This is a genomic window from Streptomyces sp. (assembly GCF_035644915.1).
Taxonomy (GTDB): domain Bacteria; phylum Actinomycetota; class Actinomycetes; order Streptomycetales; family Streptomycetaceae; genus Streptomyces.
Genome location: NZ_DASQNP010000002.1, coordinates 1 through 54,136 on the forward strand (window position 1 = coordinate 1; position 54,136 = coordinate 54,136).

51 protein-coding genes are annotated in these 54,136 nt (G+C 71.7%); 25 read left to right on the plus strand and 26 right to left on the minus strand.

The annotated features are described in order from the left end of the window. The coding region (locus VE546_RS00035; RefSeq protein WP_324916160.1) for a DnaA ATPase domain-containing protein at positions 1-1,107 on the minus strand (1,107 nt) is incomplete at its 3' end. 406 nt (positions 1,108-1,513) lie between these two features. On the opposite strand from VE546_RS00035, the gene rpmH reads away from it, so the two are divergent. The 9 genes from rpmH (at position 1,514) to VE546_RS00080 (ending at position 7,784) form a co-directional block, all read left to right on the plus strand. Further along, entirely contained in the window at positions 1,514-1,651 is a 138-nt protein-coding gene (gene rpmH, locus VE546_RS00040) for a 50S ribosomal protein L34 (protein ID WP_324916163.1), read from the plus strand. 24 nt (positions 1,652-1,675) lie between these two features. Continuing rightward, on the plus strand, positions 1,676-2,068 hold the full coding sequence (rnpA, locus tag VE546_RS00045) for a ribonuclease P protein component (RefSeq protein ID WP_324916166.1): 393 nt from the start codon (positions 1,676-1,678) through the stop codon (positions 2,066-2,068). Further along, positions 2,065-2,352 (plus strand): membrane protein insertion efficiency factor YidD, encoded by a 288-nt coding sequence (yidD, locus tag VE546_RS00050; protein WP_324916170.1) that lies wholly within the window; start codon positions 2,065-2,067, stop codon positions 2,350-2,352. Before rnpA ends, yidD begins: the two co-directional genes overlap by 4 nt. 12 nt (positions 2,353-2,364) lie before the next feature. Beyond that, positions 2,365-3,468, plus strand: coding sequence for a membrane protein insertase YidC (gene yidC / locus VE546_RS00055; protein ID WP_324916298.1), 1,104 nt, complete (start codon positions 2,365-2,367; stop codon positions 3,466-3,468). 11 nt (positions 3,469-3,479) lie between these two features. Then, the gene (locus VE546_RS00060; protein ID WP_324916173.1) at positions 3,480-3,977 is read left to right on the plus strand and encodes a protein jag; all 498 of its coding nucleotides are present in this window, start codon (positions 3,480-3,482) and stop codon (positions 3,975-3,977) included. Beyond that, a complete protein-coding gene (rsmG, locus tag VE546_RS00065) occupies positions 3,974-4,705 on the plus strand; it encodes a 16S rRNA (guanine(527)-N(7))-methyltransferase RsmG (protein WP_324916175.1) in 732 nt (243 codons plus the stop codon). Before VE546_RS00060 ends, rsmG begins: the two co-directional genes overlap by 4 nt. A gap of 233 nt (positions 4,706-4,938) precedes the next feature. Beyond that, the gene (locus tag VE546_RS00070; protein ID WP_324916301.1) at positions 4,939-6,012 is read left to right on the plus strand and encodes a ParA family protein; all 1,074 of its coding nucleotides are present in this window, start codon (positions 4,939-4,941) and stop codon (positions 6,010-6,012) included. Continuing rightward, a complete protein-coding gene (locus VE546_RS00075) occupies positions 6,009-7,121 on the plus strand; it encodes a ParB/RepB/Spo0J family partition protein (protein WP_324916178.1) in 1,113 nt (370 codons plus the stop codon). Before VE546_RS00070 ends, VE546_RS00075 begins: the two co-directional genes overlap by 4 nt. Before the next feature lie 45 nt (positions 7,122-7,166). Continuing rightward, positions 7,167-7,784, plus strand: a complete 618-nt coding sequence (locus VE546_RS00080; protein ID WP_324916182.1) for a GNAT family N-acetyltransferase — start codon at positions 7,167-7,169, stop codon at positions 7,782-7,784. A gap of 157 nt (positions 7,785-7,941) precedes the next feature. Here VE546_RS00080 and trxA read toward each other — a convergent pair whose 3' ends face one another. The 7 genes from trxA to VE546_RS00115 form a co-directional block, all read right to left on the minus strand. After that, a complete protein-coding gene (gene trxA, locus VE546_RS00085; RefSeq protein WP_331682138.1) occupies positions 7,942-8,310 on the minus strand; it encodes a thioredoxin in 369 nt (122 codons plus the stop codon). Positions 8,311-8,313: 3 nt separating this feature from the next. Next, on the minus strand, positions 8,314-9,309 hold the full coding sequence (trxB, locus tag VE546_RS00090; RefSeq protein WP_324916189.1) for a thioredoxin-disulfide reductase: 996 nt from the start codon (positions 9,307-9,309) through the stop codon (positions 8,314-8,316). Positions 9,310-9,437: 128 nt separating this feature from the next. Continuing rightward, positions 9,438-10,430, minus strand: a complete 993-nt coding sequence (locus tag VE546_RS00095) for a hypothetical protein (RefSeq protein ID WP_324916192.1) — start codon at positions 10,428-10,430, stop codon at positions 9,438-9,440. Further along, a complete protein-coding gene (gene sigM, locus VE546_RS00100) occupies positions 10,427-11,170 on the minus strand; it encodes an RNA polymerase sigma factor SigM (protein WP_324916195.1) in 744 nt (247 codons plus the stop codon). Before sigM ends, VE546_RS00095 begins: the two co-directional genes overlap by 4 nt. Positions 11,171-11,215: 45 nt before the next feature. After that, positions 11,216-12,985 (minus strand): protein kinase family protein, encoded by a 1,770-nt coding sequence (locus VE546_RS00105; protein ID WP_324916198.1) that lies wholly within the window; start codon positions 12,983-12,985, stop codon positions 11,216-11,218. A gap of 132 nt (positions 12,986-13,117) precedes the next feature. After that, on the minus strand, positions 13,118-15,412 hold the full coding sequence (gene murJ, locus VE546_RS00110; protein WP_324916201.1) for a murein biosynthesis integral membrane protein MurJ: 2,295 nt from the start codon (positions 15,410-15,412) through the stop codon (positions 13,118-13,120). A gap of 55 nt (positions 15,413-15,467) precedes the next feature. Beyond that, a complete protein-coding gene (locus VE546_RS00115; protein ID WP_324916204.1) occupies positions 15,468-17,909 on the minus strand; it encodes a DUF6049 family protein in 2,442 nt (813 codons plus the stop codon). A gap of 169 nt (positions 17,910-18,078) precedes the next feature. On the opposite strand from VE546_RS00115, the gene VE546_RS00120 reads away from it, so the two are divergent. After that, on the plus strand, positions 18,079-19,563 hold the full coding sequence (locus tag VE546_RS00120; RefSeq protein ID WP_414720362.1) for a CCA tRNA nucleotidyltransferase: 1,485 nt from the start codon (positions 18,079-18,081) through the stop codon (positions 19,561-19,563). On the opposite strand, the gene VE546_RS00125 is transcribed toward VE546_RS00120, so the two are convergent. From VE546_RS00125 to VE546_RS00135, 3 genes are all read right to left on the minus strand, one after another. Further along, complete coding sequence (locus VE546_RS00125; protein WP_324916207.1) at positions 19,535-20,857, minus strand: MFS transporter; 1,323 nt, start codon at positions 20,855-20,857, stop codon at positions 19,535-19,537. The two genes, VE546_RS00120 and VE546_RS00125, sit on opposite strands and share 29 nt — an antisense overlap. 145 nt (positions 20,858-21,002) lie before the next feature. Further along, positions 21,003-22,496 carry a glycosyltransferase family 87 protein gene (locus tag VE546_RS00130; RefSeq protein WP_324916210.1) on the minus strand — a complete coding sequence of 498 codons (1,494 nt, stop codon included), beginning with the start codon at positions 22,494-22,496 and terminating at the stop codon, positions 21,003-21,005. A gap of 201 nt (positions 22,497-22,697) precedes the next feature. Next, positions 22,698-25,334 carry a transglycosylase domain-containing protein gene (locus tag VE546_RS00135; protein WP_324916213.1) on the minus strand — a complete coding sequence of 879 codons (2,637 nt, stop codon included), beginning with the start codon at positions 25,332-25,334 and terminating at the stop codon, positions 22,698-22,700. Positions 25,335-25,805: 471 nt separating this feature from the next. On the opposite strand from VE546_RS00135, the gene VE546_RS00140 reads away from it, so the two are divergent. Together VE546_RS00140 and VE546_RS00145 are read left to right on the plus strand one after the other, a co-directional pair. Continuing rightward, positions 25,806-26,423: a PadR family transcriptional regulator gene (locus VE546_RS00140; RefSeq protein WP_324916217.1), complete on the plus strand. Its 618-nt coding sequence runs from the start codon at positions 25,806-25,808 to the stop codon at positions 26,421-26,423. A 58-nt stretch (positions 26,424-26,481) separates the two neighbouring features. Further along, positions 26,482-27,564, plus strand: a complete 1,083-nt coding sequence (locus tag VE546_RS00145; RefSeq protein ID WP_324916220.1) for an inositol-3-phosphate synthase — start codon at positions 26,482-26,484, stop codon at positions 27,562-27,564. 239 nt (positions 27,565-27,803) lie between these two features. Here VE546_RS00145 and VE546_RS00150 read toward each other — a convergent pair whose 3' ends face one another. From VE546_RS00150 to VE546_RS00160, 3 genes are all read right to left on the minus strand, one after another. Further along, positions 27,804-28,835, minus strand: coding sequence for an alanine racemase (locus tag VE546_RS00150; RefSeq protein ID WP_324916223.1), 1,032 nt, complete (start codon positions 28,833-28,835; stop codon positions 27,804-27,806). A gap of 72 nt (positions 28,836-28,907) precedes the next feature. Next, on the minus strand, positions 28,908-30,026 hold the full coding sequence (locus VE546_RS00155) for a lipid II:glycine glycyltransferase FemX (protein ID WP_324916226.1): 1,119 nt from the start codon (positions 30,024-30,026) through the stop codon (positions 28,908-28,910). A 122-nt stretch (positions 30,027-30,148) separates the two neighbouring features. Further along, complete coding sequence (locus VE546_RS00160; protein ID WP_324916229.1) at positions 30,149-30,460, minus strand: hypothetical protein; 312 nt, start codon at positions 30,458-30,460, stop codon at positions 30,149-30,151. 292 nt (positions 30,461-30,752) lie between these two features. On the opposite strand from VE546_RS00160, the gene rpsF reads away from it, so the two are divergent. From rpsF to rplI, 4 genes are all read left to right on the plus strand, one after another. Beyond that, a complete protein-coding gene (gene rpsF, locus VE546_RS00165) occupies positions 30,753-31,043 on the plus strand; it encodes a 30S ribosomal protein S6 (RefSeq protein ID WP_324916232.1) in 291 nt (96 codons plus the stop codon). Between the two features lie 98 nt (positions 31,044-31,141). After that, on the plus strand, positions 31,142-31,687 hold the full coding sequence (locus VE546_RS00170; RefSeq protein ID WP_324916235.1) for a single-stranded DNA-binding protein: 546 nt from the start codon (positions 31,142-31,144) through the stop codon (positions 31,685-31,687). A gap of 69 nt (positions 31,688-31,756) precedes the next feature. Then, positions 31,757-31,993, plus strand: a complete 237-nt coding sequence (rpsR, locus tag VE546_RS00175) for a 30S ribosomal protein S18 (RefSeq protein ID WP_003978893.1) — start codon at positions 31,757-31,759, stop codon at positions 31,991-31,993. 18 nt (positions 31,994-32,011) lie between these two features. Further along, positions 32,012-32,458 (plus strand): 50S ribosomal protein L9, encoded by a 447-nt coding sequence (rplI, locus tag VE546_RS00180; RefSeq protein ID WP_324916239.1) that lies wholly within the window; start codon positions 32,012-32,014, stop codon positions 32,456-32,458. Positions 32,459-32,580: 122 nt separating this feature from the next. Here the strand turns inward: rplI and VE546_RS00185 are convergent, their stop codons facing one another. After that, positions 32,581-33,927 (minus strand): MATE family efflux transporter, encoded by a 1,347-nt coding sequence (locus tag VE546_RS00185; protein ID WP_324916242.1) that lies wholly within the window; start codon positions 33,925-33,927, stop codon positions 32,581-32,583. A gap of 387 nt (positions 33,928-34,314) precedes the next feature. Here VE546_RS00185 and dnaB point away from each other — a divergent pair, with 387 nt between their 5' ends. After that, on the plus strand, positions 34,315-35,868 hold the full coding sequence (gene dnaB / locus VE546_RS00190) for a replicative DNA helicase (protein ID WP_414720363.1): 1,554 nt from the start codon (positions 34,315-34,317) through the stop codon (positions 35,866-35,868). A 181-nt stretch (positions 35,869-36,049) separates the two neighbouring features. After that, positions 36,050-36,406, plus strand: coding sequence for a hypothetical protein (locus VE546_RS00195; protein ID WP_324916245.1), 357 nt, complete (start codon positions 36,050-36,052; stop codon positions 36,404-36,406). Positions 36,407-36,413: 7 nt separating this feature from the next. On the opposite strand, the gene VE546_RS00200 is transcribed toward VE546_RS00195, so the two are convergent. Next, positions 36,414-36,848, minus strand: a complete 435-nt coding sequence (locus VE546_RS00200; protein WP_324916248.1) for a VOC family protein — start codon at positions 36,846-36,848, stop codon at positions 36,414-36,416. 81 nt (positions 36,849-36,929) lie between these two features. Here VE546_RS00200 and VE546_RS00205 point away from each other — a divergent pair, with 81 nt between their 5' ends. Then, on the plus strand, positions 36,930-37,382 hold the full coding sequence (locus tag VE546_RS00205; protein WP_324916251.1) for a GNAT family N-acetyltransferase: 453 nt from the start codon (positions 36,930-36,932) through the stop codon (positions 37,380-37,382). Positions 37,383-37,502: 120 nt separating this feature from the next. On the opposite strand, the gene VE546_RS00210 is transcribed toward VE546_RS00205, so the two are convergent. Beyond that, on the minus strand, positions 37,503-38,531 hold the full coding sequence (locus VE546_RS00210) for a restriction endonuclease (protein ID WP_324916254.1): 1,029 nt from the start codon (positions 38,529-38,531) through the stop codon (positions 37,503-37,505). A 167-nt stretch (positions 38,532-38,698) separates the two neighbouring features. On the opposite strand from VE546_RS00210, the gene VE546_RS00215 reads away from it, so the two are divergent. Beyond that, positions 38,699-40,123, plus strand: coding sequence for a serine hydrolase domain-containing protein (locus VE546_RS00215; protein ID WP_324916257.1), 1,425 nt, complete (start codon positions 38,699-38,701; stop codon positions 40,121-40,123). A gap of 72 nt (positions 40,124-40,195) precedes the next feature. On the opposite strand, the gene VE546_RS00220 is transcribed toward VE546_RS00215, so the two are convergent. Both VE546_RS00220 and VE546_RS00225 read right to left on the minus strand, forming a co-directional pair. Next, positions 40,196-41,131, minus strand: coding sequence for a GNAT family N-acetyltransferase (locus tag VE546_RS00220; protein ID WP_324916260.1), 936 nt, complete (start codon positions 41,129-41,131; stop codon positions 40,196-40,198). 6 nt (positions 41,132-41,137) lie between these two features. Further along, the gene (locus VE546_RS00225; protein ID WP_324916263.1) at positions 41,138-41,707 is read right to left on the minus strand and encodes a DUF2269 domain-containing protein; all 570 of its coding nucleotides are present in this window, start codon (positions 41,705-41,707) and stop codon (positions 41,138-41,140) included. Positions 41,708-42,323: 616 nt separating this feature from the next. Between VE546_RS00225 and VE546_RS00230 the strand changes: the two genes are divergently transcribed. Both VE546_RS00230 and VE546_RS00235 read left to right on the plus strand, forming a co-directional pair. Next, positions 42,324-43,691: a globin domain-containing protein gene (locus VE546_RS00230; protein WP_324916266.1), complete on the plus strand. Its 1,368-nt coding sequence runs from the start codon at positions 42,324-42,326 to the stop codon at positions 43,689-43,691. Between the two features lie 240 nt (positions 43,692-43,931). Then, entirely contained in the window at positions 43,932-44,795 is an 864-nt protein-coding gene (locus VE546_RS00235) for a pyridoxamine 5'-phosphate oxidase family protein (protein ID WP_324916311.1), read from the plus strand. A 46-nt stretch (positions 44,796-44,841) separates the two neighbouring features. On the opposite strand, the gene VE546_RS00240 is transcribed toward VE546_RS00235, so the two are convergent. The 6 genes from VE546_RS00240 to VE546_RS00265 form a co-directional block, all read right to left on the minus strand. Then, positions 44,842-45,351, minus strand: coding sequence for an NUDIX hydrolase (locus tag VE546_RS00240; protein WP_324916269.1), 510 nt, complete (start codon positions 45,349-45,351; stop codon positions 44,842-44,844). A gap of 73 nt (positions 45,352-45,424) precedes the next feature. Beyond that, positions 45,425-46,333 carry a LysR family transcriptional regulator gene (locus VE546_RS00245; protein WP_324916272.1) on the minus strand — a complete coding sequence of 303 codons (909 nt, stop codon included), beginning with the start codon at positions 46,331-46,333 and terminating at the stop codon, positions 45,425-45,427. A gap of 322 nt (positions 46,334-46,655) precedes the next feature. Then, positions 46,656-47,783 carry a cystathionine gamma-lyase gene (locus VE546_RS00250; RefSeq protein ID WP_324916276.1) on the minus strand — a complete coding sequence of 376 codons (1,128 nt, stop codon included), beginning with the start codon at positions 47,781-47,783 and terminating at the stop codon, positions 46,656-46,658. Between the two features lie 74 nt (positions 47,784-47,857). Beyond that, on the minus strand, positions 47,858-48,781 hold the full coding sequence (locus VE546_RS00255) for a fructosamine kinase family protein (RefSeq protein ID WP_324916279.1): 924 nt from the start codon (positions 48,779-48,781) through the stop codon (positions 47,858-47,860). Beyond that, positions 48,778-49,371 (minus strand): low molecular weight protein-tyrosine-phosphatase, encoded by a 594-nt coding sequence (locus VE546_RS00260; protein WP_324916283.1) that lies wholly within the window; start codon positions 49,369-49,371, stop codon positions 48,778-48,780. Before VE546_RS00260 ends, VE546_RS00255 begins: the two co-directional genes overlap by 4 nt. A gap of 89 nt (positions 49,372-49,460) precedes the next feature. Beyond that, positions 49,461-49,838, minus strand: a complete 378-nt coding sequence (locus tag VE546_RS00265; protein ID WP_324916286.1) for a phage holin family protein — start codon at positions 49,836-49,838, stop codon at positions 49,461-49,463. Between the two features lie 57 nt (positions 49,839-49,895). Between VE546_RS00265 and VE546_RS00270 the strand changes: the two genes are divergently transcribed. Both VE546_RS00270 and VE546_RS00275 read left to right on the plus strand, forming a co-directional pair. Then, the gene (locus tag VE546_RS00270) at positions 49,896-50,213 is read left to right on the plus strand and encodes a cupin domain-containing protein (RefSeq protein WP_324916289.1); all 318 of its coding nucleotides are present in this window, start codon (positions 49,896-49,898) and stop codon (positions 50,211-50,213) included. A 203-nt stretch (positions 50,214-50,416) separates the two neighbouring features. Then, positions 50,417-50,623, plus strand: coding sequence for a DUF5326 family protein (locus VE546_RS00275; RefSeq protein WP_324916292.1), 207 nt, complete (start codon positions 50,417-50,419; stop codon positions 50,621-50,623). 40 nt (positions 50,624-50,663) lie between these two features. Here the strand turns inward: VE546_RS00275 and VE546_RS00280 are convergent, their stop codons facing one another. Then, entirely contained in the window at positions 50,664-52,100 is a 1,437-nt protein-coding gene (locus VE546_RS00280) for a YibE/F family protein (RefSeq protein WP_414720364.1), read from the minus strand. 202 nt (positions 52,101-52,302) lie between these two features. Between VE546_RS00280 and thiC the strand changes: the two genes are divergently transcribed. Beyond that, entirely contained in the window at positions 52,303-54,117 is a 1,815-nt protein-coding gene (gene thiC, locus VE546_RS00285; protein ID WP_324916295.1) for a phosphomethylpyrimidine synthase ThiC, read from the plus strand. Positions 54,118-54,136: the final 19 nt, after the last annotated feature.

Consider the following 54,136-nt stretch of genomic DNA (forward strand, 5'->3'; position numbering starts at 1 on the left):
CGTCGACTCCTTGCTCGCCAGGAACTGGATGTCGTCGACCAGCAGGATGTCCATGTCGCGGTAGCGCTTGCGGAACGCGTCCGCCTTGCCGTCGCGGATGGAGTTGATGAACTCGTTGGTGAACTCCTCCGAGCTGACGTAGCGCACCCGCGTGCCTGGGTAGAGACTGCGGGCGTAGTGCCCGATGGCGTGCAGCAGGTGCGTCTTGCCCAAGCCGGACTCGCCGTAGATGAACAGCGGGTTGTACGCCTTGGCCGGCGCCTCGGCGACGGCGACCGCGGCGGCGTGCGCGAAGCGGTTGGAGGCGCCGATGACGAAGGTGTCGAAGAGGTACTTCGGGTTCAGCCGGGCGGTCGGCTCGCCGGGACCGGTCGCGGGCGCGGGCTGCGCGGCGAGCGGTCCGGGGGCGCCGCTGGGGGCGGGCAGTTGCGGGGAGTCCGCCCTGCCCGCGGCCCGGGGACCGTCGTAGCGCGGCACGGGCGGCTGGTCGTAGGGGGAGCCGTGGGACCGGCCGTCGTAGGAGGGAGTCTCGTACGACGGGCCCTGCGGCGGGTACGGATCGCGCGGCGGCTGCCAGGCGTCGCGCTCCTGCGCCCGCGGCCAGGCGCCCGGCTGGTGCTGCTGGGGGGCGTGGGGATAGTCCGGGTAGGCGGGCCGCGCGTTCGGCAGCTCGGGCCGGTCCTCGTGCTGGTGGCCGCGCTGGGGACCGCGGTGGGTGTCGTAGCGCGGCTCGTCGTAGTGCAGCGGTTGCCGGTGGGGTGTGGGCTGGTGGTGCTGTGGGGGCTCTGGGGACGCCGGGGACGCGGGAGCCGTCGGGGCCGGTGCGGTGGGTTCCGTGACCGGACCGGTGACGGTGATCGCGAGGCGGATGGGCTGCTGGCACTCGCGGCTGAGCGCGTCGGTGATCAGAGGGGAGAGTCGTCCCTCCAGGACGCCCTTGGCGTACTCGTTGGGCACGCCGAGCAGCGCGGTGCCGGACACCAGCACCAGGGGCTGGCAGTCTTTGAGCCACCGCTGGTCCTTGGCCTCGACTCCCTGGCCGTCGGCGAGGAGCTGCTCCAGCACGCGTGGCCACACTGCGGCAAGATCGGCAGGTAGGTCAGCCACAGGGCACGCTCTCTCACTCGCTGGGCGGGGTTGTTCGGGGTGATCGGAAGTTGTACTGGGTCGGTCGGGCTTCGACAGTCCCGCCTATGTGTGGTTCTTGGGACGGTCGGGAAGAAATGGAAGTTCAGCCACGGTAGTCAGCGCGGCGTGCACGGTTCAAGTCGTTGTCCACAGGCTGTGTACAGAACCCCCCGGCTGGCTCTGGTTTGACCTGATGGCACGGGGGCGCGTACCGTGACCAGGTCGAGTTGTCGATGGCTGCTGCCGCCTGCCTCCGAAGGGCAAGATCCTTGGTGATCATAGAAGCGGTGCACTCGGGCGTTGCGAGCTACTCGTGGGCGCACGGTGACAGCCAGTCGACGCCCCACACGTCTCGCTGAGACACAAGCATCCCTGGAGTCCCCGAGTGAGCAAGCGCACCTTCCAGCCGAACAACCGCCGTCGTGCGAAGACCCACGGTTTCCGGCTGCGCATGCGGACCCGTGCCGGCCGTGCCATCATCGCGGCCCGCCGCAGCAAGGGTCGCGCCCGCCTGTCGGCCTGACCAGTCAGACCGCGGGTCCGTGACGTGCTGCCTACCGAGAACCGGCTGAGGCGGCGCGAGGACTTCGCGGCCGCGGTGCGACGGGGACGCCGGGCCGGGCGCCCGCTCCTCGTCGTCCATCTGCGCAGGGGCTCCCCCCGGAGCGACTCCGGGGGACGTACGGACCCGCACGTCGCGGAGGGAGTCGTTCCCCCGGCGCGTGCGGGTTTCGTCGTGAGCAAGGCCGTGGGCAATGCGGTGGTTCGCAACCGTGTGAAGCGGCGATTGCGTCATCTGGTCCGGGAAAGGCTGGCCGTTCTGCCGCCCGGTAGCCTGATGGTCATACGGGCGCTGCCCGGTGCGGGGGAGGCGAGCCACGAGAAGCTGGCCCGTGATCTGGACTCCGCACTGCAGCGGCTGCTGGGAGGCCCGTCGTGAAGTACCCGCTGCTGTGGTTGATCAAGCTGTACCAGTGGACCCTCAGCCCGATGCTCGGGCCGGTGTGCAAGTACTACCCGTCGTGTTCGCACTACGGCTATGAGGCCGTCAACCGGCACGGCGCGGTCAAAGGGACGGCGTTGACCGCCTGGCGCATTCTGCGCTGCAACCCATGGTCGCCCGGTGGGGTCGATCACGTTCCTGCCCGGAAGCACCCGGTCTGGCATCAGCGACTGCGCAGCCGCTGGCAGCACCGGACCCAGTCCAATGCCCAAGGAGCCTGACTCGTGGACACGATCGACACGATCCTCGGTCCTCTCTATACAGCTGTTTCCTGGATCATCGTCCAGTTCCACAAGCTGTACAGCCTTGTCTTCGACAAGGACAGCGGATGGGCCTGGGGTCTGTCCATCGTCTCGCTGGTGATCGTAATCCGCATCGCCCTGATCCCGCTCTTCGTCAAGCAGATCAAGGCGACGCGGAACATGCAGGCGCTCCAGCCGAAGATGAAGGCGATCCAGGAGCGCTACAAGAACGACCGGCAGCGCCAGTCCGAAGAGATGATGAAGCTGTACAAGGAGACGGGCACCAACCCGTTCTCCAGCTGCCTGCCGATCCTGGCGCAGTCGCCGTTCTTCCTGGCCCTCTACCAGGTGCTGAACAAGATCGCCGGTGGCCACGAGGTCGGTGTCCTCGACCAGACGCTGGTGGACAGCGCTCGTGAGGCGCACATCTTCGGGGCCCCGATCGCGGCCCGCTTCATGGACAGCGGGGACAAGGTCGCCGCGCTGGGCGCCACCCTGACCGACGTCCGCGTGGTCACGGTCATCATGATCCTGCTGATGTCGGCGTCGCAGTTCTACACGCAGCGCCAGCTGATGACGAAGAACGTCGACCTGTCGGTCAAGACGCCGTTCATGCAGCAGCAGAAGATGTTGATGTACATCTTCCCCATCATCTTCGCTGTCTTCGGCATCAACTTCCCCGTCGGTGTCCTCGTCTACTGGCTGACCACCAACGTGTGGACCTTCGGGCAGCAGATGTACATCATCAAGCGCAACCCGACGCCGGGCTCGCTGGCCTACAAGCAGCGTCAGGAGAAGCTGCGGGCCAAGGGCAAGCTCAAGGAGGACCCGGCGGAGGTCCAGACGAAGAAGGCCGTCGAGGCCGCCCGCGCCAACCGGCAGCAGCCCAAGCGCATGACCAAGGCCCAGCGCCAGGCCGCCGCGGCCCAGGCGGAGGCGAAGAAGGCCGAGGCGAAGAAGGCGGCCGGGCAGAAGACCTCGCTGACCAAGGACGCCGCGGTAGACGACCAGCCGGCGCGGGCCGGGCAGCAGCCGAAGAAGAAGTCCGGACAGCGCAAGGGCCCGCAGCGTCCCAAGCACCCGTCCAAGAAGTAAGGAGTCCACTCGTGACGGACACGACCGCAGAGGGCGCCGACACCCTGACCCGTCTTGAGCAGGAGGGGGAGATCGCGGCCGACTATCTCGAGGGACTCCTCGACATCGCGGATCTCGACGGTGACATCGACATGGACGTCGAGGCCGACCGTGCTGCCGTGTCGATCATCAGCGACGGCGAGAGCCGGGATCTGCAGAAGCTGGTCGGCCAGGACGGCGAGGTGCTGGAAGCGCTGCAGGAGCTGACGCGGCTCGCGGTGCACCGTGAGACCGGTGAGCGCAGCCGGCTGATGCTGGACATCGCCGGTTACCGTGCGCGCAAGCGTGAGGAGCTGACGGCGCTGGGGACCAAGACGGCCAAGGAAGTGAAGCGCACCGGTGAGCCGGTGAAGCTCAGGCCGATGACGCCCTTCGAGCGCAAGGTCGTGCACGACGCCGTGGCCGCGGCCGGGTTGCGCAGCGAATCCGAGGGCGAGGAGCCGCAGCGCTGCGTGGTCGTGCTGCCGTGACGGAGTTCACCTCATCGACCCTTCCTCCCGCGCCCGAGGCGGCGCGGGAGGTTTTCGGTGACCGCCTCCCCGACGCGGTCCGCTATGCGGAGCTGCTGGCGGAGGTGGGGGTCAAGCGCGGGCTGATCGGGCCGCGAGAGGTGCCTCGGCTGTGGGAGCGCCATCTGCTGAACTGCGCGGTCCTCTCGGAGGTCGTCCCCAAGGAGGTGACGGTCTGCGACGTCGGCTCGGGAGCCGGACTGCCGGGCATCCCCCTCGCGCTGGTGCGGCCGGACCTGAGGATCACACTGCTGGAGCCGCTGCTGCGGCGGACGAACTTCCTTCAGGAGGTCGTCGAGCTTCTGGGGCTGGACCATGTGTCCGTGGTGCGGGGCCGGGCCGAGGAGGTCCTCGGTTCGCTGCCGCCGGTGCATGTGGTGACGGCCCGGGCGGTGGCCCCGCTGGACCGGCTCGCCGGGTGGGGCGTGCCGCTGCTGCGGCCGTACGGCGAGATGCTGGCGCTCAAGGGAGACACGGCCGAGGAGGAGCTGAAGGGGGCGCGAGCCGCGCTCCAGAAGCTCGGGGCGGTGGAGTCGTCGGTGCTCCGGGCCGGTGAGGGACTGGTGGACCCACCGGCCACCGTGGTGCGGGTCGAGGTCGGGGAGAGCCCGGGAGGAGTGCGGTTCGCCGCGAAGCGGGCGAAGGCCGCACGGGCGGGACGTTCCCGAGGAGCCCGGCGTCGACGGTGATCCGGGGGTGGGGTTCCGTTACTCCGTAAAGCCGCCAAAGGCGTCCCTTGCGGAGTGTCGCCACGTCCGGGGCTGAGCGCGGATGCATCGTGCTTCCCGTGAAACGTCGCTTTCTGCTGCATGGAATCTTCCATCGTGGGCGCTCGGCCACTACGCCGCGCTCCTCCAAGCCCCGCTCGGAAGTGGATTCATCCACAGGTGAGCGGGGCTCGCTGGTTCCCGAGCCCGATGACGTGGCAGGCTCTGTTCATCGCGAGCCCGAAGTCGAGGAGAGTGAACCGTTGCGGTCCGACGGCCATATCACGGGACCGATGACCGATCCGGTCCCGGGCCCCCGCTCTGAAACCGCGGATGTTTCACGTGAAACGCTGGGTGAGACTCCGCCTCCGATGGATGCTGCCCCGAGATACGACAGGGATGCCTCCGCACCGATCGGTCGTGCCGCTCAGCAGGCGGTCGCGGCGATGAACCGTGCCGGTGAAGGTCTCCCCCGGCCCGAGGAGACTCGGGTGATGGTGGTGGCCAACCAGAAGGGCGGAGTCGGCAAGACCACGACCACGGTCAATCTTGCCGCCGCCCTGGCGCTGCACGGAGCCCGGGTTCTGGTGATCGACCTCGACCCGCAGGGCAACGCGTCCACCGCCTTGGGGATCGACCACCATGCCGAGGTGCCCTCGATCTACGACGTCCTCGTGGAGAGCAAGCCGCTCTCCGACGTCGTCCAACCCGTGCGCGAGGTGGAGGGCCTCTTCTGCGCCCCGGCCACGATCGATCTCGCCGGTGCGGAGATCGAGCTGGTGTCGCTGGTGGCGAGGGAGAGCCGTCTGCACAAGGCGATCGCCGCGTATGAGCAGCCGCTGGACTACATCTTCATCGACTGTCCGCCCTCGCTCGGTCTGCTGACCGTCAATGCCCTGGTCGCCGGTGCCGAGGTGGTCATCCCGATCCAGTGCGAGTACTACGCCCTGGAGGGACTGGGGCAGCTTCTGAGGAACGTCGAGCTGGTGAGGGGGCACCTCAACCCCAAGCTCCACGTCTCGACGATCCTGCTCACGATGTACGACGGCCGGACGCGGCTCGCGTCCCAGGTGGCCGAGGAGGTGCGGGGACACTTCGGCCAGGAAGTCCTGCGCACCAACATTCCGCGGTCGGTGCGCATCTCCGAGGCGCCCAGTTATGGGCAGACGGTTCTCACCTACGATCCGGGTTCCAGTGGTGCCCTCTCCTATCTGGAGGCGGCTCGTGAGATTGCGCTGCGAGGCATCAGCAAGCAGCAGGAACAGCACATGGTGGAGGGGACTCAGTGACAGAGCGACGTAGAGGACTGGGTCGAGGGCTTGGTGCGCTGATCCCCGCGGCGCCAACGGGACCGGACGACAGCGTCAGCCCGCTGGTGGGAGAGAACGGCGCGCTTTCGCCGACCGCCGTTCCGGTTCTGACACCGGGACGCGGGGTGGCCGCAGCCAAGGTGGCTTCCCTCACGGGAAGCGAGGATCAGCAGAGCAACGGCGTTTCACGTGAAACCGAGGCCGAGGACGGTGCGGTGGGCGGCGAGGTGGCGGGTGCCCACTTCGCCGAGGTGCCGATCGACGCCATCACGCCGAACCCCCGGCAGCCTCGTGAGGTGTTCGACGAAGACGCTCTGGCAGAACTGGTCACCTCCATTCGGGAGGTCGGCCTTCTGCAGCCGGTCGTCGTGCGGCAGCTGGGCCCGGAGCGCTATGAGCTCATCATGGGTGAGCGGCGCTGGCGGGCGTGCAGGGAAGCCGGACTGAAGAAGATCCCGGCGATCGTCCGGGCTACGGAAGACGAGAAGCTCCTTCTGGATGCCCTGCTGGAGAACCTGCACCGGGCACAGTTGAACCCCCTGGAAGAAGCGGCTGCGTACGATCAGCTCCTGAAGGACTTCAACTGCACGCATGATCAGTTGGCCGACCGCATCGGACGGTCGCGCCCACAGGTCTCCAACACGCTGAGGCTCCTGAAGCTCTCGCCGCCGGTACAGCGGCGGGTGGCGGCCGGAGTGCTGTCCGCGGGCCATGCGCGTGCGCTGCTGTCGGTGGAGGACTCCGAGGAGCAGGACCGGCTGGCCCACCGCATCGTGGCCGAGGGGCTGTCGGTGCGGGCGGTCGAGGAGATCGTGACCCTGATGGGCACGAAGCCGAAGAGCCGCTCCAAGGCCAGGGGGCCGCGAGCCGGCAAGCGGGTCTCCCCCGCGCTGGACCACCTGGCGAGCCGTCTCTCGGACCGGTTCGACACCCGGGTGAAGGTGGACCTCGGTCAGAAGAAGGGAAAGATCGTCGTCGAGTTCGCCTCGATGGAGGATCTGGAGAGGATCCTGAGCCAGTTGGCGCCCGGTGAGGATCAGCTACTGGAGCAGCAGCTCTCCGGGGGAGACGACGACAGCAGCGAGTGAGCGCAAGAGCGCGGATAAGTGACGCCCCATGGATACGATGTCTCCATGGGGCGTCAACTCGTTCCTCTCACGTTGGACAACCTGCCGGACCTCCCCAAGCGCTGCCGCAGGTGCGTCTTCTGGGAGCTGGATCCCGTCAGCGGTGATGCCGCGATGAAGGCGGGGCGGCCGGATCTGGAGAAGGAAGCCTGGATATCGGCCGTACTGCTGGAGTGGGGGTCCTGCGGGCGAGTCGTCTACGTCGATGAGGTGCCGGTGGGCTTCGTGCTGTACGCACCGCCCGCGTATGTGCCGCGCTCGACGGCTTTTCCCACCAGCCCCGTGTCGGCGGACGCGGTGCAACTGATCACCGCATGGCTGATGCCCGGCTACCAAGGACAGGGGCTGGGCCGAGTGATGGTGCAGACCGTGGCGAAGGATGTGCTGCGGCGGGGATTCAAGGCGGTTGAGGCGTTTGGGGACGCCCGCTGGAAGGAGCCCGCCTGTGTGCTCCCAGCCGATCATCTCCTCGCGGTCGGCTTCAAGACGGTGCGCCCGCACCATGCCTACCCCCGGCTGAGGCTGGAACTGCGGACGACGCTCTCCTGGAAGCAGGACGTGGAGTTGGCGATCGACCGGCTGCTGGGGGCCGTACAGAAGGAGCCGGCTCTCAGACCCCTGTAATCCCTGGGACGCGGGAGACCTCTGCACTCTTGGTGACCCAGGGGCTGCGGCACGCTGATGTGTCCGTACGCCTGCTGTGTCCCTGGGACGCGCATCCGGTGCCGCCAAGCACAACGGGCCCGCCCCTTCTCGGGGCGGGCCCGTTTCACGTGAAACGTCAGCCGATGAAGTCGGCCAGGTCGCGCTCGATCGCCGCCTTGGGCTTGGCGCCGACGATGGTCTTCACGACCTCCCCGCCCTTGTAGACGTTCATCGTGGGGATGGACATGATCCCGTACTTCGCGGCGGTGGCCGGGTTCTCGTCGATGTTGAGCTTGACGACGGTGATCTTGTCGGCCTGCTCCTCCGCGATCGCCTCCAGCGACGGGGCGATCTGACGGCACGGACCGCACCAGGCCGCCCAGAAGTCGACCAGAACGGGCTTGTCGCTCTTGAGGACAATCTCTTCGAAGTCGGCGTCGGTAGCGGTCACGGTGGCCATAGTTGATCTCCTTGTTTCTCGGTGTGGGGACTGCCGGTCAGGCAGGGATCAGAGCGCGGCGGCGGCCGCGGCCTCCTCGGCCTTCTCGGGCTCCGCGGTCTTGGCACCGTCGGTCAGCGCGGCCAGGTAGCGCTCGGCGTCCAGAGCGGCGGCGCAGCCGGTGCCGGCCGCGGTGATGGCCTGACGGTAGGTGTGGTCCACCACATCGCCGGCGGCGAAGACGCCGGCGATGTTGGTCCGGGTGCTGGGGGCGTCCACCTTCAGGTAGCCCTCGTCGTCCAGCTCAAGCACACCCCGGAACAGCTCGGTCCGCGGGTCGTGGCCGATGGCGACGAACAGACCGGTCACCGGAAGCTCGGAGGTGGCGCCGGTGACGGTGTCGCGCAGGGTCAGCCCGCCCAGCTTGCCGTCCTTCTCGTGGATCTCGGCGACCTCGCTGTTCCAGGCGAAGGTGATCTTCGGGTCGGCGAAGGCGCGCTCCTGCATGGCCTTGGACGCCCGCAGCGTGTCCCGGCGGTGGACGACGGTCACGGACTCGGCAAACCGCGAGAGGAAAGTGGCCTCCTCCATCGCGGTGTCGCCGCCGCCGACCACGGCGATGTGCTGGCCCTTGAAGAAGAAGCCGTCACAGGTGGCGCAGTAGGACACGCCGCGACCGGACAGCTCGTCCTCCTTGGGCAGGCCGAGCTTGCGGTGCTGGGAACCGGTGGCGACGATGACCGCCCGGGCCCGGTGCACGGTGCCGGCGGAGTCGGTCACCGACTTGATCTCGCCCTCCAGGTCCACGGCGACCACGTCGTCCGCGACCAGTTCGGCACCGAAGCGCTCGGCCTGGGCGCGCATGTTGTCCATCAGGTCCGGGCCCATGATGCCGTCGCGGAAACCGGGGAAGTTCTCCACCTCGGTGGTGTTCATCAGCGCGCCGCCGGCGGTCACCGAACCCTCGAAGACCAGCGGCTTCAGCGAGGCGCGGGCGGTGTAGAGCGCTGCGGTGTAGCCCGCCGGCCCGGAGCCGATGATGATCACGTTGCGGACGTCGCTCACGGGAGTCTTCCTTGTCTGCCGATGGGTCTGCCGTTGGATGTCTGGAGCGGGGCCTCGGAGAGGCTCACCTCACCCAACGAATCCTAGGAGGAAGGCATTCCCGCCCGTGGTATCGCACGCGGACCGCTTCAGCGCGTATAGGTGCGCTGGGTGAGGACCGTGCCCGGGGCGGAGGATGCTTCCCCGACGCAGTCGGCGTCAACCACATAGGCATCCACCCGGGTGCCATCGGAGCCGTGGGGCAGGACCACGATGTACGCCTGCCGTCCCTCGTAGACGTCCTTGCCGACGGCCAGCGGTGTCTCGTCCCGGCTGATGCCCTCGCGTACACATGCGGGCGCCGTAGGCGTGACGGTGCTCAGGGGGGCGTTGGGGCTGGCCTTGGTGGAGAACTCGGATGGGCCCGGTTCCGCCTTCTCCTGTGGCCGGGGATTCCCGGTGGTGCCGCTGTCGGCGAGCAGGGAGCGCACCCGTGCCTCCAGAGCGGCATCAGCCGGGGCGTGCTCCGACCGGCCGGAGTCCGAGACCACCTGGCGGCCGCCTCCGTCGGCGTTGGAGGAGTTCGGTTCCACACCGGACAGGAGCAGGCCCCCGAGGACGACGACTGCCGCGCTCACGGTGGCGAGCAGCGCCGTGCGCCAGCGTCGGGGCCGGCTCCCGGGACGCCCCGGCCCGGTCGTCCCCCGGGCCTGGCCTGTCGGTCGGCGAGTGGGCCGGGTGGCCGGCCGGCCGGTGGAGGCGGTTTCACGTGAAACGGCTGACGACCCCGGCGTTTCACGTGAAACGCCGTCCGGCTCCTCTGCCGAGGAGGCTGCACCGGAGGTGTTCTGGTTCGTGTCGATGGCGGAGGCGGTGGCGTCGAGCAGCGCCTCCGCGGCCAGGGCGGCGTCGATGCGGCCCGCAACGTCGGACGGCATCCGGGCCGGCCCCGGGAGGGTGCCCAGGGCGCTGCGGATCTCCTCCAGGGACGTCCGTACGTCCGCGCACAGCTCGCAGTCGGACAGATGAGCGTGGACATCGGCTGAGCGCTCCGGGGGGAGCAGCCCCTCGGTGAGGGCGGAGATCTCGGCGACCTCGGGGTGCTCGTCCGTGCCGAACGACGCGGAAGAAGCGGATGTCATGCGCGTTCACCTCCGTCCTTCACGACCCCGGTGCCTGGCTCTCTTCTTGCCGGTGGGACGGCCGCCTTCTGCGTCCGGTTCCTTCCCCGGTGATCCGGTGGGCTATCCCCTCTCGAACCGCCGGCTCGCAGGTGGGCCACCAGTGGCAGCAGGCGAGCTCGGCCGCGGGCACAGCGGCTTTTGACGGTGCCGACGGCGACCCCGAGGATGCGGGCGGCCTCGGCGACCGGGTAGCCCTGCATGTCGACGAGTACGAGCGCCGCCCGCTGCTCGGGCGGGAGCTCGGAGAGCGCGGCGATGAGCTGCCGGTGGAGGTCCTGCCGCTCGGCGGGCCCGGCGGCGGACTCGTGTGGTTCCAGGAGTTGCTCCAGCCGCTCGGGCTCGGCGATGGGCGAGGTGCGGCGGCTGGCGGTCTTGCGGGCGCGGTCCAGACAGGCGTTGACGGTGATGCGGTGCAGCCAGGTGGTGACGGCGGACTGGCCGCGGAAGGTGTGGGCGGCCCGGTAGGCGGAGACGAAGGCGTCCTGGACGGCGTCGGCGGCCTCCTCACGGTCCCCCAGGACGCGCAGGGCGACCGCCCACAGCCGGTCGCGGTGGCGGCGCACCACCTCGCCGAAGGCATGGGGATCGCCGGCGACATGACGGGCTAGGAGCTCCCGGTCGTCAACTCCGTGGACACCGTCGGAGCCGCTCGCGCCGTCGTCGCGGTCGGCGGCACTGCCCGTCGCCTCGTCGCCCACCCGCCGATCCTCTCCTCACGCCGTGTACGCCATCACGCGGGCCGGTCAGCTAAGGACCTCGACCCCTGTGACGCGGCCGCGGTAGTTGCCTTCCTCGGTCAGGGGGAGTTCGGTGAGCCACACCAGGATGTACTGCGTCCTGATGGGCTTCTGGGCCTTGAGTTCGACCTTGGTGCCGGAGGCGCTGCTGACCTTGCTGAAGCCGTTCAGGGAGGTCGGCATGCCGGTGGTGTCCTTCGGCGCGGCCAGGAAGTCGACGGAGGTGCTGCCCATGAAGTCGATCTTGACGCTGCTGACCTGCTGGAGCTTGCCGAGGTCCAGGATCAGGCCGACCCCGTCCTTGAGGTTGCCGAACCTCGCGCTCCGGTAGTACGAGGTCTGCCAGAAGGTGCTCGCGTCACCGTCGAGAACGGCGGTGACCTCATCGCCGTTCTCCGAGCCGTCGCTGCCGAACGGGTCGAAGTCCTTGGCGAGGGAGATGTCGACGGGCTTGCCCGTGGGAGCGGTCTGCGGCTGCTTCTGCTGCCCGATCTGGCTCTGACCCGCCCCGTCGGTCGGTGTCGTGGGATCGCCCTTCATCAGGGTGTCGGCGAGCTGCCAGCTCCCCAGGCCCAGCGCGGCGATGAGCAGCGCGGAGACACTCCACTTCAGGAACTTGCCGGTGCGGCCCGGCAGGGTCGGGGGCGCGGCCGGTACGGCCGCTGTGGGCGAGCCGGCGGGACCGGCGGGGGTACGGGCGGCACCCTGCCGGAAGGCGGGACGCTGGTACGGCGGCGGAGCGGCGAAGTCGGGCTCCGGCGGGCGGATGCGCGGCAGAGCGGCGATCGCCTTGGTCAGCTCCTCCGGGGTGGTACAGGGCTGCTCCTGGCGGGAGGCGGTGGCGCCGTTGTTGACGAGCGCGCGCATGGCCAGCTCGGAGAGGCCGCGGTGCACCCCGGCGCGCACCTGGTCCGGGGGAACGAGGGAATCCCCGGTCAGGTCGGCCATGCCGCTGAGTCCGTAGGCGTCCTCGCTGTACGGCCAGCGCTGGGTGAGGGCGGCGTAGAGCAGGGCGCCGATCGCCTCGGTGTCGGTGCGCTGGGGGTGGTCGGAGGTGATGCCGCGCAGGGCGGCGTTCACGGCGAGCCCGCGGATGCGGTACTGGCCGGCGGTGGTGCGCAGGACGCAGCCGGGAGTCAGCCGCAGGTGGGCCAGTCCCTCGCGGTGGGCGGCGGCCATGGCCTGGGCGACCTGGGAGACGAGCTGGTACGCCTCGTGGGTCTCCAGGGGTCCGGAGGAGAGGAGGGTGGTCAGGGAGGTGGCGTCCGGAAGCCATTCGTGGACGACGTAGACGAGGTCGTTCTCCTCGACGGCGTCCAGGACCTGTACGAACCGGGGGTCGCCGAGGAGGGCTGCGGAACGGGCCGCTGCGAGGACGGAGCGGGCGCGCGGGTGGTCGGCGGCCAGCAGGTGGACGCCGACGGCGCGGCGCAGTTTCTCGTCGACGGCACGCCAACTGCTGAAGCCGTCCAGCCGTGTGACGCACTCCTCCAGGCGGTAGCGCTTGGCGAGCTTGTGGCCGCTGTGCAGCTCGGGAGGCTGTGGCGGCTGGGACGGCGGCTGGGGTGTCGGTGATACCGAGTCGGTGGGCTGTGTTTCGGAGCCCTTCGTGTCCGCGGTACGGGAGGTGTCCGCCGCGGCGTTGTCATCGCTGTCGTGGGCCGTTGCACCGTCGGCCGTGGCCTTGTCCGCCTGGGCGGTCGGCGGCTTGTTCTTGCCGCCTGCCCCGCCACTCTTGTCGGCCACGTCGACGGCAGCCGTGCTCCGTTCCGCCACCGTCGGTCCTGCCTCCCCATTCGTTGCAGCCTGTTCGTCAACACAGCCAGAGACAATTGTGCCCACAGTCCGCCGGTCTGCACGACACACGGGTCGGACCGATGGTTGTGCGGCGGGCGCCGAACGGTCCCGTCAGCGGCCGAGCTTGGCTCGGACCATACCCACCATGGCCGTCAGCTCCTCGACCCGCATGCGCTTGGCGGCCAGGACGAAGACCACTGCCAGGGCCAGCCCGCCCGCGACCAGGGCCGCGGCGCCACCGAGGACACCGGGGCCGAGCGCCTGGAGGACGGCGTAGGCGATTCCCCCGCCGATCAGGGCGGCCGGAAGACCGGCACCGCAGAGCCTGACATAGGTGCGCAGGACGCGGGAACCGTCCAGATCGCCGCCCAGCCGCCTGCGCAGCCGCTTCCAGGCGACACCGACCCCGACGGCGTAGGCCAGGCCGTACGCGGCAGCCATGCCGACGACCGCCCAGCGGCTGGGCAGCAGCAGGAAGCACAGCGCGGAGCCGATGCCGTTGCAGGCGGCCACGATGACCGTGTTGTAGAAGGGGGTGCGGGTGTCCTCGTAGGCGTAGAAGCCGCGGAGCACCACGTACTGCACGGAGTACGGGATCAGGCCGAGGCCGAAGGCCATCAGGATGTAGCCCATCGACATGGCCGCGTCGACGCCCGCGGAGGTGTACATCAGCAGGCACATCGGCACGCCGAGGGCCACGAAGGAGAAGGCCACGGGCACGATGGCGACGGCCGAGGTGCGCAGCCCGTGGGAGATGTCGTCGCGGACCGCCGCCGGGTCGTCGTCGCTGGCAGCGCGGGAGATCCTCGGCAGCAGGGCGGCCATCACCGAGACGGTGATGATGGCCTGCGGCATCTGCCAGATCAGCTGGGCGTTGCTGTAGCCCAGGAAGCCGGTGCCGTCGTAGCCCTGTGCCTCGGCCTCCTTGCCGGCCCAGGTGGCGAGCTGGGTGACGACCAGGAGTCCGGCCTGGTTGGCCAGGACGAACAGGAACGTCCACTTGGCGAGGCGGGCGGCCTTGCCCAGTCCGTGACCGCGCCAGTCGAAGCGCGGACGAATGCGGAAGCCGGCGGCGCGCAGGTACGGGACCATCGCCAGGGCCTGGACGACCAGGCCCAGCAGGGTGCCGACGCCGAGCAGCCGGACGCCCTCCGGCGGGATCGTCTCGACGGTCATCCCGGAGGTGGCGGCCGTGCCGTACACCCAGATGAACAGGCCGAAGGTGGCGATGATGACGATGTTGTTCAGGACGGGGGTCCACATCATCGCGCCGAAGCGGCCTCGGGCGTTGAGGATCTGGCCCATGACGACGTGCACGCCCATGAAGAAGATGGTGGGCAGGCAGTAGCGGGCGAAGGTGACCGCCACGCCGTTGGCCTGCGGGTCCTCGGCGATGGACACCGAGATCATCCGCACCAGCAGCGGCGCGCCGAACACGCTCAGCGCGACCAGGGCGCCGAGGATCACCGTGACCAGGGTGAGGAGACGGTTGGCGTATGCCTCGCCGCCGTCCTCGTCGTTCTTCATGGCCCGTACGAGCTGCGGGACGAAGACGGAGTTCAGACCGCCGCCGATGGACAGGATGTAGATCATCGTCGGCAGCGTGTACGCCACGGTGTAGGCGTCGCCGAGCATGGCGGCGCCGAGCGCAGCGGTGATCACCAGGGTGCGGACGAAGCCCGTGAGCCGGGAGACCATGGTGCCCGCGGCCATGATGGCGCTGGACTTGAGGATGCCGCCGCCGCGGCGGGCGGACTTGGCGGCGGGTGGAGCGGCGCCGGTGTCCTCCTCGCTTTCCGGCCCTGCCTGCGGCACCGGAGGAGGCTCGGGCGCGGAGGCGGGCACCGGCGACTGCTCACCGGGCCGCTGGGGCGGGCCGAACTGCTGGGGCGGTGCGTAGGACTCCTGCGGTGCGTACGGCTGCTGCGGGGCGTACGGGCCCGGCGCATCGGGACGCCCGTACGGCTGCTCGTACGGCTGTCCGGGGCCCGTCGCCCCCGGTGGACCCGCCGACTGCGGCGGCGGCAGGTGCTGCTGGTACTGCTGGGGCGGCGGAGCCTGCTGCTGGTCGTGGTAGAGGTGTGCGAAGGCGTCGTCGCGTGCCCGTCCCCCGTGCTCGTCGGGGGCTCTGTTGAGCAGGTCGTCCACGCCCGTGAAGCGCATGGTCGCCGGATCGCCGCCCTGCGGCAGTCGCCGTGAGGGGCCCTCGGGCTCCGGCGGGGGCGTCGGCGCCCAGTGCCGTGGGTCGGGGGCGGAGTGGGGCGCTGACGGCTGCCGGTAAGGGTTCCGGTGGTCGGGGTGGTCGGGGTGCGGGGCGTTCCGGCCGTACGGGTCCTGGCCGCCCGGGGCGGTCGGATCCCCGTTGCCCGGCGTGTCGCCGTGGTCACGGTCGTACGGCGCGTTCATCGCTGCAACCCCACCTCATCGTCCGCGGCCGTTCTCTCCGGCCCCGACAGCTCGCTCAACGCTCCACCTTCTCACCCACACCGGAGGAACCGCGGTGTTCGGCCCCGGTGTCCCCGGAACCGGCCGCCTGCCCGCCCCCTGTACCGTCTCCGGCCCCGGCCGTCCGCCCGTCCACGGCATCGTCTCCGGCATCGTCCTCGGCACCGGTCGCCTCTCCGTCCTCCGCGTCGTCGGTCCGCGGCACCAGAGGGGCGTCCGGATCCGGCCGGCTGCCCGCACGCTTGCGCTGGGTGTACATCCGCACCCCTGCCAGGACCACCAGCAGGACACCACCGGAGATCACCAGCATCACCGCGGAGGTGATCTCGGTGACCTCCACCTGGAACCTCATCGGCTCGCCCCAGCGCTTTCCGTCCTCGGTGTAGAGCTGGGCCTCCACCCAGGTACGGCCGTTGGCCTTGGCGGTGGTGGGGACCTTCACGGACTGGCTGTGCCCGCCCTCCACCGTCACCGGCTGCGGCCCGCCGACGTCCAGGCCGATGCGGCGTCCGGAGGTCAGCCGCAGTTCCAGCCCCTCCACGCCCTGGACGAGGTTGTTCTGCACGGTCACCGGGATGGTGGCGCTGCGGCCGGACAGCTTCATGTCCGACTTCTCGACCAGCCGGACCTGCTTCGTCAGCTCCTCCAGGTGGTCGTACGTCGACGCCCGGTACTCCGCCGCCGCCTTGCGGTGACCGCGCCACGACGTGGACATCGACCGGCGGATCGCGTTGCTGAAGGGCGTCTCCACCCGGGCGGGCTGGGACAGGATGCCCTGGAAGTCGTCGAGGGTGTTCCGGGTGGCGCGGATCTCCTCGAAGGCCTCGGTGCGCAGTTCCTGCTTGCGCAGTGCGCCCGGGTACGAACCCTGGCCCGGGACCTTCCGGTTGGCCCGCGGGTCCGGCTCGGCCTTCGAGGCCTCCGACAGGGGCACGAACTCCGCCCAGCGGCCGTCGAGCTCCAGTGCCCGGAGCGCGGCGGCCATCGTCTGCGCCTGGCTGGTGGTGGGCATCCGCTGCGGGGCCACCACGATGCTGCGCTGCCGGTCCGGCCGCTGGGCGGTGATCTGCTGGGTCTGCGCCAGGAACTGCTGCACGGCCCGCACCGAGTTCTCCGCCCGCGTCATGTCCCCCCGGAACAGCTTCGACAACTGGGCGTCCGCCACGATCGCCGTGGCGCCGCCGCCGATCGGCCGGGCGGCGGTGGGGGTGTGGTTCAGCCCGTTGCTCTCGCGCAGACTGTCGCTGCGGGTGATGACGTTGCGGGCGCCCGCCGAGGTGGCCACGGAGACGATCGAGGGGTCGATGGCGCCTTCCGCCGGCCAGGCGAAGTCGGTGCGGGGCTCGACCGACAGCACGGCCTTCACCGTCTTCCGGCCCAGCTCGGTGGCCGGGCCCAGGTGGCTGAGCGCGCCGGGGACGTTCTTGCCGCGGTGGGCGAGGGAGGCCAGGTCGGGGTCGCCGAAGGGCAGGGCGATGACCTCGTCGTCCTCCACGGCCTGCTGGAGTTCGAGGAGCCACTGCCGCGCGTGGTTCTGGCCCCTGCCCGGGACCGCGTCGGTGCCGTCCTCGGTCCGTACCTTGTACCTCTTGATGGCCATGGCCTCGACCGAGGCCAGCAGGTCCGGGTCGATCACCCAGGTGACCGGCAGCTCCTTGCCGAGGGTGACCATCTGCTGGAGCCGGCCGCCGGGGGCGATCTCCTCGGCGAGTTCGTCGTCCTCGAAGATCGGCACCTGCTGCTGGCTGTCGGACTCGGTGCGCGCGGTGACGTGGGCGGAGGAGATCAGCGGCCACAGGAAGGTGACCTGTGTCGCGGTGTCGGGCGCGGAGGGCTGCCACGGCAGGAGGGTCCGGTCGATGGCCAGGACGTGCTCGTAGGGGTCGTCGCGCGTCTGGCCCGACAGCGACACCCCGAGCTGGTACACCCCGGCCTCGTCCAGCGGCAGCTTCCCGGCCGGGACGCTCAGGGTGAAGGAGCGGCTGGCGCCTGCCGGGATGTCGCCGATCCTCAGGGTCCCCTTGCCGTCGATCTCCGCTCCGTCGACTCCGGGAACGACTCCCTTGCGCGTATCGGCCCGGTCGATGGCGCTGCGCGTGTCCAGCCGGGAGCCGATGCGCAGCGCGACCTTGGCGTCGGTGACGGTGGAGCCCGTCTTGTTGCCGACCCGGCCGGAGACGGTGACCGTGTCGCCCTTGCCGGGCACCGAGGGCGTCAGCCGGTTGATGGAGACCGTGGCCGTACGGGACCCGGCGGCGGCCGGTGCGGCCGTGAGGTCGGTCGTGCGGGAGGCGGTACGGGGTGCGGCGTGGGCGGCGTCCCCCGGGGGCGCCTGTACCGCCCCCGAGACCAGCGGTACGGCGGCCAGGACGGCCGCACAGCGTTCCAACCACCGGCGCCGGGCAGGAGCGATGGGGGTCGCTGGGGTCTGTGCCGCCTCGGCCACGTGCTCGTCCATCCTGTTCGCCGGTCGCCCGGTGCCGGTCCGCTGCTGGTCTGGTGCACCAGATGCTAACGATCCCCGGCAGTCGTGCGTGCCGCGGAGCCGTCCATGGGGCGGGGACGGCCTGGTGCCGAGCGGTGAGCGGGGAGGACCGGGTGAGAAGGGCAACGTACCCTGTTCTGCTGTGCCGAACGCCAACACTGACAGCCATCCCCAGCAGCCGGCTCACGGGCTCACCCGAGGGGCCCCCTCAGCGGAGCTGGGGGGAGCGCAGCGCAGAGCCGTGAGCGAACTGCTGCGGGTGTCCCCTGTCGCCGACGACCTCGCCCGCCGCTTCAAGGAGGCCGGATTCACGCTGGCCCTGGTCGGCGGTTCCGTCCGGGACGCGCTGCTGGGCAGGCTCGGCAACGACCTGGACTTCACCACCGACGCCCGCCCGCAGGACATCCTGGCCCTGGTACGTCCGTGGGCGGATGCGGTGTGGGAGGTCGGCATCGCCTTCGGCACGGTGGGGTGCCGCAAGGACGACTACCAGATCGAGGTGACGACGTACCGGTCGGAGTCGTACGACCGCACCTCGCGCAAGCCCGAGGTCTCCTACGGCGACTCCATCGAGGAGGACCTCGTCCGCCGCGACTTCACCGTCAACGCCATGGCGGTCGCGCTGCCCGAGAAGACCTTTATCGACCCGTACGACGGTTTGGGTGACCTGGCGCGCCGGGTGCTGCGTACGCCCGGTACGCCCGAGGATTCCTTCTCCGACGACCCGCTGCGGATGATGCGTGCCGCCCGCTTCACCGCCCAGCTCGGCTTCGAGCCGGCGGACGAGGTGGTCGCCGCGATGACGGCGATGGCCGACCGGATCGAGATCGTCTCGGCGGAGCGGGTGCGCGACGAGCTGAACAAGCTGATCCTCGGCGAGCACCCCCGCCGCGGCCTGGAACTGCTGGTGAACACCGGCCTCGCCGACCGAGTGCTGCCCGAGCTGCCCGCGCTGCGGCTGGAGCGCGATGAGCACCACCGGCACAAGGACGTCTACCAGCACACCCTGACCGTGCTGGAGCAGGCCATCGACCTGGAGGACGACGGCCCGGACCTCACCCTGCGGCTGGCGGCCCTGCTGCACGACATCGGCAAGCCGAAGACGCGCCGGTTCGAGAAGGACGGACGGGTCTCCTTCCACCACCACGAGGTGGTGGGGGCGAAGATGACCAAGGCTCGGATGACCAAGCTCAAGTACCCGGGCGAGATGGTGAAGGACGTCTCCCGCCTGGTCGAGCTGCACCTGCGCTTCCACGGCTATGGGACCGGGGAGTGGACCGACTCGGCGGTGCGGCGCTACGTCCGCGACGCGGGTCCGCTGCTGGAGCGGCTGCACAAGCTGACGCGTTCGGACTGCACCACGCGCAACAAGCGCAAGGCCAACGCCCTGGCACGCGCCTACGACAGCCTGGAGGAGCGCATCGCGCGGCTGAAGGAGCAGGAGGAACTGGACGCCATCCGCCCGGACCTCAACGGCAACGAGATCATGGAGGTCCTGGGGCTGCGTCCCGGTCCCGAGGTGGGCGAGGCGTACCGGTACCTGTTGGAGCTGCGGCTGGAGCACGGCCCGATGGGACGGGACGCCGCGGTCGATGCCCTCAGGAAGTGGTGGGCCGAGCGGAAGTGACGGTGTCGTCGCGCCCGTCATGGTGGCCGCCGCCGCGTTTCACGTGAAACATGGCGGCGGCCACCGCCGCATAGAGCACCGCCACCGTCAGCACCAGGACCGCCGAGCGGCCGTCGGGAGGAAGCATCAGGGCGGCCACGCCCGCGGCGCCGACGAAGGCGGTGTTGAAGAGCATGTCGTAGAGGGAGAAGACCCGGCCCCGGTACACGTCGTCCACCGACGACTGCACGATCGTGTCCGTGGCGATCTTGGCGCCCTGGGTGGCCAGCCCCACGACGAAGGCGGCGCTCAGGAGCGGTACGGGGGAGAAGGGCAGGACCAGCGCGGGCACCAGTACCGCCGCTCCCGCCGCGCACACCGCGATCCAGCCGAACCGGCCGGTGCGCTGTACGGCCCAGGGGGTGAGGGCGGCGGCGGCGAAGAAACCCACCCCCATCGTGCCCACGGCCAGACCGAGCAGCGCCATGCCGCCGAGCGTGTCGTCGCCCCAGGCGTACCGGCACAGCATCAGCACCATCACCGTCAGCGCGCCGTAGCAGAAGCGCAGCAGCGCCATGGAGGCGAGCGACTGCGCCGCCCTGCGCCGTTCCGACAGGTGCCGCAGCCCGGCCACCAGACTGCGCGCGGTGTCGGTGATGGCCGCGCCCAGCCGGGGCTGGAGGGCGGAGGGATCGGGGCCGAGCAGTTCGCGGTCCATCCGGAGCGCGGCGAGCGCGCCCAGCAGGTAGATCCCGGCCCCGACCGTCACCACCATCGCGTCGGAGCCCGCGCCGCCCGGTGCGGGAATCCGTACGAGGAAGGCGAGCCCGCCTCCCGCGGTGGCGGCCAGGGTGCCGGCGGTCGGGGACAGGGAGTTCGCCATCACCAGCCGCTCACCGTCCACCACGCGCGGCAGCGCGGCCGAGAGCCCGGCGAGGACGAAGCGGTTGACGGCGGTGACCGACAGGGCGGCGAGGTAGAACAGCCACAGCGGCACCGAGGACAGCACCAGGACCGCCGCCCCGGCGGCGAGCGCGGCGCGCAGCAGGTTCCCGTACACCAGCACCTGCCGACGCCGCCACCGGTCCAGCAGTACTCCGGCGAAGGGGCCGAGCAGCGAGTACGGGAGCAGCAGGACGGCCATCGCGGAGGCGATGGCGGCGGGGGAGGTCTGCTGCTCGGGGGAGAAGACCACATAGGCGGCGAGCGCGACCTGGAAGACGCCGTCCGCCGACTGGGACAGCAGCCGTACGGCCAGCAGTCGGCGGAAGCCGGGGAAGCGCAGAAGCACGCGCAGATCACGCACAACAGCCATGCGGCCAGCCTCACACACCCGGCGCCGCCACATGAGTCATGTCCTCCGGGAGGCCACCGGGGACGCCCGGTTTTTCACGACTCCGCCACTGTTTCACGTGAAACAGTGGCGGAGTCGTGAGAGCGGCGCTTCCGCCGCCGAGGACTCAGCCCTCATGAGGGCGGGTGCCCCACTCCACCGCAGGGGTGTGGCTCCCCTGGGGAGCCATGGGAACCGCACGCTCGCGCCGCCGTCGGTGACCGGGGACGAAGGCACTGTCGGGGGCCTGGTCGAGGACGCCGCCCGAAGGGTCGTCGGAGCCGTCGCGGCGGACCACGTCACGTTCCGGCATGAGGGCGTCCCGCACGACCAGGGCGCACAGGTACAGCGTGCCCAGCAGGTGGACCGCGATGGCGAGCTGGTAGCCCTCGGTGGGCAGTCCGTGCTTGTCGTCGCTGCTGGTGTAGGCGAGGTAGAACCAGATGCCGAGGTAGTAGATCACCTCGCACGCCTGCCAGGCCAGGAAGTCGCGCCAGCGCGGCCGGGCCAGGGCGGCCAGCGGGATGAGCCACAGCACGTACTGCGGCGAGTAGACCTTGTTGGTCACGATGAAGAGGGCGACGACGAGGAAGGCGAGCTGTGCGAAGCGGGGACGCCGCGGCGCGTACAGCGCGAGCGCGGCGATCCCCGCGCAGCCCACCGCCATCAGCACCATGGCGTAGGTGTTGGCGCCCTCCAGGGGGTCGCCGGTGCGCTGCGAGATGATCAGCCAGACCGAACCGAAGTCGACGCCCCGTTCCTCGCTGAAGGTGTAGAACTTCGACCAGCCGTCCGTCGCCAGCGCCATGATGGGCAGGTTCACCACCAGCCACGAGGCCACCGTCCCGCCCAGGGCCGCTCCGAACGCCCGCCACCGCCCCGCGCGCCAGCAGAGCGCCAGCAGCGGTCCCAACAGCAGGAACGGGTAGAACTTGGCGGCGGTCGCGAGCCCCAGCAGCACCCCGGAGGCGAGCGGACGGCTCCGCGACCACATCAGCATCGCCGCGGCGGTCAGGGACACGGCCAGCAGGTCCCAGTTGATGGTCGCGGTCAGCGCGAGGGCCGGGGCGAAGGCGACCAGCAGTGCGTCCCAGGGCCGGCGCCGGTGCGTACGGGCGACGCACACCACCAGGACGGCGGCGCACACCATCAGCATCCCGGCATTGACCATCCAGTAGATCTGCTGCCGGTGCATCATCTCGCCGTCGTTCGGGGTGAGCCAGGAGGCGACCTCCATGAACACCCCGGTCAGCACCGGGTACTCCAGGTACTCCATGCCCCCGGAGACGGTCTGCGGAATGCGGTCGAAGTACGGCGTGAGGTCGGCGGCGAAGCCGCGACCGGTGTAGAGGTGCGGGATGTCGGAGTAGCAGGCGTGCACGTACTGGCTGCTCGGACCGCGGAACCAGCCGCTCTCGTAGCAGGGCAGCTTCTGCACCATGCCGAGCGCGAACATCCCCATCGCCACCAGCAGCACGACCCGCACCGGCGTCCACCAGTACCGCCCGGTCAGCGCGCGCCTGCCGATCGGCCCGCCGATCAGCTCGCTGCCCGCGGCGGCGATGTCGTCCTGAGCGGTGGGCCGTACCGGTGCCTGTGGGTCCTGGCGGGCGATCGTCATGGGCCCATCCTGCCGTATGGCGGGGCCGGGCTCGCGGGGTTGTAGGGGGTGGGGGCCCGTAGTTCCGCGGCGGTCCCGCGACAGCCTGGCGGGGGTTTCCCGGGCCCGGCTCCGGGCGGTCGGCAAAAACCGGGGGCGGCGCCGGATCCGGCGCCGCCCCCGGTCGGAACAGCAGGTCGAGCAGCAGGTCAGAGCCTGGGATCAGCCATCGTCGCCCTGGCCCCAGATCGTATTGCCGCCGTTCTCGTTGTTGCCCGGGCGGCCCGTGGTGCTGCCCTGGTCGGTTCCGCCGTCCGCACCCGTGGTGCTGCCCTGGTCGGTTCCGCCGTCCGCGCCCGTGGTGCTGCCCTGGTCGGTTCCGCCCGTCTGGCCCTGGGTCTGGCCTTCGGTGTCGTTGCAGAACAGGTCCCTGGGGTTACAGGTGGTCGACGGCGTCGCGGACGGCGACGGGGTGCTCGGCGACGGGGAGCTGCTGGGCTCCTCCGTCTCCGTCTCGGACGGCGAGGGCTCGGGCGTCTCGGTCACGCTGGGCGTCGGGGACGCCGTACCGGCCTGGTCGATCCGCTTGCCGACCGGGACGGCCTGGGGGAAGTCCTTCGCCGGCTGGCCCTTGAGCGCGGCCCGCATGTACTCCACCCACACCTGGGTGGGCAGCTCACCACCGTGGATGGAGTCGAAGCCGCCGGTGCCGTTCATCGACAGCAGACCGGGCACGTCGGGCTTCGAGCGGAACATCGTCACCGAGGTGGAGAGCTGCGGGGTGTAACCGACCCACCAGGCGGACTTGTTCTTGTCGGTCGTACCGGTCTTGCCCGCCGCGGGGCGGCCCAGGTCGCGGGCCCTCAGGTAGCCGGTGCCGTGCGGCTTCTCGATGACGCCGCGGAGCACGTTGGTGACGTTGTTGGCGATGTTGCTGTCCATCGCCGTCTCCTTCTGCGGCCTGTCGAAGCCCGGCCTCTCCTCGCCCTCGTACTCCACCTTCGTCACCGAGTAGGTGTCGACGTGGGTGCCGGAGGCCGCGAAGGTCGCGTACGCGTTGGCCATCTCGATGGCGCCCGGGGTGGAGGTGCCCAGCGCGAAGGAGGGGTTGAGGTTCGGGTCGAAGCTGTCCTTCTCGATGCCCGCGTCCGCGGCCACGTCCCGCACCTTGTCCATGCCCACGTCCATGCCGAGCTGGACGAAGGGGGTGTTGGCGGAGACCTCCATGGCCCGGCGCAGGCTGATGTAGCCGTGGTCCTTGTCGCCGTCGTTCACCTGGTAGAAGGGGTTGCCCTCCTTGTCCAGGTAGTCGCTGCCGTCCTGCTCCTTGACCTTGAGCCTGTTGTTGCCGTTGTACTCGCTCTCCGGCGAGACGCCCGTGCCCTGGCTCCGGTACGTGCCGTACTCCATGGCCGCGGCCAGCACGAACGGCTTCCAGGTCGAACCGACCGGGACGCCCTGGGTGTCGGCGTTGTTGGTGAAGTGGCCGTTCTCGAAGCCCGGACCGCCGTAGATCGCGACGAGCTTGCCCGTGCCCGGCTCGACCGAGGCCGCGCCGAACTGGACGTGCTGGTCCTTCTCGGGGCGCTTCTTGGGGTCGATGTACTCCTTCTGGACCTTGTCGACCGCCTTGGCCAGCGCCGCCGTCTTCTTCTTGTCGAAGGTCGTGTGGACCTGGTAGCCGCCCTGGCCGAACTGCTGCTGGGTGATGCCGAGCTTGGCCTTCACCTCGGCTTCGGCGATGGACACCAGATAACCGACCTGCCCGGTCTGGCCGGCCAGAGGCTTGCGGGGAGCGGTCTTGGGGAACTCGTACGAGTCCCGCTCGGCCTTGCTCATCATGCCCAGGTCGACCTGCCGGTCCAGGATCCAGTTCCAGCGGCGCTCGGCGCGCTCACGGTTCGCCTCCGGGGAGGAGTACTTCCCCAGGCCGCCGGCCGGGTCGTACAGGTCGGCGCCCTTGAGCACCGTGGCGAGCAGGGCGCTCTCGGCCGGGGTGAGTTTCTTGGCGTCCTTCTCGAAGTACGCCTGGGACGCGGCCTGGATGCCGTACGCGCCCCGCCCGTAGTAGCTGGTGTTCAGGTACCCCCGGAGGATGGTCTTCTTGTCCATCTTGGCGTTGACCTTGATGGAGATGAACAGCTCCTTCACCTTGCGGCTGATGGTCTGTTCCGGCGAGAGGTAGGTGTTCTTGACGAACTGCTGGGTGATGGTGGAACCACCCTGGGTGCTCTGACCTCTGGCTATGTTGAACGCCGCGCGGGCGATGCCCATCGGGTCGACGCCGCTGTCTTCCCAGAAAGTGGCGTTCTCCGCGGCGATGGCCGCGTTCTGCATCGACTTCGGAATGTCTTCCAGGGCGATGTTCTGGCGGTTGGTCTTGTCGACCCGGGCCATCACCGAGCCGTCGGACCAGTAGTAGACGTTGTTCTGCTGGATCGCGGCGGCGTTCTTCTCGTTGGGGACCTCCACTATGGCCAGCGCCAGTCCGGCGAGACCGACGAGCAGACCCATGAACACCAGGCACGTGCCGGTGACCAGCCTCCAGGACGGCGTCCACCGCCGCCAGCCGTGCTTGTCGGACCGCGGATAGTCGATGAGGCGCTTCTTCCCCGGCTCGTACCGTCCGCGTCCCCGGCCGCCCACAGCGGTGGAACCGTTCGCGGCACGGCGCCTGCCCCCCGCGGCGCGCCGGTCCGCGCGCCGGGCGTCGGCCCGGCCGCCGGAGGGATGATCGGAGGGCATGCCGTGGGAGTGGGGATTGGCGCCATGCGGCGGCGCGGCACGCCGACCGCCGGACGGCGGCTGTGCGGCGCGCCGGCCCCGCGACTGCGGTGGCTTGCGACGGTGCTCGCTCATTGGAACAGCTACTCCTCGGGCAGGCGCTCACGCCTGAAGGCGGCAGTGTACTTCCGGTCCCCCGATGTGCGGCCCGCCCAGCTTCCGAGAACTGGCCGCACTGCACCCGGGACGAGGACGCGTTGAAACCCCCGTTGGTTCCCGGTCACGTTCTGCACAGCGGACAGCCTACGCAGCTTCAAAACCTTCCAATGTCGGCAATCGGCAGAAAAGGGCCGAACGAGCTGTGGCGAATCGGGGATGTGAATCCCCTCACCTTTCACCCCCTTGTGGCTCCCGGACCGGCGCTCTATCGTCGGGGCTATCGCCGCGATGTATCGAACCGATACATCGGCCGGAGATAGTGACCGGGAAGGACGGCCGGGCACGGCGGCGGGGGGCGACGACGGGGGCCACGGCTCCGGGACGGGCGCCCCGGCCGGCGCACGGCCGGACGGCCGATGGACCGACGGACGGAGGGAGTTGACGGCGATGGGCAGGCGTTCGGGCATCCTGGAGTTCGCCGTCCTCGGGCTGCTTCGCGAGTCACCGATGCACGGCTACGAGCTGCGCAAGCGGCTCAACACCTCGCTGGGCGTCTTCCGCGCCTTCAGTTACGGCTCCCTCTATCCCTGCCTCAAGACGCTGGTGCAGCGGGGATGGTTGGCCGAGGAGTCCGGTGACGGGTCCGAGGAGGCCCTCGCGGCGCCGCTCGCCGGGCGCCGGGCCAGGATCGTCTACCGGCTGACGCCCGAGGGCAAGGAGCACTTCGAGGAACTCCTCGCCCAGACCGGGCCGGACACCTGGGAGGACGAGCACTTCGGCGTCCGCTTCGCCTTCTTCGGCCAGACCTCGCGCGACGTGCGGATGCGGGTGCTGGAAGGCCGTCGCAGCCGCCTGGAGGAGCGCCTCGCCAAGATGCGCGCCTCCCTGGCCCGCACGCGCGAGCGTCTGGACGACTACACCCTCGAACTCCAGCGACACGGCATGGAGTCCGTGGAGCGCGAGGTCCGCTGGCTCAACGAACTCATCGAGAGCGAGCGGGCGGGGCGCGATCAGAGCCGGGGGGAGACCCCGCCCGATCCGCCCGACGACACCACCGCCAGGTGAGGGCCCGCAGCGTGCGGGTCCTCTTCGGAACGACAGAGAACACAGGGAGCAACCGCCAATGGGTTCGGTTCGCGTAGCCATCGTCGGCGTGGGGAACTGCGCCGCCTCGCTGGTGCAGGGCGTTGAGTACTACAAGGACGCCGACCCGAAGAGCCGCGTGCCGGGTCTGATGCACGTGCAGTTCGGCGACTACCACATCTCGGACATCGAGTTCGTGGCCGCGTTCGACGTGGACGCCAAGAAGGTCGGCCTGGACCTCGCCGACGCCATCGGCGCCAGTGAGAACAACACCATCAAGATCTGCGACGTGCCCCCCACCGGCGTCACCGTCCAGCGCGGCCACACCCTGGACGGCCTGGGCCGGTACTACCGCGAGACCATCGAGGAGTCCTCCGAGGAGCCGGTCGACGTCGTCCAGGTCCTGAAGGACCGCGAGGTCGACGTCCTGGTCTGCTACCTCCCGGTGGGTTCCGAGGAGGCCGCCAAGTACTACGCGCAGTGCGCCATCGACGCGCGTGTCGCCTTCGTCAACGCCCTGCCGGTCTTCATCGCCGGCACCAAGGAGTGGGCGGACAAGTTCACCGAGGCCGGCGTCCCGATCGTCGGTGACGACATCAAGTCCCAGGTGGGCGCCACGATCACGCACCGCGTGCTGGCCAAGCTCTTCGAGGACCGCGGCGTCGTCCTCGACCGCACGATGCAGCTCAACGTCGGCGGCAACATGGACTTCAAGAACATGCTGGAGCGCGACCGCCTGGAGTCCAAGAAGATCTCCAAGACCCAGGCCGTCACCTCCCAGATCCCCGACCGCGACCTGGGCGCGGACAACGTCCACATCGGCCCGTCGGACTACGTGGCCTGGCTGGACGACCGCAAGTGGGCGTACGTCCGGCTGGAGGGCCGTGCGTTCGGCGACGTCCCGCTGAACCTGGAGTACAAGCTGGAGGTCTGGGACTCCCCGAACTCCGCCGGCGTCATCATCGACGCCCTGCGCGCCGCGAAGATCGCCAAGGACCGCGGCATCGGCGGCCCGGTGCTCTCGGCCTCCTCCTACTTCATGAAGTCCCCGCCGGTCCAGTACTTCGACGACCAGGCGCGGGAGAACGTGGAGAAGTTCATCCGCGGTGAGGTCGAGCGCTAGGCGGCACGCCGGGCGGCGGGGGCGCTGAGAGGGCACTGGGCGCTGGCGAAACAGGGGCGTCAGCGAACGGGCCGCAGCGCCGCCGGATGCCGCGCGCCACGGCACCGCGGCACCGCACCGCACCACGCGCGACGGCGAGGGGCCCCGGACACGTGTCCGGGGCCCCTCGCGTTCGTCCTCCTCCGGCGTACGGCCGCGCGGCGATCGGGCGCGGCGCCGCACCGGCGCCGGGCCGGGCGTCAGTGGTCGACCAGCCGGTCGTACTGCGTCGTGGTGTGCCGCAGGATCGCCACCAGCTCGTCGCCGACCTTCGGCTCCGCCGCGTCCTCCGGCACGAACAGGATCGACACCTGCATGTGCGGCGGCTCGGCGAACCAGCGCTGCTTGCCGTCCCACATGAACGGCGACAGGTGGCGGTTGATCGTCGCCAGCCCGGCCCGTGCCACGCCCTTGGCCCGCGGCGTCACGCCGTGCACGGTCTTCGGGGCCTCCAGGCCCACCCCGTGCGAGGTGCCGCCCGCCACCACCACCAGCCAGCCGTCGTCCGGCGCCTTCTGCTGGCGGTAGCCGAAGCGGTCGCCCTTGACCACCCGCGTCACGTCCAGCACCGAGCCCCGGTACTGGGTCGCCTTGTGGTCGCCCAGCCACAGCCGCGTCCCGATCCGCGCCCGGAACCGGGTCTGGGGGAACTGCTGCTGGAGCCGCGCGAACTCCTCCGGCTTCAGGTGGCTGACGAACATCGTCTCCAGCGGCAGCCGGGCGGCCCGCAGCCGGTCCATCCAGCCGATGACCTCCTCCACCGCGTCCGTGCCGTCGGTGCGGTCCAGCGGCAGGTGGATCGCGAAGCCCTCCAGCCGCACGTCGTCGATCGCGGCGTGCAGCTTGCCGAGGTCCTCCTCCATGACCCCGTGCCGCTTCATCGAGCTCATCACCTCGATGACGACGCGCGCCCCCACCAGCGCGTTCACCCCGTCCACCGACGAGACCGTGCGGATCGCCCGGTCCGGCAGCGGCACCGGCTCCTCACCGCGGCGGAACGGGGTCAGCACCAGCAGGTCCCCGCTGAACCAGTCCTTCATGCGGGCGGCCTCGTACGTGGTGCCCACGGCGATGATGTCCGAGCCGAAGCGGGCCACCTCCTCGGCCAGCCGCTCGTGGCCGAAGCCGTAGCCGTTGCCCTTGCAGACCGGTACCAGGCCCGGGAACTGCCGGAGCACCGACTGCTGGTGGGCCCGCCAGCGTTCGGTGTCGACGTAGAGGGTGAGCGCCATGGCCGTGCGGAACCTTTCTCATCGGTCGCGACGGGTCCCCTCGGAACCGTCGGACGTGCGTGGAGTCGGGCGTCAGCGGCGCGACATGTAGATGTCGAGCGCCTTGTGCAGCAGCTTATTGAGCGGAAAGTCCCACTCGCCGAGATACTCCACGGCCTGGCCGCCGGTGCCCACCTTGAACTGGATGAGGCCGAAGAGGTGGTCGCTGTCGTCCAGGGAGTCGCTGATGCCGCGCAGGTCGTAGACGTTCGCCCCCAGCGCGTAGGCGTCCTGGAGCATCCGCCACTGCATCGCGTTCGACGGGCGCACCTCGCGCTTGTGGTTCGCCGACGCGCCGTAGGAGTACCACACGTGCCGGCCCACGATCAGCATGGTGGCGGCCGCCACCGCCTCGCCCTCGTGCATGGCCAGGTACAGCCGCATCCGGTTGGGGTCCTCGGCGTTCAGGGCCTTCCACATCCGCTGGAAGTACACCAGCGGACGCGGCCGGAACCGGTCGCGCTCGGCCGTCACCTCGTACAGCTGCTGCCAGACCGGCAGGTGGTCGTAGCCGCCCTGCACGACCTCGACGCCCGCCTTCTCGGCCTTCTTGATGTTGCGCCGCCAGAGCTGGTTGAAGCCCTTGTGCACCTCGTCCAGCGTCCGGCCCTCCAGCGGCACCTGGAAGACGTAGCGCGGCTGCACGTCGCCGAAGCCGGCGCCGCCGTCCTCGCCCTGCTGCCAGCCCATCCGCCGCAGCCGGTCGGCCACCTCGAACGCGCGCGGCTCGATGTGCGTCGCCTCGACGTCCCGCAGCCGCTTCACCTCGGGGTTCTGGATGCCCGCCTTGATCGCCGGGGCGTCCCAGCGCCGGATCACCACGGGCGGTCCCATCTTCACCGAGAACGCGCCCTTGGCCTTCAGGTGCGCCAGCATCGGGCGCAGCCAGTCCTCCAGGTTGGGCGCGTACCAGTTGATCACCGGCCCTTCGGGCAGGTAGGCGAGATAGCGTTTGACCTTGGGCAACTGTCGGTACAGCACCAGACCGACCCCGACCAGTTCGCCGTTGGCGTCGAACCAGCCCAGGTTCTCCGACCCCCACTCGGTCTTCACGTCCGCCCATGCCGGGACCTGCATGTGGCTGGCCGATGGGAGGCTCCGGATATACGCCAGGTGCTGCTCGCGACTGATCGTCCTCAGGGTCAAGCTCATACGGGGCGCTCCTCCGGCGTACTTCGCAGGGTCTGGCGGGAAGCCTACTGCGGCCGGAAGTGCCCCGAACGTGCCCCGGCCGTGCCCCGGCGGGGCGACGGCGAGCCGGGCCGGTCATCCGGTCAGACGCCGAACAGGCCGCCGTTCCACATGCCGATGAAGAAGCCGACCGCCGCCGCGCCCATGCCGATGACCAGCACGAACCGTTCCTCCGTGGTCGCCGAGATCATCTGTCCCCGGCCGCCGGCGACGACGCCCAGCAGCCCGGCCCAGGAACTGATCAGGTGCAGGCCCGGGAAGAAGCACGTGACGAACGCGACCAGGCCCAGCAGCGCCGTCGCCGCGACGAAGCGGTTCTCGACCGGATGCGGCCGGTTGTCGCTGTTGAGGAGGGAGGCGATCCCCCGCCCCCGCCTCCGTACCGCCTGCGCCATGGGGCACCTCCCGCGGGCCGTCGGAGAACGGCGCCGGGTGACGCCGCTCACATCCGTTGTGTCCAGATTGCGGCGAGCGGACACCGGATTTCAACCGGAGGTCGCGGTGCGGGTACTCTGTACCGTCTGCACGGTGTCTGCCCAGGTCACGACCGGCTCCGGGGGCAGGGATCCCGGAGGTTCCCGGAAAAGCACCCGGGACTGTCAGTGCCGGCCGATACCGTGTTCCACGCATAGACCCTCCTGCCACGGAACGACCGTGGCCGCCGAGTCCAGAGGAGGTGGGTTCCACATGCGTCACTACGAGGTGATGGTCATCCTCGACCCCGATCTCGAGGAGCGCGCTGTCTCCCCGCTGATCGAGAACTTCCTTTCCGTCGTCCGCGAGGGCAACGGGAAGGTCGAGAAGGTCGACACCTGGGGCCGCCGTCGTCTCGCTTACGAGATCAAGAAGAAGCCCGAGGGCATCTACTCGGTCATCGACCTGCGGGCCGAGCCCGCGGTCGTCAAGGAGCTCGACCGTCAGATGAACCTGAACGAGTCGGTCCTCCGGACCAAGGTCCTCCGTCCCGACACCCACTGAGCACCCCGCCCAGCGGAGCGAGGGCCGGGTAGCGCCCCGAGCGCCCGAGCACCACAGCATCACCAGCAGCCAGCAGCACCCCGCCGAGAGGTTCACCCATGGCAGGCGAGACCGTCATCACGGTCGTCGGCAATCTGGTCGACGACCCCGAGCTGCGCTTCACCCCCTCCGGTGCGGCGGTCGCGAAGTTCCGTGTCGCGTCCACCCCCCGCACCTTCGACCGCCAGACCAACGAGTGGAAGGACGGCGAGAGCCTCTTCCTGACCTGCTCGGTCTGGCGCCAGGCGGCGGAGAACGTCGCCGAGTCCCTCACCCGGGGCACCCGCGTCATCGTGCAGGGCCGCCTCAAGCAGCGGTCGTACGAGGACCGCGAGGGCGTCAAGCGCACGGTCTACGAGCTGGACGTCGACGAGGTCGGCGCCAGCCTGCGCAACGCCACGGCCAAGATCACCAAGACCACCGGCCGCGGCGGTCAGGGTGGCGGCGGCTGGGGCGGCGGCCCCGGCGGCCAGCAGGGCGGCGGCGCCCCCGCGGGAGACCCGTGGGCCACGGGCGCGCCGGCCGGCGGCCAGGGCGGCGGTGGCGGCTGGGGCGGTGGCTCCGGCGGTTCCGGCGGTGGCTACTCGGACGAGCCGCCCTTCTGACCGGCCCCTCAGGGCCGGGAAGGGCTGCGCTCACAGGCACAGACTTCTTGAACCAAACGGAGAGAGACAATGGCGAAGCCGCCTGCTCGCAAGCCGAAGAAGAAGGTTTGCGTGTTCTGCAAGGAGAAGATCTCCTACGTCGACTACAAGGACACGAACCTGCTGCGGAAGTTCATTTCCGACCGCGGCAAGATCCGTGCCCGCCGGGTCACCGGCAACTGCACCCAGCACCAGCGTGACGTCGCCACGGCCGTGAAGAACAGCCGTGAGATGGCGCTGCTGCCCTACACCTCGACCGCTCGCTAAGGAAAGGATGACCGACTGATGAAGATCATCCTGACCAATGAGGTCTCCGGTCTCGGCAACGCCGGCGACGTCGTCGAGGTGAAGGACGGGTACGCCCGCAACTACCTCCTCCCCCGCGGTTTCGCGATCCGCTGGACCAGGGGCGGGGAGAAGGACGTCGAGCAGATCCGCCGCGCCCGCAAGAGCCGTGAGATCGCCACGATCGAGCAGGCCAACGAGGTCAAGAGCCAGATCGAGGGCCTCACGGTGCGCCTGAAGGTCCGCGCCGGCGACCAGGGCCGTCTGTTCGGCTCCGTCACCCAGGCCGACATCGCTTCGGCGGTCAAGGCCGCGGGTGGCCCGGACGTCGACAAGCGCCGCATCGAGCTGGGTTCGCCGATCAAGACCCTCGGCTCCCACAAGGTGACGGTGCGCCTGCACCCCGAGGTCACCGCCAGGATCGGCATCGAGGTCGGGGCCGCCTGAGCGGCGACCACCTCGTCCGGCCGGCCGCGGACGCGGCCGGTACGACGGTGACCCACAGGGCCGCGGTCCCGCACGGGACCGCGGCCCTGCGCCGTCTCCGCGCGGGGCGCCGCGCGCGCCCGTCAGGTCCGTACCGCCCCGGTGACGATCCAGCGGCCCGAGCGGGCCCGCAGCCACAGGGTGGCCAGCCGGGTCGCCATCATCAGCCCGGCGACCGTCCACCACAGCGCGGTCAGCCCGCCGCCCAGCGCCGGTACGGCCAGTGCCGCCGGCGCGAACACCACCAGCGTCAGCAGCATCGCCCACGCCAGGTACGGCCCGTCGCCCGCGCCCATCAGTACCCCGTCCAGCACGAAGACGACCCCGGCGACGGGCGAGGTCACCGCCACCACCAGCAGTACGGGCGTCAGCACGTCGTGCACGGCCGGGTCCGAGGTGAACAGCGGCAGCAGCAGCGGGCGCGCCGCGACCACCAGCGCCCCCAGCACCGCCCCGGACGCGATCCCCCACTGCACCATCCGGCGGCAGGCGGCCCGCGCCCCCTCCGCGTCGCCCGCCCCCAGATACCGGCCGATGATCGCCTGTCCGGCGATGGCGATGGCGTCGAGCGCGAAGGCCAGCAGCGACCACAGGGTGAGCGTGACCTGGTGCGCGGCCACCTCGGCGTCGCCCAGCCGCGCCGCGACGGCGGTCGCGAGCACCAGCACGGCGCGCAGCGACAGGGTGCGCACCAGCAGGGGGACCCCGGCCCGGCCGCTGGCCCTGATCCCGGCGGCGTCCGGCCGCAGCGAGGCCCCGTGCCGTCTGGCTCCCCTGACCACCACGGCCAGGTAGACGGCCGCCATCGCGCACTGGGCGATCACCGTGCCCCAGGCCGATCCGGCGATGCCGAGCCCGGCGCCGTACACCAGGAGGAGGTTGAGCACGAGGTTGGCCGAGAAGCCGCCGACGGCCACGTACAGCGGGGTGCGGGTGTCCTGCAGTCCGCGCAGCACGCCGGTGGCCGCGAGGACGACGAGCATCGCCGGGATGCCCAGCGCGCTGATCCGCAGGTAGGTCACGGCGTACGGCGCCGCGCTGTCCGAGGCGCCGAACGCGCCGACGAGCGCGGGCGCCGTGGGCAGTACGGCGGCCACCACCGCGGCGCCGAGCAGCAGGGCCAGCCAGATCCCGTCCATGCCCTGCCGGATCGCGGCGGGCAGGTCCCCGGCGCCGACGCGGCGGGCGACGGCGGCGGTGGTGCCGTAGGCGAGGAAGACGAAGACGTTCACACCGGTCGTCAGCAGCGTGGCGGCGATGCCGAGTCCGGCGAGCTGCGGGGTGCCCAGGTGGCCGACGATCGCGCTGTCGGCCATGACGAACAGGGGCTCCGCGACGAGCGCGCCGAAGGCGGGGAGCGCCAGCGCGATGATCTCGCGGTCGTGGCGGCGGGCCGCAGTGCGCCCGGTGGGCGGGGGAGCGTGTGTCATGATCCGATCCAAACATCCACAAGTAACGGTTGCAAGGGTACTGCGTCCCTTACAGAAGCTCACCTGGAGTGAGATCCTCTGCGCCGTTTGTCGCGATCTTGGCGCGCGTCGGGAAGTTTTTCTCCTGCACAGCCGGTGGATGACGAAACCGCAGGTCAGGGGCGCTTCCTCAGAAGAGGCTCCAACTTCTCCACAGGCCCGTCCCCCGCCTCGTGCACAGGATTCGCCGAGTTCTCCACAGACTGGGCCCGCTCATCCACATGCCCTGTGGATAACCAGATTGGCTGGAGCCGTCCACAGCCCTACCGTTGTCCGGCGCCCGCCCGCCGTTCCCCTCTCCTGCGCCACGGACTCGGCACGCCACAACTGCCAGGCGGGCGCGCCCACATGTCAGTCCCGTGCCGTAGGAAAAGGGGCACGGCCGCGAGGAACGGGAGGAGGTGGCGGGTGACGCAGTCCGAGCACGTCGACAGCCCGGCACCCGGTTACGCCCCCGGCACGGGAGGGGTCGGACCGGGTGACCACCTGGCCGTCTCCCGCCAGCGCCGCGGCGCGGCACTTGACGGCGAGCGGCACGACCGCGGTCCTGACACCTGGTCGGCGGGCGCGGCCGGCGCCTTCGAACGCGTGCCCCCGCAGGACCTCGACGCCGAACAGTCGGTGCTCGGCGGCATGTTGCTGTCCAAGGACGCCATCGCGGACGTGGTGGAGACCCTGCAGGGCCAGGACTTCTACCGCCCGGCCCACGAGACGATCTACCAGGCGATCCTCGACCTGTACGCCAAGGGGGAGCCCGCCGACCCCATCACGGTCGCCGCGGAGCTGACCCGGCGCGGCGAGATCGCCAAGGTCGGCGGTCCCGGCTACCTCCACTCCCTGGTCCAGACGGTCCCCACCGCGGCCAACGCCCAGTACTACGCGGAGATCGTCCACGAGCGCGCCATCCTGCGCCGGCTGGTCGAGGCGGGCACCCGCATCACCCAGATGGGATACGCGGCCGACGGCGACGTCGACGAGATCGTCAACTCCGCCCAGGCCGAGATCTACGCCGTCACCGAGCAGCGCACCTCGGAGGACTACCTCCCCCTCGCCGAGATCATGGAGGGCACGCTCGACGAGATCGAGGCGATCGGCTCGCGCAGCGGCCAGATGTCGGGCGTCCCGACGGGCTTCACCGACCTGGACTCCCTCACCAACGGCCTCCACCCGGGCCAGATGATCGTCATCGCGGCGAGGCCCGCCATGGGAAAGTCCACCCTGGCCCTGGACTTCGCCCGCGCGTGCTCGATCAAGCACAACCTGCCCAGCGTGATCTTCTCGCTGGAGATGGGGCGCAACGAGATCGCGATGCGCCTGCTGTCGGCCGAGGCGCGGGTGGCGCTGCACCACATGCGGTCGGGCAGCATGACGGACGAGGACTGGAACCGGCTGGCGCGTCAGATGCCGGAGGTCACCAACGCGCCGCTGTACATCGACGACTCGCCGAACCTGACGATGATGGAGATCCGCGCCAAGTGCCGCCGCCTGAAGCAGCGGAACGACCTGCGGCTGGTCATCATCGACTACCTCCAGCTCATGCAGTCGGGCGGCTCGCGCCGTCCCGAGAGCCGCCAGCAGGAGGTCTCGGAGATGTCCCGGAACCTCAAGCTGCTGGCCAAGGAGCTGGAGGTGCCGGTGGTGGCGCTCTCCCAGCTCAACCGCGGCCCCGAGCAGCGCACGGACAAGAAGCCGATGGTCTCGGACCTCCGCGAGTCGGGTTCGATCGAGCAGGACGCCGACATGGTCATCCTGCTCCACCGCGAGGACGCCTACGAGAAGGAGTCGCCGCGTGCGGGCGAGGCGGACCTGATCGTGGCCAAGCACCGCAACGGTCCGACGGCGACGATCACGGTGGCCTTCCAGGGGCACTACTCGCGCTTCGTGGACATGGCCCAGACGTGACCGCGGCCCGCCCCGGCGCCGGGGCGGACCGCAGGGCCCGGTGGATTCGCCGCGCGGGCGGAGCCGGGAATGCCGGAGGGGCGTACGAGGAGCGGCCCTCGCGGCGGGTGGACGGCGCGGTGGTGTGGCGCCGGGACGCGCCTGGGGCATCCGCCGGGCGCGGAGCCTGCCGGACGGGTGCATGGACCTGAGCTGGACCGCCGGCGGGCCGCTGGTGGCCGGCCCCGGCATCCGGGCCCATCCGGTCGAGGGCTCCCCCGGCACCCGCCACGTGGGGCTGCGGTTCGCGCCCGGCACCGGGCCGCGCGTCCTGGGCGTACCGGCGCACGAGCTGCGCGACGCGCGGATGCCGCTCGACGCGCTCCGGCCGGAGCGCACGGTGCGGGAGCTGACCGAGCGGGGGCCGGGGCGGCTGCGCCGGGCGCCGGACGGCCCGCTGTCCCGGGCGGTGGCGGCTGCGCTGCGCGACGGCGGGAGCGTCGCGGCCCTGCCGGGTACGCCGACCGGGCGCACCTGTCGCGTGAGGTGCGGGTGCTGACGGTGGTTCAGCTCTCGGTGCTGCTGTCGGGGCCACTGTCGGACCGAGCGTCCGGCAGGGGGGCGAAGAGGGCGACCGTGTTGCCGTCGGGGTCCTGGACGAGGGCGTACCGCTGTCCCCAGACGGCGTCCCACGGCTCCCGGTGACCGGTGTGTCCGGCCCGGGTCAGGTCGGCGTACAGGTTGTCGACGTCGGCGGGATCGTCGCAGGCGAAGGCCAGCTCGACGCGGCTGCCGCCCCGGGGCGGAGTCCAGCCGGGGTCGAAGGAACGGACGGTCTCGACGGTGTCCCAGGCGAGGCGCAGTCCGCCGGGCAGTGCGACCTCCACATGGGACTCTCCGTCGGCGCCGGCGGGGACGTCGAGTCCGAGGCGGCGGTAGAACGCGAGTGAGGCGGCCATGTCGCTCACGACGAGGCCGACGAGGTCGAATCGGGGCGTCATGCGGCCACGGTAGGCGGCGGTGCGGCCGGTGGTCTTGAAGGAATCGGACGTCCCGTGCGCGGGGCGCATAGGGTCCGGACCATGAGCGACTTCGAGATACGGCCCGCGGCGGTAGACGACCTGCGGGCCATCGTGGACATGCTCGCCGACGACCCGCTGGGCGCCCGGCGCGAGTCACCCGACGACCTCGCCCCGTACCGCGCCGCCTACGAGCGCATCGCCGCCGATCCCCGGCAGCACCTGGTCGTCGCCGTCCGCGACGGCCGGGTGGTCGGCACGCTCCAGCTCACCGTCGTCCCCGGGCTCTCGCGGCGCGGCGCGAGCCGCGCGCTCATCGAGGCCGTGCGCGTCCGCTCCGGCGAGCGCGGCGGCGGCCTGGGCACCCGGCTGATCGAGTGGGCGATCGAGGAGTCCCGCCGACTGGGCTGTTCCCTGGTCCAGCTCACCTCCGACGCCACCCGCACCGACGCCCACCGCTTCTACGAGCGACTGGGCTTCACCGCCTCGCACGTGGGCTTCAAGCTGGCGCTGTGAACGGCCCGCGGGCCGCGGGGGCCGCCGACCGCCGCTAGACTGCCGCCGAGGCCCGAAGCCGCAAATTCCGCTTGCGACTTCGGGCCTTCGTGCGCGAACGCGCGCCGGCCGTCAGCGCCGTCAGCGCAGCACCTGCAGCACCGTCCCGGCGCTCCACGCCTCCAGCAGGGCGCGGTGCACGGCGGTGACCCCGTGGCGGGTGGCGAGGTCCAGCGCGGCGGGGGTGAACGCGGAGGTGGTGACGAACAGGGCCACCTCCGCCCCGTACTCCGCCCCCGCCGTCCCGATGAACTCCCGCATCTCCCCGCTCTCCACGGCCCGGTGCGGGGCGGAGGGCACGCACCGCACCGCCAGCCGCCGCCCGTCGGCCGTCCGCCCGACGAGGTCCGTGCCCGGGCGGCCGGTGCCGCCGGCGCCGCCGGTGCCGCCGGTGCCGGTCACGGTGCATCCGTCGCGGCGGCAGAGCCCGGCCACGTGCTCCTCGAACGTGCGCCGCTCCATCGCGTCCCCGGCCGCCACCGCCCCCACCGGCTCCCGTCCGCGGAGGGCCTGCTTGACGCGTTCGAGGTCCTCGCGGATCTCGGCCAGCTCGCGGCGCTGCTCGCCGGACGCCCGGATGAGGTGGTTCAGCATCGGGACGATGGTCTGGCCGATGATCCGGCTCGCGGTCTCCGTGCTGATGCGGGTGATGCGCTCGTCCAGGGCGGTGAGATCGAGGTCGACGTGGGCGCGGATCAGGTTGTCCACAGGCTGGGGACGGACGTTCTCCTCGGTGTCCAGCAGATACGCACGCACCTGACGTGCGACGACGCTGTCGCGCAGCAGCATCGCGACGTTGAGGACGGTACGCCGGGAGAAGATGGCCACAGAGCGGGTGCGTGCGGACAGTCCACAGAGTTGCTTGAAGCAACTCAGTTCCGAACCTGTGAGGACACGGTATCCGTTGGCCTCCAGCTCCTCGCGGTGGTCGTGCACGACGGCGCGGATGACGGTCTCACCGACCTCGAAGTAGGAGGCCACCATCTGCGTCGTGACGTGCACTCCGTCCGGCAGGACGGAGAGCGCCTTGACCTTGTCGAGCACCTCCGTACGGCCCGCCACGCTCCCGCGCTGCGACCGCGAATCCAGCAGGACGCTCTCGCTCACCATCGCCGTCTCCTCCGATCCTCCGGACGGGTGTCACCCCAATGGCCCCGCCCCCACCAGGAGAACGACGCGAAACGTGTGAAGACACGATCGAATGGCGTGAAACCATGCGAAAAGCGCCCTGTGGAAAACGCTGGCGCCCGGGCCCGGGGACGGGTAGGAGTGGGCGCATGATCGATCCCAGTGAAGACACCGGCGCGGAGTTCGCGGAGCTGCTGCCCGCGACCCGCCGCGCACTCCTCCACAGGCTGGCCGTCGCCCAGGCCGGGGCACGGGTGCCCTCGGTGGCCGGGGCCGTGGTGCGGGACGGACGGGCCGTGTGGACGGGGGTGCGCGGGGAGGTGGACGGCGGGCCGCCGACCGCGGACACCCAGTACCGCATCGGGTCGATCACCAAGACCTTCGTCGCCGTGCTGGTGATGCGGCTGCGCGACGAGGGGCTGCTCGACCTGGCCGACCCGCTCGGCAGGCACCTCGACGTGTCCGGCGCGCCCGGTGAGGCGGAGGCGGCCGGCATGACGGTCGCCCAGTTGCTCGCCCACTCCTCCGGTCTGGCCGCCGAGCCGCGCGGCCCGTGGTGGGAGCGGACGCCCGGCGCCCTCCGGCCCGGTCTGGAGGACCTCTTCGGCGAGCGGCCCCGGCGGCACCCCGCCGGACGGCGGCACCACTACTCCAACCTCGGCTACGCGCTCCTGGGCGCCCTCGTGGAACGGCTGCGCGGCGCCCCCTGGAGCGACGTGCTCCGCGAGGAGGTGCTGGAACCGCTGGGCATGCGCCGTACGACGCCGCTGCCCGAGGAGCCGTACGCCCGGGGGTGGGCCGTGCACCCGTGGGCGGACGCGGTGCAGCCCGAACCGCTCGCCGACACCGGGGGGATGGCGCCCGCCGGGCAACTGTGGTCCACGGCCGGGGACCTGTGCCGGTACGCGGCGTTCCTGGCCGCGGGCGACGACCGGGTGCTCGGCGCGGAGAGCCTGGCCGAGATGCGGGCCCCGGCGGTGGCGCCGGAGGCGGCGTCCTGGGACCAGGCGTACGGGCTGGGGCTGCAACTGGTGCGGTCCGGCGGGCGGTTGCTGGCCGGGCACACCGGCTCCATGCCGGGCTTCCTGGCCGCCCTGTGGACGGCACCGGAGGAACGGCTGGCGAGCGTGGTGCTGGTCAATGCGACCTCCGGGCTGCCGGTGGGCGGTCTGGCCGCCGAGCTGCTGGGCACCGTGGCCGAGCGCGAGCCGTCCTTCCCCGAGCCCTGGCGCCCGCGGTCCGAGGCCGACCCGGAGCTGCTGGCGCTGACCGGCGCCTGGTACTGGGGCCCGGCGCCGTTCGTGCTGCGGCTGCGCGAGGGGCGGACGCTGGAACTGGGCCCGGTCGGCGGCGCGGGCCGGGCCTCCCGCTTCCGGCCGGAACCGGACGGCACCTGGACCGGCCTGGACGGCTACTACGCGGGCGAGACGCTGCGCGTGGTGCGCCGGGCGGACGGGACGGCCGACCACCTCGACCTGGGCACCTTCGTCTTCACCCGCCTCCCGTACGACCCGGACGCCCCCGTGCCGGGCGGGGTGGACCCCGGGGGCTGGCGCGCGGACCGGGCGGACTGACGGGCACTGACGAGCACTGACGGGCCGCGTCCCGGCCTCCGGCCCCTGGCCTCCGGCCCCCGGGTCCGGGGCTCAGCCCAGCGCCACCGAGTACGGCGCGAAGCGGCGGCCGATGTCGCCGGGGATGTCCGGGGCGCCGTGGACCATCAGGGTGTTGGTGGTGTCGCCGGTCAGGCCGTGGGCGCGCAGCCAGTCCGTCAGCCCACGGTGCCGGGTGTCGGCGTCGTAGCGGACCGGGCCGTCGGTGCGGGAGGCCAGTTCGGCGATCAGGGCCCGGGCGGTCGTCTCGTCCTCGGCGACGACCGGGCCGAGCACGGTGGTGCCCTCGTTCGGCCAGGCGGCGGCGAAGCCCGTGATCCCCGTGCCGGACGCGGCGGCGGCGACGACGAAATGGTCGGCGAAGGACGGCAGCCGGGCGAGGAGGTGGGTGCGGTCGGCGCCGAAGACCGGTGCGTCCAGCGCGAGGACGGCCGGCAGGTCGGCGGCGGTGGCGTCGCGCACGGGGACGCCGGCCGTGCGGCCGTCCGCGCCGTCGCGGGCGAAGCGGCCGGTGAGCATGGTGGTGGTGCCGACGGGGACGAAGCCCAGCTCCTCGTAGAGCGGCCGGCCGAAGTCCGTCGCGGTCAGGAACACGGCCGCGCTTCCGGACTCCGCCAGCGCGTGCCGCATCAGACGGCGGCCCAGGCCCCGGCGGGCGTGGCGTCCGGCCACCAGCACCATGCTGACGCAGGTGTAGGCGGTCCGGTCCGGGCTCCCGGCCGGGGGGCCGTACGAGGTGAGGACGAAGGCGCCGATCAGGCCGCCACGGGGGTGCCTCCCGGGTCCGGGGGACCCCGGGGGAGGGTCGTCGGCCGGGGCGTCGATGCCGTAGCCCTGCCCGGCGGTGAGCAGCAGCCGCCACTTGTGCTCCTCGCGCGTCCAGCCGCGGTCGGCGGCGAGGGCGAGGCAGGCGGGCAGGTCGGCGAGGGTGAGGCGGCGGACGGGCGGTGGGGCGGGGGAGGACGTCACGGATGCTCAGCCTGTCCGAGCGGGCGCCGGGGCGTCCACCGGTTTACGTCCCCTCGCGCCTCCCGCGCGTCCCCCCGTGCGTTCCGCCGCGCGCGGCCGCCTGCCCCGGCGCGTGGGGCCCCACGGCTTGAGCACCGAGATCGCGGTGATGAACACGTAGGTGGTCAGCGCGACGGACGGCGGGACGAGGAGGTCGGCGGCGGCCACCGGACGTCCGGCCGCGGCCTCGGCCGCGGCGGCGCCGACCGTGGGGCGGAGCGAGAAGGCCGAGGCGGCGGTGGTGACGAGGGTCAGCCAGAACTTGGTGTACACCCAGCGGTGCCGGGCCAGGCCCCAGTGCGTGCCGAGGGAGAGCACCAGGCCGCTGCCCAGGGTGAGGAGGGCGACCGGGACGACCAGCCAGTCGGTGAAGACCGCCATGGCGCGGTAGGCGACCGCGTCGGTGCCGGCGGAGCCGCCGGCCGCGCCCGCCACGGCGAGCGCCAGCAGGCCGAGCGTGAGGCCGAGCCATCCGGCGGAGGCGGTGACGTGGACGACGAGGAGGGCCCGGCGGGCCGGGCGGGGAAGTCGGCGCATGTCTGCCACGGTCCCCGTTCGCGGCCCGCGGGGCGTCCGGCGGCGGAAGTATCTCCGCGTACTCGTCCGCGAGTACGCGAGTACGCGCGCACGCGGGCGCGGCGGGCCGGGATGCGGGAGCCGGTCGGCAAAAGGCGCGCCCGGGCCGGAGCCGTGAGGAACCATGAGGAAAGGGGCGGACGGGCGCCCCCTGCGGGATTTCCGCGTGCCGACCCGGAAAGTGAAGATCGCGCGCCGGAAGTGTGAGCGGTTCGGGTCGGCCGGCTTGCCGGGCGGCTGCCGGTGGGACACGGAACGGTGCGCCGACCGCAGCGTGCGCGACCGTTCCGCACCGGGAGGGGCCGGTGTTCCGGGGCCGGATCGCCCGGCCCACCGGCCCCTTCGGGCGCGGGCGGTGCGCCGTGCGCGGGGGGCCGGGACCGCCGGATGCGGATGCCGTCCGTTTCCGGCGCGTGACGGATGTCACGGAAATGCCGGAACGAGCCCGGGACTTGTGGATTGACGGCGCGCCGGTATGGTCGGGTCCACATCGCCGCTCACGCGCATCCGCGGCCGATGACACGGGGTCTCAATGCTGGTGCTTTCCGCCTTTGGAAGTGACCGGACCGATCGGAAGATGTTCGAGGCGAGACAGACCATGGCCACTACGTCGGCGGGCAACGGAACTCCCAGGGGCACGACCGGCGGGGCTTCCGCCGGGGACGACGGGGAGTGGAGCTGGTTCGCGCCGGCACCGGGGGACGAGCGCACCTCACCTCCGCCTCCGCCCCGCACCTCGTCCGCGCCCCCGCCCCGGCCCGCCGCCCCCGATCCGGAGACGCCGTTCGTCGCCAATCCCGACTACGGCAGGTTCGACCCGAGCCGCGACGCGGTGCTGATACGCCGCACCCTGGACGAGATAGAGCCGATATCCCAGACGGTCACCTCGTACTTCTACGCCCTGCTCTTCGTCCAGCACCCCCACCTGCGCGATCTCTTCCCCGCCGCGATGGACGCCCAGCGCGACCGGCTGTTCAAGGCGCTGCTCACCGCCGCCAGGCTCATCGACGACCGCCGCGTGCTGGTGGAGTACCTCTCCCACCTCGGCCGCGGACACCGCAAGTACGGCACCCGGCCCGAGCACTACCCCGCCGTCGGCGAGTGCCTGATCGCCGCGCTCACCCGCTACGCCACGCGGACCTGGAGCGAGGAGGCCGAGGCCGCCTGGGTGCGCGCCTACACCGGGATATCCCAGATCATGATCGATGCCGCGGCCGAGGACGAGCGGCGCGCCCCGGCCTGGTGGCACGCCGAGGTGGTCTCGCACGAGATGCGGACCTCCGACATCGCCGTCATCGCCGTGCGGCCCGACCAGCCCTATCCCTTCCGGGCCGGGCAGTACGCCGCCGTCGAGACCCCGTGGTGGCCGCGCGTGTGGCGGCACTACTCCATCGCCTGCGCCCCGCGCCCGGACGGGCTGCTCGTCTTCCACGTCAAGGCCGTGCCCGCGGGCTGGGTCTCCACCGCGCTCGTCCACCGTGCCCGGCTCGGCGACGTGCTGCGGCTGGGCGCGCCGGCCGGGTCGATGACGGTGGACCACACCTCCGGCAACGGGCTGCTCTGCCTGGGCGGCAGCACCGGCATCGCGCCCATCAAGGCGCTGGTCGAGGACGTCGCCGGGTACGGCCGTGCCCGCCCGGTGGAGGTGTTCTACGGCGCCCGCAGCAGTTACGACCTGTACGACCTGGACGCCCTGCTGGAGCTGGAGCGGCGGCACTCCTGGCTGTCGGTGCGTCCGGTGGTCTCCGAAGGCCCGTCGGACGGCATCACCGGCCGGCTCCCGGACGCCGTCCGCCGGTACGGCCCGTGGCACGGGTACGACGGCTACCTGTCCGGCCCGCCCGGAATGATCCGCAACGGGGTGGACGCGCTGGTGGGACTCGGCATCCCCGCCCACCGCATACGGCACGACTCGCTGGACGGGCTGGTCGGCTCGGGAAGCTGACGGCGGGGAGCGGGCGGGGACCGGGCACGGCAGGGAAGCGGAAGCGGCAGGAAGTTGGAACAGGACGTGAACCACCACGTGAACCAGGGCGTGGCTGTGACAGGAGCGGCTGAAGCGACTCCAGTGGCACCGGCAACCCCGGCGGCCGGTACGGGCCTGCCGCCGGCGGCAGGCCCGGCGGAGCACCAGCAGGCGTCCGCGTCCGCACCCGTACGGCCCGGCAGCGACGGCGAGCACGCGGTGCAGCGGCGGCTGGGCACCACCGAGCGCGCCAACCGCTTCTACGACGAGCAGATGCTCGACCACCTCAACGAGCGGATGCGGGAGTTCGTCGCGCAGCAGGAGATGTTCTTCCTGGCCACCGCCGACCGGCACGGCGAGTGCGACAACACCTTCCGCGCCGGACCGCCCGGCTTCCTCCACGTGATCGACGAGCGCACCCTGGTCTATCCCGAGTACCGCGGCAACGGCGTGCACGCCAGCCTGGGCAACATCCAGGAGAACCCGCACGTGGGCATCCTGCTGGTCGACTTCTTCCGTTCCCGGGTCGGCCTGCACGTCAACGGCCGTGCCGAGATCGTCGAGGACGCGGAGATCCGGGCCGCCCACCCGGAGCTGCCGGTCGATCCCGTGCCCGGGCGGCGGGCGCAGGTGTGGGTGCGGGTGACGGTGGAGGAGGCGTACATCCACTGCGCCAAGCACATTCCGCACCTGCAGAAGGCGCCCAAGGGGACGCCGCGCGACTGGGGCACCGACGACCAGCGGCGCAAGGGCGGCGACTTCTTCGGGGCGGCGCGCGACGCACGCGCCCGCGGGCCCGTGGAGCGTCCGCCGCGCGAGCACGTCCCCGCTCCCGCTCCCGTCCCCGTTCCCGTCGCCGGGGCCGGGGCCGGGGAACCGGCCCGGGAGGCACCGGCCGCACCGGTCGCGGCAGCACCGGCCGGGGCGGGGGGACCGGCCCGGCCGGAGCCGGTGCCCAGGGTGCCGGTGCCGGCCACCGGCGACCCGGCGGCCTGGCGCGACCATGTCGAACGGGTGCTGGCCAGGGCGCGCAGCCGCGGTTCGGAGGCCGAGGAGGCCCCCTTCCGGGGCTGGTTCGGCTGACCCCGCGCTCCTCCCCGTCCGCGATCAGTCCGCGACCGGCCCGCGATCAGCCCAGGTCCGGCGCCAGCAGGGCCCGTACGCCCTCGATGTTGGCGTCCAGGAAGGCGCGCAGGGAGGGAGGCACCACCCCCACCGAGGCGATGCCCGCGCGGGTGAAGGGCACGCGGACGACCTCGTACTCGCCGCGCGGTTCGTCCACCTCCGGCCCGTGGCGGCGCGCGAGGTCCATGTCGGACAGCCGGCAGACGAAGAAGTGCTGCACCTTCACCCCCGGCGTGCCGCCCGGCACGGCGGGCTCCGGGTCCTCGGCGGGGTCGTAGGGGACGGTGTCGACGAAGGCCGGGACCACGCCGGTCACCTTCGCCCCCAGCTCCTCGTCCAGTTCGCGGTGGAGCGCCTCGACGACGGTCGCGTCACCGGGCTCCACGCCGCCGCCCGGGGTGATCCAGTACGGGTCCAGGCCGGGCTTGGTGCGCTTGATCAGGATCAGCTCGTCGTCGTCGAGCAGGATGGCCCGGGCGGTGCGTTTGACCACGGGGCGTGCGTCGGCGGTCATGGGGAAGGTCTGGCCCGGTGCCGGGACCGCGAAACCTCGCGGAGAGCGCACGCCTCCGGCCGGCCCGCCGGGGTCACCAGTGGGAGGCCGCCCGCAGCAGGCACTCGTACGCCCGCGCGATGTGCGGCTGCGCCAGCGTCCCGGTGCGCACGGCGAGGAAGTAGGTGCGCAGCGGCGGCACCGGGGGGTCCACCAGGGTGACCAGGGCGCCGGAGTCCAGCGCCTCCCGGCACAGGTAGCGCGGCAGCACGGCCAGCCCGGCGCCCGCGACGACGCACTCCAGCACCGCCCGCAGGTCGGGCACGACGACGGCGCCGGAGCGCGGTACGGGCGCGCCGTCGAAGACGGTGGCCCAGTAGCGGGTCAGCAGCGGCAGGCTCTCGTGGACGCACAGCACGGGCACGCCCTCCAGCGCGTCCGCGCCCTTGGCCCGGACCACGGCCGGCCCGCCGGTCCGGGCGGCCCAGCGCGGGGCGGCGACCAGGACCTCCTCCTCGTCGCACAGCGGGGTGGAGGAGAGCGAGGCCAGCAGCGGACCGCGCGGACGGGAGGCGACGACGGCCAGGTCGTGGTGGCCGGCGGCCAGCGCCTTGAGGCTCTCCCCGGTGAAGCCGAACGAGGCGCGGACGTCCAGCCCCTCGCGGACCAGCGGGACGAGGGCGGGCACGGCCCGCAGGGAGGTGAACTCCGGCGGCCCGACGAGGTGGAGGGTGCGGGCCGGAGCGGAGCCGTCCAGTCCGCTCTCGGTGATCTCCTCCAGGGCGTCCAGGTGCGGGGCGGTCCGGTGGGCCAGCTCGTCGCTGACGCCGGTGGGGGTGACCCCGCGGGCGCCGCGCAGGAACAGCGGGCGGCCCACCTGCCGTTCGAGGGCGCGGATCTGCCCGGTGACGGCCGGCTGGGAGAGTCCGAGCAGCGCGGCGGCCTGGGTGAACGAACCGGCCCGGTACACGGCGAGGAACGTGCGCAGCAGGTCCAGGTCCATCTCCCCTCCGTCCGCGGATCGCCTCCCGGTGCGGCCGAGGCACCGTGCGGTCACTTTGACGGCACGGGCCGTGACGGAACGATAAGAACACCGATGGGTGGGTGTCGATAGGGTGATTGGACAATGACGCTCAGTCAACTAGCCTTGACCTTGCGCTGTCCACGCGCGTCGCACGGGGCGGCTTGAAGCAAGAGGGGGGAGCTTCAAGCCGCCCGTGCCGTCCGGCCCGGACGGCACGGCGCCCTTCCGCTTCTCCCGGCTCTCCGGTTCTCTCCGCTTCTTCAGGGTTCTTCCGGTTTCTTCCCGGTTCCTCCCCGGTACGTCAGCCGCGCCCGGCGCTGTCCAGCGCCGCCCGGATGTCGGCGACGAGGTCGGCCGGGTCCTCCACGCCCACCGACAGCCGTACGAAGCCCTCCGGCACCGCGTCCCCGCCCCACCGGCCGCGCCGCTCGGCCGTGGAGCGCACCCCGCCGAAGCTCGTCGCCTCGCCCACCAGCCGCAACGCCCCCAGGAAGCGCTCGGCGAAGGCGCGGTCGGGCAGCGTGAAGGAGACCACGCAGCCGAAGCGCCGCATCTGCCGCACCGCCACGGCGTGCGCCGGGTCGTCCGGCAGCCCCGGGTGCCGTACGTCGCTCACCTCGTCGCGCTCGCGCAGCGCCCGGGCGACGGCGAGCGCGCCCTCGGCCTGGCGGGCGGTCCGCAGCTCCAGCGTGGCCAGCGAGCGGTGCGCCAGCCAGGCCTCCACCGGGCCCGGGATCGCCCCGACCGTCTTGCGCCACAGCCGCACCGAGGCTGTCAACTCCGGGTCCCGGCAGGTCACATAGCCCAGCAGGACGTCGCCGTGGCCGGTCAGCGCCTTGGTGCCGCTGGCCACCACGTAGTCGGCGCCCAGCTCCAGCGGGCGCTGGCCCAGCGGGGTGGCCAGGGTGTTGTCCACGGCGACCAGCGCGCCGCGCTCGTGGGCGGCGTCGGCCAGGCGGCGGATGTCGCACACGTCCAGGCCCGGGTTGGAGGGCGACTCGATCCACAGCAGCGTCGCGCCGTCCAGTGCCGCCAGTTGCGCGTCGCCGCCGGTGGGGGCGGTACGGACCGCCACCCCGTAGCCCTGGAGCCGCTCGCGCATCGGGATCAGCAGGTTGTAGCCGTCCGACGGCAGCACCACCACGTCGCCGGGCTTCGTCCGCGACAGCAGCACCGCCGAGATCGCCCCCATGCCGGAGGAGAAGACGGTGGTCCGCGCCGCCTCGTCGCCCGGGGCCTCCAGCTCGCTGATGGCGCGCTCCAGGGCGGTCCAGGTGGGGTTGCCGTCGCGGCCGTAGGCGTACGGGGCTCCGGCCGGGTCGCCGGGCAGGTGGAAGTGCGCGGCGAGGACCGGGCCCGGCAGCGGCGGCGCGTACGGCTCCTCCTCGGGCAGCCCGGCCCGTACCACCCGCGTCCCGTCGCCCGTCATGTGCCGCTCCCCGCGCTCGTCGCCCGCTGTGCCCTTGTGCCCTGTGCCCTGCGCTCCGAGCCTACGGGTGCCGCTCAGCCCAGCGCGGCCCGGGCCGCGGCCCCGCACCGTCCGCCGTAGCCGGAGCCGAACAGGACGGCGTGCACCAGCAGGTACTGGAGCTGGTGGAGCGGGAGGCGTTCGCGGCGTCCGGGAACGGGCCGCACCTCCTGGTACGCGGCCAGCAGCCGGTCCAGGTGCGGGCAGCCGAACAGCTCCAGCATGGCCAGGTCGGCCTCGGGGTGGCCGCCCTGCACGGCCGGGTCGATCAGGCGGGCGCGGCCGTCGGCGGCCCACAGGACGTTGCCCGACCACAGGTCGCCGTGGACGACGGCGGGCGGCTGCGGCGGACCGGAGACGCCCGTGCCGTCCGCGGGATCGGCGCACAGCTCCTCGCACAGCCGCTCCACGTCACGGGCGTCCGGCGCGCCGATCCCGCCGCCGTCGACGGCCTGCCGCAGCAGGGGCAGCAGCCGGTGCTCGGCGTGGAAGGCGGGCCAGTCCTCCGGGCCGGAGGGCGGCTCGGCGGGCGAGGGCAGGGGGACCGAGCCCAGGTAGGCGGGGCGGCCGGGGTCGGGGTTGCCCCAGGCGCGGGCCGGCGAGGCGTGGAGGGCGGCCAGGTCGCGGCCGAGCCGTTCGGCCTGCGCGGCGTCCGCCCGTCCCGGCTCGACCCACTCCAGCACCAGCACGTCCGGTTCGGCGGCCAGGACGCGGGGCACGGCCACCGCCCCGGTGGAGGCCAGCAGTTCCAGGCCGGCGGCCTCGGCGGCGAAGAAGCCCTCGGGGGCGGGGTCGAGGGTCTTGGCGAAGACGGTGCGGGGCCCGTCGCCGTCCGACAGCGTGATCCGGTACGCGTCGCAGATGCTGCCCCCGCCCACCGGGCGCACCCCGCCGGCCGCGGCGCCGGTCAGCGCGGCCACCCGGCCGGCCACGGGCGCGCCGTCCGCCGGCCCGCTCACCGCCGCGCCACCCCGTCGGAGACCACGCCGGACTCCCCGTCGGCCGTCACGGCCGCCCGCACCTCCGCCAGCAGCCCCGGTACGGCCTCCTCCACCAGGGCCAGGCACTCCTCGAAGCCCTCCATGCCGCCGTAGTACGGGTCGGGCACGTCGAGGTCGCAGCCGTCGGCGTCGGCGCCGGGCGCGTACGAGCGCAGCAGGCGGATCTTCGCCGCGTCCTCCGCGCCGGGAGCCATCGCGCGCAGCTCCCGCAGGTGACCCTCGTCCAGGGCGATCACCAGGTCCAGCCGTTCGAACCAGTCGGGCCGGAACTGCCGGGCGACGTGCTCCTGGGCGTACCCGGCCGCCGTCAGCACGGCGACCGTGCGCTCGTCGGCGCCGTCGCCCACGTGCCAGCCGCCGGTCCCCGCGCTGCTCACCTCCACCAGCTCCGCCAGTCCGGCCTCCTCCACCCGGGCGCGGAAGACGGCCTCGGCCATGGGGGAGCGGCAGATGTTGCCGGTGCAGACGAAGCAGACGCGGTACGGCGTACGGGCGCCGGCGGTGCCGGCACCGGGAAGCCCGGAGGTCTTGGACGTGCGAGTGCGCATGCCCCCCATCATCGGCGACGCGCCGGTGCCCCGTCCGTCCCGTCCGGGTTCCGGTCTGGTTCCGCCCGCGTTCCGTCCGGGGCCGGCGGTCAGTCGCCGTCGGGCAGCAGCATGTTCACCGCCCACGACACGATGGAGATCACCAGGCCGCCCAGCACGGCCGTCCAGAAGCCCTCCACGTGGAAGGACAGGTCGGCCAGGCCGGCCAGCCAGGAGGTGAGCAGCAGCATCAGCGCGTTGATCACCAGGGTGAACAGGCCGAGGGTGAGGATCAGCACGGGGAAGGAGAGCAGCTTCGCGATCGGCTTGACCACGACGTTGACGAGGCCGAAGATCAGCGCGACGAGGACCAGCGTGAGCACCCTGTTGCCCGTGTCGCCGCCGGAGAGTGTGATGTCGTCCAGCAGCCACACGGCGACCGCCAGGGCCACGGCGTTGGCGATCGTCTTGACGAGAAAGGTCACCATGGCCGAGATCGTCCCAGAAGCGGACGCGGCCGCCTACCGGATGAGGGGCTGGCACCGATGAAGGTGTTCCGACTGGAGGAACTGGAGGCGGAACGGGCCGCCAACGACGGCGCATACCTGCAGTTCCTGCGCGAGCGGAACATGTCCGTCGGCCTGTACGCCCTGGACCGGGGTCAGCTCGACCCGCAGCAACCGCACCGCCAGGACGAGGTGTACTTCGTCGTCAGCGGCCGGGCCCTGATCACCGTCGGGGACGAGACCACGCCCGTGGCGCGCGGCAGCGTGGTCTACGTGCCGGCCGGGGTGCCGCACAAGTTCCACCACATCTCCGAGGACCTGCGGGTGATGGTGGTCTTCTCTCCCCCGGAGAGCTGACGGCGCACCTCGGGGTTCCGTAGGGGGCGGGTCAGGGAAGGACCCGGGCCGGAGCGCCTCCCACCGCCGGACGCGCCCGCCTAGCATCGTAGGCGGGCAGGGGACCGCGGCGCACCGGCCGCGAACCCGGCCACCGGGGGACGCACGGCACACACGGCACACCACACCGGGCACACCGGAGACGAAGGAAGCGGGTAACGGGCATGGGCGTCAAGGGGACCCTCGCGGCACTGCCGTGGTGGGTGAAGTGGATCGCGGTTCCGCTCATCGCGCTCTTCGTCTTCGGCGGCCTGATCGCCAGCGTCGTCGGCTTCATCCTGGGCCTGCTGTTCAAGGTGCTGCTCTTCGCCGCGCTGGTCGGCGGCCTGATCTACGTCGTGCGGAAGTTCACCTCGTCGTCCGGCGTCTGACGGCGCCCGGCAGCGTCTGACGGCGTCCGGCGGACGCCCCTCAGCGCGGTGCCCGCCGCCGTCCGCGGGCCCGGCCCCGCGCCCGGACCTGCCGGTCGTCCGGGGCCGCCGGGCCCGGCCGGTTCCCCCGGTCGGCGACGGCCACCAGCGCCGCCAGCGCCGTCGTCACCGGCACCGAGGCGACCAGGCCGATCGAGCCGACCAGCGTCCGCAGGATCTCCTCGGCCACCACCTCGCTGGTGGCCACCGAACCCATCCCGTTCGGCGCCACGGAGAACAGCAGCAGCAGCGGCAGCGCGGCGCCCGCGTACGCCAGCACCAGCGTGTTGACCACCGACGCGATGTGGTCGCGCCCGATGCGCATCGCCGCGCCGTAGAGCGTGCGCCAGCCCGCCCGCGGGTCGGCCTGCCGCAGCTCCCACACCGCCGAGGTCTGCGTCACCGTCACGTCGTCCAGCACGCCCAGCGAGCCGATCAGCACCCCGGCCAACAGCAGGCCGCGGATCTCGATGTCCGGGTAGAGGGTGTGCACCAGCCCGGTCTGGTCGTCGGTGTTGCCCGTCAGCTCCGCCCAGCCGATGAACGCCGAGCCCAGCAGCCCGATCAGCAGCAGCGAGACCAGTGTGCCCAGGACGGCGACGGAGGTGCGGGCGTTGACGCCGTGGCACAGGTACAGCGTCGCCAGCATGATCGCGCTGCCCCCGACCACCGCGACGGCCAGCGGGTGGGAGCCCTGGAGGACGGCGGGCAGGATGAACAGCGTCAGCACCGCGAAGCTGATCGCCAGCCCGACCAGCGCCAGCAGCCCGCGCAGCCGTCCGACGACCACCACCGCCAGCGCGAAGACGGCGGCCAGCAGCACCATGGGGACGGTGCGCCGCACGTCCACCACGCTGTACTGCAACTCGCGCGGGGCCTGGGGCGCGTACGCCACCACCACCTCCTGGCCGGGCGTCAGCCGGCGGGTGGCGTCCGGGGTGATGATCTCCGGGAACGTGCGGCCCGCGTCCTTGCCCTCGGTGACCTCCACGGTCGCCCTCAGACACGTGCCGCCCGCGGGCCGGCCCTCCGGCGGGGCGGTGCCGGCCGCGCCCGGCCCACCGCCGCCGGGCGGCTGCTGGGCGGCGCCCACGTCCTGGCAGTTCACCTCCTCCACCGCGGTGACCCGCGCACCGAACGTCTGCCGGTCGTAGCCGAGGCCGCTCTGCCCGTCCTCCCCCTCGGGCGTGCCCCCGGGCCACAGCACCACCAGCCCGGCCAGCACCGCCACGGCGAACGGCACCAGCACGGCCGCGATGACCTTGCGCAGCCGCGCCGAGACGGGGGCGACGGGCCCGTGGTGGTGGCCGTGCGCATGCGCGTGCCCGGGCCCGGAGGCGTGTCCGGGCGCGTGGTCGGGCCCGGGGGTTTCCCCGGGCCCGGGCGGCTGGCCGGGGATCGACGGACGGTGGGTCGGCGGCTGAGGAGTGGAGTCCACGCCCCGATCATCCCAGGGCGCGCCACGGGCCACCCTGGCGCGGGGCGGGGGTCAGCCGTTAGCGTGGGGGCGCTTTTGCACACCGCGGGAGCTCCGAGCACGGGGCTGAGAGGACGCTGACCTCCGTGGGAAGGCCACGGGGACCGCTGCGTCGACCGCCGAACCTGTTACCGGGTAATGCCGGCGTAGGGAGTTGGGTCTCATGACCACGCAGGATGCACGCACGCCCGAAAACGCTGCCGAGAACGCCGCCGAGAACGCCGCCGACCGGCGCCGGATCGGCTGGCACAAGGGCTATCTGAGCGGACCGCGCCCCGACATCCGGGTGCCCGTCCGCCGGGTGCACCTCACCGACGGCAGGGACGTGACGCTGTACGACACGTCCGGGCCGTACACCGATCCGACCGTCGAAACCGACGTCCGCCGCGGCCTCCCCCCGCTGCGGGAGAAGTGGATCATCGCCAGGGGGGACACCGAGGAGTACCCGGGCCGCGAGGTGCGGCCCGAGGACGACGGCATCAGGCACACCTCGCCGCGCGGCGGCCTGCGCAACCTCGACGCCGTCTTCCCCGGCCGCCCGCGCCTGCCGCGCCGGGGCCGCGGCGGCACCACGTCCGTCACGCAGCTCGCGTACGCCCGGCGGGGCGAGATCACCCCCGAGATGGAGTTCGTGGCCGTCCGCGAGGGCTGTTCGCCGGAGTTCGTCCGCGACGAGATCGCCGCGGGCCGCGCCGTCCTCCCGGCGAACGTCAACCACCCGGAGACCGAGCCGATGATCATCGGCAAGAACTTCCTGGTGAAGGTCAACGCCAACATCGGCAACTCCGCCGTCACCTCCTCCATCGAGGAGGAGGTGGAGAAGATGACCTGGGCGACCCGCTGGGGCGCCGACACCGTGATGGACCTCTCCACGGGCCGCAACATCCACACCACCCGCGAGTGGGTGCTGCGCAACTCCCCGGTCCCCATCGGCACCGTCCCCCTCTACCAGGCGCTGGAGAAGGTCGGCGGCAAGGCCGAGGAACTGACCTGGGACATCTACCGGGACACCGTCATCGAGCAGTGCGAACAGGGCGTGGACTACATGACCGTCCACGCCGGCGTCCTGCTGCGCTACGTCCCGCTGACCGCCCGCCGCAAGACGGGCATCGTCTCGCGCGGCGGCTCGATCATGGCGGCCTGGTGCCTGGCCCACCACAAGGAGAACTTCCTCTACACCCACTTCGAGGAACTCTGCGAGATCCTGCGCGCCTACGACGTCACCTTCTCCCTCGGCGACGGACTGCGGCCGGGCTCGATCGCGGACGCCAACGACGAGGCGCAGTTCGCCGAACTGCGCACGCTGGGCGAGCTGAACCGCATCGCCAAGTCCCACGACGTCCAGACGATGATCGAGGGCCCGGGCCACGTCCCGATGCACAAGATCAAGGAGAACGTCGACCTCCAGCAGGAGATCTGCGAGGAGGCCCCCTTCTACACCCTCGGCCCCCTCACCACCGACATCGCGCCCGGCTACGACCACATCACCTCCGGGATCGGCGCCGCGATGATCGCCTGGTGGGGCACGGCGATGCTCTGCTACGTCACGCCGAAGGAGCACCTGGGCCTGCCGGACCGCGACGACGTCAAGACGGGCGTCATCACCTACAAGATCGCGGCCCACGCCGCCGACCTGGCCAAGGGCCACCCCCGCGCCCAGGAGTGGGACGACGCCCTGTCGGACGCCCGCTTCGAGTTCCGCTGGGAGGACCAGTTCAACCTGGCCCTCGACCCGGACACGGCCCGCGCCTTCCACGACGAGACGCTCCCGGCCGAACCGGCGAAGACGGCGCACTTCTGCTCGATGTGCGGCCCGAAGTTCTGCTCGATGAAGATCAGCAGGACCATCATGGAGGACTACGGCGACTCCATGGAGCCGGTCGGCGACGAGGAGCGCGAGGCCCTCGCCGGCATGGAGCAGAAGTCCAGGGAGTTCGCGGAGGCGGGCAACCGCGTCTACCTCCCGATCGCCGACTGACCCGGCTGCCTGCCGTGCA

Coding starts and splice junctions, on each gene's coding strand:
- VE546_RS00080 (WP_324916182.1), top strand. CDS start 7,167: ATGGGGCGTCAACTCGTTCCTCTCACGTTGGACAACCTGCCGGACCTC.
- VE546_RS00095 (WP_324916192.1), bottom strand. CDS start 10,430: ATGACATCCGCTTCTTCCGCGTCGTTCGGCACGGACGAGCACCCCGAG.
- murJ (WP_324916201.1), bottom strand. CDS start 15,412: ATGAACGCGCCGTACGACCGTGACCACGGCGACACGCCGGGCAACGGG.
- VE546_RS00115 (WP_324916204.1), bottom strand. CDS start 17,909: ATGGACGAGCACGTGGCCGAGGCGGCACAGACCCCAGCGACCCCCATC.
- VE546_RS00125 (WP_324916207.1), bottom strand. CDS start 20,857: ATGGCTGTTGTGCGTGATCTGCGCGTGCTTCTGCGCTTCCCCGGCTTC.
- VE546_RS00130 (WP_324916210.1), bottom strand. CDS start 22,496: ATGACGATCGCCCGCCAGGACCCACAGGCACCGGTACGGCCCACCGCT.
- VE546_RS00135 (WP_324916213.1), bottom strand. CDS start 25,334: ATGAGCGAGCACCGTCGCAAGCCACCGCAGTCGCGGGGCCGGCGCGCC.
- VE546_RS00140 (WP_324916217.1), top strand. CDS start 25,806: ATGGGCAGGCGTTCGGGCATCCTGGAGTTCGCCGTCCTCGGGCTGCTT.
- VE546_RS00145 (WP_324916220.1), top strand. CDS start 26,482: ATGGGTTCGGTTCGCGTAGCCATCGTCGGCGTGGGGAACTGCGCCGCC.
- VE546_RS00150 (WP_324916223.1), bottom strand. CDS start 28,835: ATGGCGCTCACCCTCTACGTCGACACCGAACGCTGGCGGGCCCACCAG.
- VE546_RS00155 (WP_324916226.1), bottom strand. CDS start 30,026: ATGAGCTTGACCCTGAGGACGATCAGTCGCGAGCAGCACCTGGCGTAT.
- VE546_RS00160 (WP_324916229.1), bottom strand. CDS start 30,460: ATGGCGCAGGCGGTACGGAGGCGGGGGCGGGGGATCGCCTCCCTCCTC.
- rpsF (WP_324916232.1), top strand. CDS start 30,753: ATGCGTCACTACGAGGTGATGGTCATCCTCGACCCCGATCTCGAGGAG.
- VE546_RS00170 (WP_324916235.1), top strand. CDS start 31,142: ATGGCAGGCGAGACCGTCATCACGGTCGTCGGCAATCTGGTCGACGAC.
- rpsR (WP_003978893.1), top strand. CDS start 31,757: ATGGCGAAGCCGCCTGCTCGCAAGCCGAAGAAGAAGGTTTGCGTGTTC.
- rplI (WP_324916239.1), top strand. CDS start 32,012: ATGAAGATCATCCTGACCAATGAGGTCTCCGGTCTCGGCAACGCCGGC.
- VE546_RS00185 (WP_324916242.1), bottom strand. CDS start 33,927: ATGACACACGCTCCCCCGCCCACCGGGCGCACTGCGGCCCGCCGCCAC.
- dnaB (WP_414720363.1), top strand. CDS start 34,315: ATGTCAGTCCCGTGCCGTAGGAAAAGGGGCACGGCCGCGAGGAACGGG.
- VE546_RS00195 (WP_324916245.1), top strand. CDS start 36,050: ATGGACCTGAGCTGGACCGCCGGCGGGCCGCTGGTGGCCGGCCCCGGC.
- VE546_RS00200 (WP_324916248.1), bottom strand. CDS start 36,848: ATGACGCCCCGATTCGACCTCGTCGGCCTCGTCGTGAGCGACATGGCC.
- VE546_RS00205 (WP_324916251.1), top strand. CDS start 36,930: ATGAGCGACTTCGAGATACGGCCCGCGGCGGTAGACGACCTGCGGGCC.
- VE546_RS00210 (WP_324916254.1), bottom strand. CDS start 38,531: ATGGTGAGCGAGAGCGTCCTGCTGGATTCGCGGTCGCAGCGCGGGAGC.
- VE546_RS00215 (WP_324916257.1), top strand. CDS start 38,699: ATGATCGATCCCAGTGAAGACACCGGCGCGGAGTTCGCGGAGCTGCTG.
- VE546_RS00225 (WP_324916263.1), bottom strand. CDS start 41,707: ATGCGCCGACTTCCCCGCCCGGCCCGCCGGGCCCTCCTCGTCGTCCAC.
- VE546_RS00230 (WP_324916266.1), top strand. CDS start 42,324: ATGTTCGAGGCGAGACAGACCATGGCCACTACGTCGGCGGGCAACGGA.
- VE546_RS00240 (WP_324916269.1), bottom strand. CDS start 45,351: ATGACCGCCGACGCACGCCCCGTGGTCAAACGCACCGCCCGGGCCATC.
- VE546_RS00245 (WP_324916272.1), bottom strand. CDS start 46,333: ATGGACCTGGACCTGCTGCGCACGTTCCTCGCCGTGTACCGGGCCGGT.
- VE546_RS00250 (WP_324916276.1), bottom strand. CDS start 47,783: ATGACGGGCGACGGGACGCGGGTGGTACGGGCCGGGCTGCCCGAGGAG.
- VE546_RS00260 (WP_324916283.1), bottom strand. CDS start 49,371: ATGCGCACTCGCACGTCCAAGACCTCCGGGCTTCCCGGTGCCGGCACC.
- VE546_RS00265 (WP_324916286.1), bottom strand. CDS start 49,838: ATGGTGACCTTTCTCGTCAAGACGATCGCCAACGCCGTGGCCCTGGCG.
- VE546_RS00270 (WP_324916289.1), top strand. CDS start 49,896: ATGAAGGTGTTCCGACTGGAGGAACTGGAGGCGGAACGGGCCGCCAAC.
- VE546_RS00275 (WP_324916292.1), top strand. CDS start 50,417: ATGGGCGTCAAGGGGACCCTCGCGGCACTGCCGTGGTGGGTGAAGTGG.
- thiC (WP_324916295.1), top strand. CDS start 52,303: ATGACCACGCAGGATGCACGCACGCCCGAAAACGCTGCCGAGAACGCC.